The 57,671-nt window shown below is 36.7% G+C and carries 52 protein-coding genes and 1 tRNA gene (2 of these 53 cut by a window edge); 38 read left to right on the top strand and 15 right to left on the bottom strand.

Going from position 1 to position 57,671, the window contains the following annotated elements; genetic code table 11:
- The 4 genes from U9K52_RS15220 to U9K52_RS15205 all read left to right on the top strand — a co-directional run.
- On the top strand, positions 1-259 hold the final stretch of the coding sequence (locus U9K52_RS15220) for an O-methyltransferase (RefSeq protein WP_322927243.1). The gene continues 389 nt to the left of window position 1, outside the view; only the last 259 of its 648 coding nucleotides appear in the window; its start codon lies off the left edge, out of view; it ends in the stop codon at positions 257-259.
- Positions 260-337: 78 nt separating this feature from the next.
- Positions 338-1,054: a C40 family peptidase gene (locus U9K52_RS15215; protein ID WP_263602184.1), complete on the top strand. Its 717-nt coding sequence runs from the start codon at positions 338-340 to the stop codon at positions 1,052-1,054.
- Between the two features lie 15 nt (positions 1,055-1,069).
- On the top strand, positions 1,070-1,534 hold the full coding sequence (locus tag U9K52_RS15210; RefSeq protein ID WP_322927242.1) for a DUF1648 domain-containing protein: 465 nt from the start codon (positions 1,070-1,072) through the stop codon (positions 1,532-1,534).
- A gap of 12 nt (positions 1,535-1,546) precedes the next feature.
- On the top strand, positions 1,547-2,773 hold the full coding sequence (locus U9K52_RS15205; protein WP_322927241.1) for a 3-deoxy-D-manno-octulosonic acid transferase: 1,227 nt from the start codon (positions 1,547-1,549) through the stop codon (positions 2,771-2,773).
- Here U9K52_RS15205 and U9K52_RS15200 read toward each other — a convergent pair.
- Genes U9K52_RS15200 through U9K52_RS15190 form a run of 3 tightly spaced genes read right to left on the bottom strand, consistent with a single transcriptional unit; the run spans position 2,765 to position 5,142 of the window.
- Entirely contained in the window at positions 2,765-3,391 is a 627-nt protein-coding gene (locus tag U9K52_RS15200; RefSeq protein ID WP_322927240.1) for a hypothetical protein, read from the bottom strand. The two genes, U9K52_RS15205 and U9K52_RS15200, sit on opposite strands and share 9 nt — an antisense overlap.
- Before the next feature lie 8 nt (positions 3,392-3,399).
- Positions 3,400-4,158 (bottom strand): glycosyltransferase family 2 protein, encoded by a 759-nt coding sequence (locus U9K52_RS15195; RefSeq protein ID WP_322927239.1) that lies wholly within the window; start codon positions 4,156-4,158, stop codon positions 3,400-3,402.
- Positions 4,159-4,170: 12 nt separating this feature from the next.
- A complete protein-coding gene (locus U9K52_RS15190) occupies positions 4,171-5,142 on the bottom strand; it encodes an acyltransferase family protein (protein ID WP_263602189.1) in 972 nt (323 codons plus the stop codon).
- Between the two features lie 155 nt (positions 5,143-5,297).
- Here U9K52_RS15190 and U9K52_RS15185 point away from each other — a divergent pair, with 155 nt between their 5' ends.
- The 11 genes from U9K52_RS15185 to U9K52_RS15135 all read left to right on the top strand — a co-directional run bounded on the left by U9K52_RS15185 (position 5,298) and on the right by U9K52_RS15135 (position 15,779).
- Positions 5,298-5,771 (top strand): lipocalin family protein, encoded by a 474-nt coding sequence (locus U9K52_RS15185; RefSeq protein WP_263602190.1) that lies wholly within the window; start codon positions 5,298-5,300, stop codon positions 5,769-5,771.
- Between the two features lie 182 nt (positions 5,772-5,953).
- Entirely contained in the window at positions 5,954-8,773 is a 2,820-nt protein-coding gene (leuS, locus tag U9K52_RS15180) for a leucine--tRNA ligase (RefSeq protein ID WP_322927238.1), read from the top strand.
- Positions 8,774-9,013: 240 nt separating this feature from the next.
- Positions 9,014-9,877, top strand: a complete 864-nt coding sequence (locus U9K52_RS15175; protein ID WP_248388582.1) for a MotA/TolQ/ExbB proton channel family protein — start codon at positions 9,014-9,016, stop codon at positions 9,875-9,877.
- Positions 9,878-9,939: 62 nt separating this feature from the next.
- Complete coding sequence (locus tag U9K52_RS15170) at positions 9,940-10,548, top strand: ExbD/TolR family protein (protein WP_066440721.1); 609 nt, start codon at positions 9,940-9,942, stop codon at positions 10,546-10,548.
- A gap of 12 nt (positions 10,549-10,560) precedes the next feature.
- On the top strand, positions 10,561-11,133 hold the full coding sequence (locus tag U9K52_RS15165) for an ExbD/TolR family protein (RefSeq protein ID WP_248388579.1): 573 nt from the start codon (positions 10,561-10,563) through the stop codon (positions 11,131-11,133).
- Between the two features lie 24 nt (positions 11,134-11,157).
- Positions 11,158-11,997: an energy transducer TonB gene (locus U9K52_RS15160; protein ID WP_248388576.1), complete on the top strand. Its 840-nt coding sequence runs from the start codon at positions 11,158-11,160 to the stop codon at positions 11,995-11,997.
- A 72-nt stretch (positions 11,998-12,069) separates the two neighbouring features.
- Positions 12,070-12,267 (top strand): DUF308 domain-containing protein, encoded by a 198-nt coding sequence (locus tag U9K52_RS15155; RefSeq protein WP_263602193.1) that lies wholly within the window; start codon positions 12,070-12,072, stop codon positions 12,265-12,267.
- Complete coding sequence (locus U9K52_RS15150) at positions 12,257-13,129, top strand: PstS family phosphate ABC transporter substrate-binding protein (RefSeq protein ID WP_322927234.1); 873 nt, start codon at positions 12,257-12,259, stop codon at positions 13,127-13,129. Before U9K52_RS15155 ends, U9K52_RS15150 begins: the two co-directional genes overlap by 11 nt.
- Positions 13,130-13,222: 93 nt before the next feature.
- Positions 13,223-14,872 carry a tetratricopeptide repeat protein gene (locus U9K52_RS15145; protein WP_322927233.1) on the top strand — a complete coding sequence of 550 codons (1,650 nt, stop codon included), beginning with the start codon at positions 13,223-13,225 and terminating at the stop codon, positions 14,870-14,872.
- 76 nt (positions 14,873-14,948) lie between these two features.
- Positions 14,949-15,668: a bacillithiol biosynthesis deacetylase BshB1 gene (bshB1, locus tag U9K52_RS15140; protein WP_322927232.1), complete on the top strand. Its 720-nt coding sequence runs from the start codon at positions 14,949-14,951 to the stop codon at positions 15,666-15,668.
- Between the two features lie 35 nt (positions 15,669-15,703).
- A tRNA-His gene (locus tag U9K52_RS15135) sits at positions 15,704-15,779 on the top strand.
- A 71-nt stretch (positions 15,780-15,850) separates the two neighbouring features.
- On the opposite strand, the gene U9K52_RS15130 is transcribed toward U9K52_RS15135, so the two are convergent.
- The 4 genes from U9K52_RS15130 to U9K52_RS15115 form a co-directional block, all read right to left on the bottom strand.
- Positions 15,851-16,954, bottom strand: a complete 1,104-nt coding sequence (locus tag U9K52_RS15130; protein WP_322927231.1) for a hypothetical protein — start codon at positions 16,952-16,954, stop codon at positions 15,851-15,853.
- A gap of 74 nt (positions 16,955-17,028) precedes the next feature.
- Complete coding sequence (locus tag U9K52_RS15125; protein WP_322927230.1) at positions 17,029-18,408, bottom strand: T9SS type A sorting domain-containing protein; 1,380 nt, start codon at positions 18,406-18,408, stop codon at positions 17,029-17,031.
- Between the two features lie 316 nt (positions 18,409-18,724).
- Complete coding sequence (locus tag U9K52_RS15120; RefSeq protein WP_029295477.1) at positions 18,725-19,060, bottom strand: DUF3276 family protein; 336 nt, start codon at positions 19,058-19,060, stop codon at positions 18,725-18,727.
- Between the two features lie 99 nt (positions 19,061-19,159).
- Positions 19,160-20,821: an ABC transporter ATP-binding protein gene (locus U9K52_RS15115; RefSeq protein WP_248388557.1), complete on the bottom strand. Its 1,662-nt coding sequence runs from the start codon at positions 20,819-20,821 to the stop codon at positions 19,160-19,162.
- Between the two features lie 90 nt (positions 20,822-20,911).
- Here U9K52_RS15115 and U9K52_RS15110 point away from each other — a divergent pair, with 90 nt between their 5' ends.
- From U9K52_RS15110 to U9K52_RS15090, 5 genes are all read left to right on the top strand, one after another.
- Positions 20,912-21,817 (top strand): transcription antitermination protein NusB, encoded by a 906-nt coding sequence (locus U9K52_RS15110; protein ID WP_248388555.1) that lies wholly within the window; start codon positions 20,912-20,914, stop codon positions 21,815-21,817.
- A gap of 10 nt (positions 21,818-21,827) precedes the next feature.
- Positions 21,828-22,337: a DUF1573 domain-containing protein gene (locus tag U9K52_RS15105; protein ID WP_248388553.1), complete on the top strand. Its 510-nt coding sequence runs from the start codon at positions 21,828-21,830 to the stop codon at positions 22,335-22,337.
- 4 nt (positions 22,338-22,341) lie between these two features.
- Positions 22,342-22,713 (top strand): preprotein translocase subunit YajC, encoded by a 372-nt coding sequence (gene yajC / locus U9K52_RS15100; protein WP_248388551.1) that lies wholly within the window; start codon positions 22,342-22,344, stop codon positions 22,711-22,713.
- A 156-nt stretch (positions 22,714-22,869) separates the two neighbouring features.
- Entirely contained in the window at positions 22,870-23,040 is a 171-nt protein-coding gene (locus U9K52_RS15095) for a hypothetical protein (protein WP_322927227.1), read from the top strand.
- A gap of 16 nt (positions 23,041-23,056) precedes the next feature.
- Positions 23,057-23,788, top strand: coding sequence for an SDR family NAD(P)-dependent oxidoreductase (locus U9K52_RS15090; RefSeq protein ID WP_263602201.1), 732 nt, complete (start codon positions 23,057-23,059; stop codon positions 23,786-23,788).
- On the opposite strand, the gene U9K52_RS15085 is transcribed toward U9K52_RS15090, so the two are convergent.
- The 4 genes from U9K52_RS15085 to U9K52_RS15070 all read right to left on the bottom strand — a co-directional run bounded on the left by U9K52_RS15085 (position 23,789) and on the right by U9K52_RS15070 (position 27,670).
- Entirely contained in the window at positions 23,789-24,298 is a 510-nt protein-coding gene (locus tag U9K52_RS15085) for a hypothetical protein (protein WP_263602202.1), read from the bottom strand.
- Between the two features lie 26 nt (positions 24,299-24,324).
- On the bottom strand, positions 24,325-26,205 hold the full coding sequence (gene ligD, locus U9K52_RS15080) for a DNA ligase D (RefSeq protein WP_263602203.1): 1,881 nt from the start codon (positions 26,203-26,205) through the stop codon (positions 24,325-24,327).
- Positions 26,206-26,282: 77 nt separating this feature from the next.
- Entirely contained in the window at positions 26,283-26,885 is a 603-nt protein-coding gene (locus tag U9K52_RS15075; RefSeq protein WP_248388538.1) for a DNA polymerase ligase N-terminal domain-containing protein, read from the bottom strand.
- A complete protein-coding gene (locus U9K52_RS15070) occupies positions 26,885-27,670 on the bottom strand; it encodes a Ku protein (protein WP_312173857.1) in 786 nt (261 codons plus the stop codon). The genes U9K52_RS15075 and U9K52_RS15070 overlap by 1 nt, the downstream gene beginning before the upstream one ends.
- A gap of 86 nt (positions 27,671-27,756) precedes the next feature.
- Between U9K52_RS15070 and U9K52_RS21400 the strand changes: the two genes are divergently transcribed.
- Positions 27,757-27,912 carry a T9SS type A sorting domain-containing protein gene (locus U9K52_RS21400; RefSeq protein ID WP_416232853.1) on the top strand — a complete coding sequence of 52 codons (156 nt, stop codon included), beginning with the start codon at positions 27,757-27,759 and terminating at the stop codon, positions 27,910-27,912.
- Positions 27,913-27,997: 85 nt separating this feature from the next.
- Here the strand turns inward: U9K52_RS21400 and U9K52_RS15065 are convergent, their stop codons facing one another.
- On the bottom strand, positions 27,998-29,587 hold the full coding sequence (locus U9K52_RS15065; RefSeq protein WP_322927225.1) for a T9SS type A sorting domain-containing protein: 1,590 nt from the start codon (positions 29,585-29,587) through the stop codon (positions 27,998-28,000).
- Between the two features lie 69 nt (positions 29,588-29,656).
- Complete coding sequence (gene aspS, locus U9K52_RS15060) at positions 29,657-31,411, bottom strand: aspartate--tRNA ligase (RefSeq protein WP_322927224.1); 1,755 nt, start codon at positions 31,409-31,411, stop codon at positions 29,657-29,659.
- Between the two features lie 247 nt (positions 31,412-31,658).
- Between aspS and U9K52_RS15055 the strand changes: the two genes are divergently transcribed.
- Positions 31,659-33,053: an MATE family efflux transporter gene (locus U9K52_RS15055; RefSeq protein WP_322927223.1), complete on the top strand. Its 1,395-nt coding sequence runs from the start codon at positions 31,659-31,661 to the stop codon at positions 33,051-33,053.
- A 212-nt stretch (positions 33,054-33,265) separates the two neighbouring features.
- On the top strand, positions 33,266-33,385 hold the full coding sequence (locus tag U9K52_RS15050; protein ID WP_263602209.1) for a 30S ribosomal protein THX: 120 nt from the start codon (positions 33,266-33,268) through the stop codon (positions 33,383-33,385).
- A 47-nt stretch (positions 33,386-33,432) separates the two neighbouring features.
- Here the strand turns inward: U9K52_RS15050 and U9K52_RS15045 are convergent, their stop codons facing one another.
- Together U9K52_RS15045 and U9K52_RS15040 are read right to left on the bottom strand one after the other, a co-directional pair.
- On the bottom strand, positions 33,433-34,092 hold the full coding sequence (locus U9K52_RS15045) for a DUF937 domain-containing protein (protein WP_322927222.1): 660 nt from the start codon (positions 34,090-34,092) through the stop codon (positions 33,433-33,435).
- Between the two features lie 93 nt (positions 34,093-34,185).
- The gene (locus U9K52_RS15040; RefSeq protein ID WP_248388524.1) at positions 34,186-34,695 is read right to left on the bottom strand and encodes a DUF2480 family protein; all 510 of its coding nucleotides are present in this window, start codon (positions 34,693-34,695) and stop codon (positions 34,186-34,188) included.
- Between the two features lie 152 nt (positions 34,696-34,847).
- Between U9K52_RS15040 and lpxB the strand changes: the two genes are divergently transcribed.
- The 15 genes from lpxB to U9K52_RS14965 form a co-directional block, all read left to right on the top strand.
- On the top strand, positions 34,848-35,951 hold the full coding sequence (lpxB, locus tag U9K52_RS15035; protein ID WP_322927221.1) for a lipid-A-disaccharide synthase: 1,104 nt from the start codon (positions 34,848-34,850) through the stop codon (positions 35,949-35,951).
- A gap of 125 nt (positions 35,952-36,076) precedes the next feature.
- Entirely contained in the window at positions 36,077-37,861 is a 1,785-nt protein-coding gene (locus U9K52_RS15030; RefSeq protein WP_322927220.1) for a ComEC/Rec2 family competence protein, read from the top strand.
- A gap of 141 nt (positions 37,862-38,002) precedes the next feature.
- Positions 38,003-38,665, top strand: a complete 663-nt coding sequence (locus tag U9K52_RS15025; RefSeq protein ID WP_322927219.1) for a succinate dehydrogenase cytochrome b subunit — start codon at positions 38,003-38,005, stop codon at positions 38,663-38,665.
- A gap of 15 nt (positions 38,666-38,680) precedes the next feature.
- On the top strand, positions 38,681-40,693 hold the full coding sequence (locus U9K52_RS15020; RefSeq protein WP_248388517.1) for a fumarate reductase/succinate dehydrogenase flavoprotein subunit: 2,013 nt from the start codon (positions 38,681-38,683) through the stop codon (positions 40,691-40,693).
- Positions 40,694-40,698: 5 nt separating this feature from the next.
- Entirely contained in the window at positions 40,699-41,271 is a 573-nt protein-coding gene (locus tag U9K52_RS15015; protein WP_263602214.1) for a hypothetical protein, read from the top strand.
- 24 nt (positions 41,272-41,295) lie between these two features.
- Positions 41,296-42,063 carry a succinate dehydrogenase/fumarate reductase iron-sulfur subunit gene (locus U9K52_RS15010; protein ID WP_072883500.1) on the top strand — a complete coding sequence of 256 codons (768 nt, stop codon included), beginning with the start codon at positions 41,296-41,298 and terminating at the stop codon, positions 42,061-42,063.
- A gap of 314 nt (positions 42,064-42,377) precedes the next feature.
- The gene (locus tag U9K52_RS15005) at positions 42,378-43,925 is read left to right on the top strand and encodes a TlpA disulfide reductase family protein (protein WP_322927218.1); all 1,548 of its coding nucleotides are present in this window, start codon (positions 42,378-42,380) and stop codon (positions 43,923-43,925) included.
- A gap of 148 nt (positions 43,926-44,073) precedes the next feature.
- Entirely contained in the window at positions 44,074-45,486 is a 1,413-nt protein-coding gene (gene rlmD / locus U9K52_RS15000) for a 23S rRNA (uracil(1939)-C(5))-methyltransferase RlmD (protein WP_263602216.1), read from the top strand.
- 32 nt (positions 45,487-45,518) lie between these two features.
- On the top strand, positions 45,519-46,001 hold the full coding sequence (locus tag U9K52_RS14995) for a hypothetical protein (protein WP_263602217.1): 483 nt from the start codon (positions 45,519-45,521) through the stop codon (positions 45,999-46,001).
- On the top strand, positions 45,967-46,626 hold the full coding sequence (locus tag U9K52_RS14990) for a DUF6048 family protein (protein ID WP_263602218.1): 660 nt from the start codon (positions 45,967-45,969) through the stop codon (positions 46,624-46,626). The genes U9K52_RS14995 and U9K52_RS14990 overlap by 35 nt, the downstream gene beginning before the upstream one ends.
- A gap of 306 nt (positions 46,627-46,932) precedes the next feature.
- A complete protein-coding gene (locus U9K52_RS14985) occupies positions 46,933-49,857 on the top strand; it encodes a reprolysin-like metallopeptidase (RefSeq protein WP_263602219.1) in 2,925 nt (974 codons plus the stop codon).
- Positions 49,858-50,110: 253 nt separating this feature from the next.
- On the top strand, positions 50,111-56,554 hold the full coding sequence (locus U9K52_RS14980) for a GEVED domain-containing protein (RefSeq protein WP_322927216.1): 6,444 nt from the start codon (positions 50,111-50,113) through the stop codon (positions 56,552-56,554).
- Between the two features lie 283 nt (positions 56,555-56,837).
- Complete coding sequence (locus tag U9K52_RS14975) at positions 56,838-57,209, top strand: hypothetical protein (protein WP_322927214.1); 372 nt, start codon at positions 56,838-56,840, stop codon at positions 57,207-57,209.
- A gap of 1 nt (position 57,210) precedes the next feature.
- The gene (locus U9K52_RS14970; protein ID WP_322927212.1) at positions 57,211-57,516 is read left to right on the top strand and encodes a hypothetical protein; all 306 of its coding nucleotides are present in this window, start codon (positions 57,211-57,213) and stop codon (positions 57,514-57,516) included.
- Positions 57,491-57,671, top strand: partial view of a hypothetical protein gene (locus U9K52_RS14965; RefSeq protein ID WP_322927210.1) — the 5' portion only. Its footprint extends 89 nt past the window's final position; the window shows 181 of its 270 coding nt (coding positions 1-181); its start codon is at positions 57,491-57,493; the stop codon falls past the right edge of the window. The genes U9K52_RS14970 and U9K52_RS14965 overlap by 26 nt, the downstream gene beginning before the upstream one ends.

Below are 57,671 nucleotides of genomic sequence, written 5' to 3'. Positions count from 1 at the left end.
ATTCTTCGATCTTGTTTTTATCGATGCAGACAAAGAAAATTATGCTGAATATTTCAGACTGATAAAACCGCGCACAAAATCGGGATCAGTAATAATGTTCGACAATGTACTCTGGTACGGGAAAGTGCTGGAAGAAAACCCGAAGCAGAGGTCTACACAGGCTATTAAAGAACTCAATGATCTGATCGCAAAAGATGATGATTTTGAAAATCTTATTTTACCTTTGCGCGATGGTGTAAACTTTTTACGCAGAAAATAGAATAAGGCAGAGTATAAGGTTAAGATTTCTTTGGATTTCTCAACTATTGTCCTCAATCTAAACCTTTAATATTAAAATATGAATAAAGGAATTTGTATTGTGACGGTGGCACCTGTACGTGCGGAAAATTCAGACAAAGCTGAAATTGTGACGGAAATCCTGTTTGGCGAAAGTGCTGATATCCTTGAAGTGAATAAAAACTGGACCCGGATAAAAATGCATTATGATAACTATGAAGGATGGATGGATACTAAACAGCTGAAACCTGTAACCGATGAAGAGCTGGCTGCCCGCAAAGTAACAATTGTAACCGAAGATTTCGCTTCCGTTATGATGAATGACGGAAAAACGCTGCTTTCTATGGGTTCTGAAGTAGAATTTCCGGTAGTGGCATCCAGAAGAAGTCATAATATGCGGGAAAGTATAGCATTAACGGCAAAAGAATTTCTTAATGTCCCATATTTGTGGGGTGGCAAAAGTTTTTTTGCTGTAGACTGTTCGGGATTTACGCAGCTCGTGTATAAAGTTCACAATATAAAATTACCAAGAGATACCTCGCAACAGGTGGACGTGGGAGAGTCTTTAACCTTTGTGGAAGAAAGTCAGCCGGGAGATCTTGCTTTTTTTGAAAATCCTGATGGGAAAATTATTCATGTGGGAATTATGCTGGATAATCAGAAAATTATTCATGCTTCCGGAAAAGTAAGAATTGATACATTAGATTCTACCGGGATTTTTAATAAAGAAATGAATAAACACACCCATAAATTGAGAGTGATCAAAAGCATACTGTAACTTTAAAGAATTAAAATGGAAAATATTCTCCTGATTTTTGATATGTTAAACTTTGGACTGCTTGCTTTTCTTTGGTGGTTCAGTATTAAAAATTATAGAGTATTATCAGAGACTATACCTATTCATTTTGATCTTGACGGAAAGGCAGATCGTTTTGGAAATAAGAAATATTTTTACCTGATGCCTGCTGTGCTCACGATTATCTATTTTTTATTTGTGTTTCTTATCAGAAGTCCGGAATCAGCCAATTATCCTGTACCGATTACTCAAGAAAATGAAAATGCCCAGTTTCTCATCATGGGAATTTTTATGCGATGGCTGTTTGTTTTGATATCATTGATATTTTTAAACAGCCAGGATTATATGCTGAGGTATTCATTCAGCGATACTGCAAAACCGCGGGTAGCATTTTCTACATTGTTGTTTTCAATCATCGGAAGTTTGGTTGTTCTGTTTATTTTTGTGGGTATTTTTAAATGATATTTAAATTCAATGGGCTTTTTTTATAACATATTTATCAGCTTAATGATTTTCGGGATGAAGATCTTTTCATTATTTAATGATAAAGCGAAAAAAGGCGTTCTCGGAAGAAAAGAATCTTTACAAAAAATACAATCAGGATTTTCTGCAGGCGATCAAGTGATCTGGATGCATGCAGCCAGTCTGGGAGAATATGAGCAGGGACTTCCGGTTTTGGAAAAGCTGAAAGAAAAATTTCCGGCTCATAAAATCCTTATCACATTCTTTTCGCCTTCAGGATATGAAAATGTTGTAAAAAAGAAAAATATTGCGGACGTAATCTGCTATCTCCCTTTTGATGAAAAAAACAAGGTAAAAGAATTTGTATCTCACCTCAATATTACTTTGTTCTTTACCGTAAAATATGATTACTGGTACAATCTTTTGGAAGAGCTTAGACAAAAGGGTACAAAAATTTATGTAATTTCTGCACTTTTTTATGATACACAGTCATTTTTTACTTCTCATGGAAAATGGTTTGTAAAACAGTTGCAGAAAAATATTGACTGGTTCTTTCATCAAACGGAAATGTCTTATGCTTTGGCCAGAAATATAGGTCTTACCCAATCTTCCGTGACAGGCGATACTCGTTTTGACCGTGTAAAGCAGCTGCAAAGCCGGAACAATCATGTGGAATTTATTAAAGATTTCATCGGGCAGGATAAAGCGGTTGTTTTTGGCAGTTCCTGGCAGGCTGAAGAAAAGGTAGCCGAAGAAGTGTTGATGGGAAGTCCTTATGCAAAACTGATTATTGCGCCTCATGATCTTAAAAGAGTTCAGCATCTGAAACAGACTTTCCCGGATGCTATTCTATACAGTACGATTAAAGAAAAGATGGATTTTAAATCACGGGTTTTGATCATTGATAGTATTGGCCTGCTTTCGAAATTATATTCTTATGCAGATATTGCCGTGGTGGGAGGCGGCTTTCATAATGCCGGATTGCATAATATTCTTGAAGCTGCAACTTTCGGAGTGCCTGTCATTTTCGGGAACCATTACCGGAAAAATCCGGAAGCAGACGAGCTGATCTCAGCAGATGGCGGAAAATCTTTTGAAAATGCCGGCTTAGCCGCAGATTTTGTAATGTTCCTCATCAATAATGAAGAAATACTCGGCAGAATGTCTGAAAATGCAAAAAAATTCATTGCCGAAAAACCGGAGTCCACAACATTGATTATGCAAAAAATCTTATCTTAAAAAGCCCTGGCTTTTAATTTCTTTAATAATCTGGTCGAAATTTTCAGGAATTTTATCGCTCGTAAGCCAGTTTAAATCTATTCCGTTGTTAATAAAAAGCTTTGAAAGATAATGGTTCTTGATGATTTTACTTTTCAATTCGTCCAGATGTTCATCAATTTCCATCCAGTAGTCCACATCCAGTTTTCTGGTAAGAGTCAATGCTTTTACGGTTTTATTAATGATATAAAGGTAAAGTTTATACACATTATCAAATCTTTGCCTGCCAAGATCTTCATTGTAATCAAGAATTTTATTAATCAGCAAAAGATTGAGGCTTACTTCTCCGAATTTATCGGTAGTAATTTTTACATGTTCCGTGATTTCGGCGCTTATTTTACGGATGATACCCAGAAAGTATTTTTGATTGCTGATATATTTGGACGCGAGTACTACTTTTTCTTCCACAATTTCTTCCATGGCATCTCTCTTATTGTCAGTAGTTTCAGGGTCAATCAGTTCAAAATATAATTTTTTAGACAGAAGTTTATCTTTTTTTAATAATCTGAAAATAAGCTTGTCTTTTTCTGCTGGAGAAAAATTACTGAGAGCAGCCTTGAATTCTTTTGAATATTCCATTTTTAAATTTAATTAAAAATTTTCGAATATTTTAAAAATCCGTTTAATGCCCAGTTTGCAGTATAGTACAAAGACCTTATCGTAGAAAATCCCATGAAATCTTTGTAAACCAGGTATTGATCTTTAATTATATTCTTTTTCTTTCGGGAAACACTGTTCTGGCGCATTCTGTATTTGGCAAGTGTTTTCTGTAAAGGATAGCCTTTCGGAATTTCTTTCAGAAGATTCAGCCACATGACATGATCTTCGCGTTTACTTTTTACCGGGAAGAAAAACTTACCCACTCTTTTAGTGTCATACATGGTAGAAACCGGGGCTAGCCTGCAGGTTTTCAGTAAATTTGAAAATGTTACAATTTTATCTGCTTCAAAATCTTTGAGAACAGGCTGCATGGTATGTTCGTCACATCTTGAATAATTACAGTAGACAAGTTCTGCGTTGTAAGTTGTCATATAATCAACCATAGTTTCAAGATATTCGGGATGCCAAAGATCATCGGAATCAAGGAATGCGATATACCTTCCGCGGGCTCTCTCAAGACTTTTATTTCTTGCATTGCCGGCTCCGCCATTTTGCTCCAGAACCTGAAGTTTTATTCGGGTATCGTAATATTTTTGTACAATTGTAACAGTATTGTCCCGTGAGAGATCATCAGTAATCAGCCATTCCCAGTTTTCGTAAGTCTGGCCAAGTACACATTGTATTGTTTCCTCAATGAATTCTTCCGAATTGTATGAGGGTGTGATAATGGAAACAAGTTCTTTCATCTGTGTAGATAATTATAAAAATTTTTTTTCAAAAAAGTGCCATGAACATATCCCTACTGCAACAACAAGCAACATGCAGATCACTGCCATCATATAAGGGTTGTAATCCTGAAAAAATCCAAGTGTGGTAAAAACCCGGATGATAGGAAAATGGAAAATGTAAATTCCGTAAGTGAAGTCTCCGTACTTGCCGAAATTATTTAAAAATGAAAAAGAGTAAGCAATATACAATACGATAATGCCGATCATCATTGGTGAAAATAATTTAATGCTGAAAACCAGATCAATCCATACTGTGAAGATGGCAATACTAAAAAGCGTGTTTTTATATTGAATGAACCGGTCGAAATTAAAATAGATCAGCATTCCTGGAATGAAATAAGAGAGCGATCCCGGAAGCTGTTTCGCGGCAGACATTTTATCTAATGATTCGAAATAATTAAGATAAATAAGAGACAGAAAATACATAATCACGAGGCTGAGATTTCTGTACTTGTTATTCTTTCCGAACAATAAAAAAAGTAAAGGAACGCAGAAGTAATAGGACATTTCAACTTTCAGGGTCCATAATGCTCCGTTTACCGCCTGATTCCCAAAGACTCCGGGCAGCCATGGTGCTTTAAAATTCAGAAATAAAGAATTCCAGAAAAGATATTTATAAACCTGGGGATTACTGAAATATTCAGCGAAAGAATAAGTGCTTACAAGGCTTAATAAAATGGCGCACAGAAAAACCACCAGCAAATAAGCAGGAACTATTCTCCTGATTCTTTTATTCAGGTAACTTTTTAATCCTGAAGAGCGCTCGTAGCTTCTCGCAATAAGAAATCCGCTTACTACAAAAAAACCGAAAACCGCTATTTCAATGGGACTGTAATGAAGAATTTCCAGCTCTTTGGAAGCGCTTAATGTTCCAAGATGCCCCACAAAGACAATGAAGGCCAGGAGAACGCGGATAAAGTCGAAATTATTTTTCGTTATCATTTGTGTTGTTTTATACAAAAATAACTTTTTCCTGCAATATAGATCGCTTTAAGCCTCAATATTTTTAAAAATTACTAAGTTTACAATTATTTTTTGCAAAATATTATTAAATAAATCAAAAAAATTATAATTTTAGCACTTGAAAAATTTGATACATGAAGAAATTAGCATTACTATTTGCAGGTCTATCTTTATTCGTAGCGACAGGATGTAATAACGACGACGATAACACAATAGAATATCCGATTGTGGGAACATGGCAGCCCATGAAAGTGGTTGTTACCAGCGTCCCTATAGGAGATGATCCTGTTTCAGATGCCATTACTTTTGATTCTGACTGCCAAAAGACATCAAGATGGGTTTTTGCAGCGGCGGGCACGGGAAAAAGAACGGATAACGGAGACGGAGCTACACCGGGAACCTGTCAGCCTACTTTCGATAGAACTTTTACCTATACCTATGATAAAGACAGTAAAGCTATTCAGGTAAAATACCAGGGAATCGTGGAGCCGGATAAAGGAAGTGTGGTTACCCTTAATGAAACGACCATGAATATTAAATTTGAAGATACTTCAGATCCTACTGAATACCAGTCCATGACCTATACTTTAAAGAGAATTCCTCAATAATAAAAGTTTTTACTTCATTAAAGCTTAAGATCTCATCTTCGGATGAGATTTTGTTTTTTTATATTTAATTCAAAATTAATTCTATTTCTCCTAAAATCATTATTTTTGTGATTCTTGATTTTTAGAGTTAAAACAATTAACCTAATGTATCTAAGTCTAACATCTAACATCTAATTATAAAAGTGTTTTACGATCATCAGCAGATAGAAAAAAAGTGGCAGAAATACTGGGAAGAAAATCAAACCTATAAAACTTCCGACAGCACTGATAAACCTAAATTTTATGTTCTCGATATGTTTCCTTATCCATCGGGCGCCGGACTACACGTGGGGCATCCTCTCGGATATATTGCATCGGATATTTATGCCAGATATAAAAGACATCAGGGATTCAATGTGCTGCATCCGGTAGGCTACGACAGCTTCGGGCTTCCTGCTGAGCAGTATGCAATCCAGACCGGGCAACATCCTGCCATAACTACAGAACAGAATATTACCAGATATGAAGAGCAGCTTAGAAAAATTGGCTTTTCTTTTGACTGGAGCAGGGAAGTAAGAACATCAGATCCTTCATATTATAAATGGACGCAATGGATTTTTATTGAATTGTTTCATTCATGGTACAATAAAAATACGGACAAAGCGGAGCCGATTTCCACTTTAATCAAACATTTTGAAAGCAAAGGAACACAGGATCTAAATGCCAATGAAACCGAAGAACTTCATTTTACGGCAGAAGAGTGGAATACTGCTTCCGAAATGGATAAAGAAGATATTCTTTTAAATTACCGTTTAGCCTACAGAGCGGAAACTACCGTAAACTGGTGCCCTGCTCTGGGAACCGTACTGGCAAACGATGAGGTGAAGGACGGAAAATCCGAAAGAGGAGGTTTTCCAGTGTTTCAAAAGAAAATGATGCAGTGGAGCATGAGAATTTCCGCATACTCTGAGAGATTATTGCAGGGTCTGAAAGGCCTTGACTGGCCACAGCCATTAAAAGATTCTCAGGAATACTGGATCGGAAAATCCCAGGGAGCTCAGGTGAAATTTGAAATTGAAAGTCATCCTGATGAAGTTATTGAAGTATTTACCACAAGACCGGACACTATTTTCGGGGCAACTTTTATGGTGCTGGCTCCGGAAAATCCTTTGGTAGAAGCCATCACCACACCGGAACAGAAAGCTGAGATTGATAGCTATATCGAAGAAACTTCCAAAAAAACGGAAAGAGACCGTATGGCGGATGTGAAAAATGTTTCGGGAGCTTTCACGGGTAGTTATGCTCTTAACCCTTTCAGCAATGAAAGAATGCCGGTCTATATTTCAGATTACGTATTAATGGGATATGGAACAGGAGCTGTAATGGCCGTTCCGGCTCATGATGAGCGTGATCACAGATTTGCAAAGAAATTTAATTTAGAAATTAAAAAGGTTGTAGAAACCGATGAAGATATTCAGGAGAAATCTTTCGATTCTAAAGATTCCGTATGTGTAAACTCGGATTTTTTAAATGGTTTAAAATATGACGAAGCAAAAGCACTGATTATTTCTGCGATCGAAAAAAGAGGAATCGGGCACGGTACTACCAATTACAGACAGCGTGATGCCATTTTCTCCAGACAAAGATATTGGGGTGAGCCGGTTCCTATATATTATAAGGATGGAATGCCTTACACTTTGCCAACTTCAGCATTACCTTTAGAACTTCCTGAAGTTGAAAAATATTTACCGACAGAAGACGGAGATCCGCCATTGGGAAATGCAAAAACTTTTGCGTGGGATCAAGTCAATCAAAAAGTGGTTGATACGGATCTGATTGATGAAAAAACAATTTTTCCTCTAGAACTATCGACGATGCCGGGTTGGGCGGGAAGCTCATGGTATTTTTTACGATACATGGATCCTCATGACGAAAACGTTTTTGTTAAAAAAGACCTTGCCGATTATTGGGGCCAGGTTGATCTTTACATTGGAGGAAGCGAGCATGCAACCGGGCATTTGTTGTATTCAAGATTCTGGAATATGTTTTTAAAGGACAGAGGATATATTAATCATAATGAACCTTTCCAGAAACTGATTAATCAGGGAATGATTTTGGGGATGAGTGCGTTTGTTTATAGAATTGAAGGAACGAACAAATATGTATCTAAAAATTTAGCCAAAGAATATGAAACTCAGCAAATCCACGTTGATGTATCTTTATTAAAGGGAACATCAGACGAATTGGATACGGAAGCATTCAAAGCTTGGCGGCCGGATTTTGCAGATGCTGAATTTATTTTTGAAGAGGATGGAAAATTTATCACTGAACGTGAAGTAGAAAAAATGTCCAAGTCAAAATACAATGTCGTAAACCCGGATGATATCTGTGAAGAATACGGTGCAGACGGTTTAAGATTGTATGAAATGTTCCTAGGACCATTGGAACAATCCAAGCCTTGGAACACGCAGGGACTGAGCGGAGTTTACGGTTTCCTTAAAAAATTCTGGAATTTATATTTTAATGGCGAAGTTTTTGAAGTGTCAGATGAAGAGCCGACAAAAGCGGAATACAAAGTTTTGCATACCTTAATAAAGAAAGTGGTATACGATATTGAAAATTTTTCTTTCAATACGTCTGTTTCTTCATTTATGATTGCGGTAAACGAATTGCAAAAAATAAAATGCAACAAACGCAATATTTTGGAACCTTTGTCCGTTATCATTTCTCCATATGCGCCACATATATGTGAGGAACTTTGGAGTCTGCTCGGCCATACAACTTCAATTGAGTTTGAAAAATTCCCTGTATTGAAGGAGGATTACCTGGTAGAAGACGAAATTGAATATCCTATTAGTATTAACGGGAAAACAAAACATAAACTGGCATTATCTGCACAGCTTTCAGCTAAAGAAGTGGAAGATTCAGTAATGAAAGATGAGAAAGTTCAGCAGTTTTTGGAAGGTAAGACGCCAAAGAAAATTATTGTAGTGCCGGGAAGAATTGTGAACATTGTAATTTAAATAAAAATTAACATTGGCAAATTAAAAAAAATGAAGGCTTATATTTTTTAAATTTTTAATGTAATGATTAAATTTAAAGATTATTGCCAAAAAAAGAGAAAATAATTATAATATCGAAATCGTATTAAATTTTTATTATCAAAAAAAACAGAAATGTTTATTTGAGACTCTTGCATTTTAATTAATTTTGCCTTTAATTTACACCTTGTAAAATTTTAAAACAATATAATTTAGTTAAATATGGAAATGAATGTTTCAAAAAATGATGAGCAAGTAGTTGCTAGAAAAGCGGGAGGTTTAAACCCAGCTGTTATTATTCCTATTATCTTAGCTATAGGAATTTGTATTTATTTATTCGTTTTGGGTAGCCCTGGAAATTTTAAAGATGCTGACAAATTAGGTGCAGGATCTGTAGCGTTTTCAGATGTTGAAGGAAAAGACATTCACCCAGATTCTTTCTTAGGTATTATCTACAAAGGAGGAGTTATCGTACCAATCTTGATTACTTTCATGCTAACCGTAATCGTATTCTCAATTGAAAGAGCTTTAGTTCTAGGGAGAGCAGCTGGAAAAGGGAACTTAGATAACTTCGTAATTCAGGTAAGAAGCTTATTGAATCAAAACAAAATTGATGAAGCTTTAGAAGAGTGCGACAGACAACAAGGTTCTGTTGGAAACGTAGTGAAAGAAGGTCTTACTACTTACAAAGCTTTATCTCACGATACTACGCTTAACAAAGAGCAAAAAATGGTAGCGCTTAACAAAGCAATCGAAGAAGCTACTACTCTTGAGATGCCAATGCTTGAGAAAAACATGATGATCCTTTCTACTTTAGGTACTGTTGCAACGTTAGTAGCACTTTTAGGTACGGTAATCGGGATGATCAAGGCATTCTTCGCATTAGGTTCTGGAGGAGGTACTCCGGATGCTGCTGCACTTTCAACAGGTATCTCTGAAGCTTTGATTAACACAGCTTTAGGTATTGGTACTTCAGCAATCGCTATCATCCTTTATAACTTCTTTACTTCTAAAATTGACGGATTAACTTATAAGATCGATGAGATTGCTATGAGTATCCAGCAGTCTTTCGCTGAATTCAACTAAGAATTCAAGCAAAGAATTGTACACTAAGTAAAAAGAAGTCTAATTAAAAATTATTAATAATAATGGCGAGAGTCAAACCAAAAAGACATGGAGTAGTGACGGATATGACGGCAATGTGTGACGTTGCATTCCTACTGCTTACATTCTTTATCTTGACCACTCAGTTTAAAAAACCTGACGTGGAGCAGATCAAACCGCCATCTTCAATATCAGAGAAGTTACTTCCTGATGCAAGTTTGATGACTATCAACGCTACACCGGACGGAAAATTCTATTTCCAGCCTGTAGAAAATGCAACAGAGAGATTAAAGCTTTTGGACAACATGGGTAAAAAGTACGGTGTTACTTTTGACAACAAAGAAAAAGCTGCATTCCAGAAAGTACAGGCTATCGGGGTTCCTATGAACCAACTGAAAAGCTATCTTGATTTGCCAGATGACGCGCAGAAAAATTTCAAGAGTCCAACAGGGATTCCTATGGATAGTACAAATAAGCAATTGGTAGACTGGGTAAAAGAAAGTCTTGCTGTTAATCCTGATTATAAATTGGCGATTAAAGGAGACGTTACTACAGAATATCCTAAAGTTAAAAGCTTATTTGAGGGTTTAAGAGATATCGATTTTCTTAAATTTTGGTTGATTACATCACAAGAAGGTAAACCTAACGAATAATATCGATTAGAAATGGCAGAAGTACAAGTACAGGAAAAAGGCGCCAAAGGCGGCAAGGTACGTTCCAAGAAACAGAGTACCAGAGTCGATATGACTCCGATGGTGGACTTGGGTTTTCTATTGATTACCTTCTTTATGTTCACAACCACATTCTCTAAACCGAATGTAATGGATTTGGGTCTTCCGGCAAAACCGAAGGATGAAACAAAAAAACCACCTCCAACAGAAATCAAACTTTCAAATTCGATCTCTTTATTATTAGGGAAGGACAATAAGGTTTTCTGGCATCAGCAGGATAATACATCCTTAACAGACCAGAACCTTAATGAAACCACTTTTGATAGAGAAGGAATCAGAAAGGTTATCAAGCAAGCAGAAGCAAATGCGGCAGATAAATCCAAATTTACCGTGATTATCAAGCCTACTGACGATGCTGTATATAAAAACTTTGTAGATATTCTTGACGAAATGGCAATTACTAAGATTGAGCGATACGGGGTTACCGATCTTAAGCCTTGGGAAGAAGCCATTTACAACAAAAAGGTTGGGAATTCCGGAGCTGCAGCAGCACCGGCTACTAAGTAATTTAAACCATAAAATTGTAAATCTATGGCAAATGAAAATGTATACGATCCAAATCTTACTTTAGATGAGATTGTATTTGAAAATAGAAACAAAGAATATGGTGCATACGATCTAAGACATCAGTATCCTAGGCTTCTGACAAAATCTTTTATCGTTGGAACAGCAATATTCCTTGTATTGGCATTGTCTCCTTTTATTTATCTTACCATTAAAAGATTAACTGAACCACCTAAGCAGGAAGTAAAGGCGGATTTAGTGGAAATCCTTCAGGAAGATAAAATTATTGAGCAGCCGAAAGAAGAAGAACCACCACCACCTCCGCCACCACCAAAAGAGGAGGAGAAAATTGAAATTATTCAGAACGTGGTTCCGGAGCCTGTAAAAGCTCCGAAAATTGAAACTCCACCGCCGCCAATTTCTAAACAGTTAGAAACAACGACAGGTCTGGTAAATCAGGAGGGGGTAAAAGCTCCGGCTTACACGCCACCGCCGCCACCGCCATCAACAGGTACAAAAGCTTCAACAGCTGAGGTTAAGCCTCAGGTATCTAATGATGTTTACGAGTCCGTTGATCAACCGGCAGATTTTAGTGCAGGAGGACTTAACGGGTTCAGATCTAAGTTTACGAATAATTTTGATAGTTCTTCACTGGAAGGTGAAGGTACTTTAAATACGGAAATTACTTTTGTTGTTGAAAGAGACGGAACATTAAGCCAGGTTAAGGCGACAGGTCCTAATTCAGATTTCAACAGAGAAGCTGAAAGAACGGTTAAAAGTATAAAAATCAAGTGGAATCCAGGTAAAGTGAATGGACAGCCGGTTCGTTCTCGTTTCAGATTCCCTGTTAAGATGAATTTTGAATAATTCTGTCTTTAAATAATAATTAAAAAGAGAAGCACATGCTTCTCTTTTTATTTTTTTTGGTATTTTTGTTATATGATGTTCAATTGGTTATCCCTCGTTACGGGATTGTTTTATATCGTTTTAGGAATTGTAGTTATTCTTTACAAATTCTTTTTCACTGTTTTGGAACCCGGTGTGGCGTATGCATTAGGAATATTGCTTATCCTGTACGGTATTTTCAGAATTTACAGAGCGGTTACAAAAATTAAAAGTTCAGGAAATGAAGAATAGTATTAAACTTATAATGCTGCTTTTCATTAGCATAATAGCGATAAGTTGTAAAAAAGAAGAAAAATCCCCATCTTATAATAAAGGGGAAATGACGATTCTTACCGATGAGTCATTTAGAAGTGTTACGGAAGCTTTGGCAGAAGGGTATATGATTAACTATCCTGAAACAAAAATAAAGGTCGTTACAAAAAAAGAAGATCTTGGTTTCCTTGATCTCTTACATGATAAAGCAAGAATTGTAGTCATGTCAAGAGATTTGTCTACCGAAGAGATTAAAACCTACGAAGAACAGGTTGAGCTTAAATTTTTACCTTCAAAATTTGCAGCAGATGCTGTTGTTTTTGTTGTTCCCAAAGATTCTCCGAAAGAAAGCATTTCCATGGAAGAAATTGAAAAGGGGATGCAGTCTGAGGACAAAAAATTTATATTCGACGGGACAAATTCCAGTAATTTGAATTTCGTTGCCCAAAAGATCAAGAAAGAGCCTAAAAATTTAAAATTCTCTGTAATTCCGGGGAATAAAAATATTATTGAAGAACTAAGTAAATATCCTGATAAAATTGGTGTGATTGGCCTCAATACTTTTAGTCGTCCCTATGATAAAGAATCGGAGGAGCTTAGAAGCATGGTGAAAATACTTCCTGTTGAATATCAGGGTAAACTATACAATACAGACTTTGAAAACCTTCGCAAAATGAATTATCCTTTCACCAGAATTTTGTATTTCTTAACAAATGAGGGTAATTTTAATATTGCTAATGGTTTTATAAGGTATTCCTGTACACAGCTTGGGCAGATGATTGTTCAGAAGGAAGGTTTACAGCCTTATAATCTGTATAGAAGGGAAGTACAGATGCGTTAAAATATATTAAATTAACTTCTTACCCAAAAATAAATCCTTATTTTGGTCTGAAAATTGTGTACAATATAAATTGAATTAGATTAGAAATTTAAAATGAGAGATATAATGAATATGAATGTAAAGAAGATTGCTTTTGGAGCAGCAGTGGTATTTTTCACTAATTTTGCTTTTGCGCAAACCGTACAGGATGGTATCAATAGTATGGATAGTGATAAATACGCTCAGGCAAAAGCTAATTTCACAAGCATGATTACATCGGCACCTACTGCTGAAAACTATTTTTACCTTGGAAATACATATCTAAAACAGGGAGAACCTGATTTTACAGCAGCTACAGACAATTTCAACAAAGGTCTTGCCGCTGATAAAAAAAGTTATTTAAACAAAATCGGTTTAGCAGCCGTTAAACTCGGTAAAGGCGACAAAAATGCAATTGCAGAAATTCAGAGTATTGTTTCTGATTCTAAAGAAAAAGATGCAGAAGTGTTATTCAGAGCTGCAGAAGCATTAACTTTATTTGAAAAAAATAACTCTCCGGATTTAGCAATTCAATACCTAAACAAAGCGATTGAAAGAGCGTCTAAAAAAGATGTTCCCGCACACTATTATTATACTTTAGGTGATGCCTACAGATTAAAAAGAATGCCGGGTGATGCGATGACAGCCTATGATAAAGCGCTTCCTTTAGCTAAAAATAAGGCTTCCGTTTATACGAGAATGGGAACATTATGGATGGCCGCACAACAATGGCAACAGGCTAAGACAAGCATCGATAAAGCTATCGCAACAGATCCTACATATGCTCCGGCTTATAAAGCTTTAGCAGCCTATGATATCAGATATCAGCAAAATGCAAAAGCAACACAAGATCTTATCAATTATACCAAATATGCGGATGAAGATCCATATACGCAACTGGAAATTGCAAAACTTTATTTTACAAATGAAGATTATGCAAACTCAAAACAGGTTTTAGATAAGATTTTCGATAAAATTAATGATCCTATTAAATTTAAATTAAGAGCGTATCAATTATATGCAGACGGGAAATATGCTGAAGCAAAACAAAATATGGATAATTTTGTTTCTCAGGCTGATAAATCAAGAGTACAGCCTGCAGATCAGGGATTGATGGGATTAATTGCTGCCGGATTAGCTAAAACCGAAACGGATGCTGCTAAAAAAACAGCTTTAACAACAGAAGCACAACAAAAAATTGCTATTGCAAAAGCAGCGAAAGACGAAACAATGAAGTGGGATATGGAGCTTGTTAAAATTGCAGGTGGAGGAGCTTCACAGTCTGATGTTGATGCAGGACCAACAAACCCTGTTATTGAAGGATTGAAGCAAAAAGTTGCAGCAAATGCACAGGATTCAGATTCTTTGTTTAAGTTAGCAACCGCTTATCAGGATGCAAAAAACTGGAATGGAGCTATTCAAACTTGGCAGAAAATGAATGCACTTCTTCCTGATTGGGCACCTGGTTATTACAGCTTGGGATATTCTTACCAACAGGCTGGAAATAATGACGCAGCAAAAATCGCTTATGAAAAATTCATTAATACAGTGAAGCCTGCAGATCAGGAAGCTAATAAGCAGACGCTTGCTTATGCTTACTTTGCTGTAGCCTATATGAGTAAAGATTCTGATCTTGCGAAAGCTAAAGATTACGTTTCAAAATCTGTTCAATTGGATCCTACGTATCAGGATGCTATAAAATTGAATGCAGAAATCAATAAATAATTTATTCTTAAATAATTATAGGACTTCCCAATCGTAATGTTTGGGAAGTTTTTATTTAAATCATATCTTTGAATATATGAAAACAGATATATTAGCTTTTGGTGCGCATCCTGATGACGTAGAACTTGGCTGCGGCGGAACAATCGTTAAAATGGTCTCCGAAGGTAGAAAATGCGTTATCGTAGATCTTACCCGCGGGGAGCTTGGTACGAGAGGTACTGAAGAAACCCGAAAAGCGGAAGCCTCTGATTCAGCAAAGATCCTGGGGGTGGTTGCAAGAGAAAATCTGGGCATGAAAGACGGCTTTCTGGAAAACTCTGAAGACTATCAGATGAGAATTGTAAAAATGATTCGCAAATACAGGCCTGAAATCGTTTTAGCAAATGCAATTGATGACAGACACCCGGATCATGCAAAAGGAGCGAAATTAGTGTCGGATGCATGCTTTATAGCAGGATTAAGAAAGATCGAAACTGTTCTTGAAGGAGAAAATCAAGAGATCTGGAGGCCAAAACATATATTTCACTACATACAATGGAAAAATATTGAGCCTGAGTTTGTAATTGATATTTCAGATCATCTGGAAAAAAAGATTCAAGCTTGTATGGCTTTTAAAACTCAGTTTTATGACCCGGCTTCCAAGGAACCGGAGACGCCAATTACTTCAAAAGACTTTTATGAAAGCTTAACATATCGTGCTCAGGATCTTGGGCGGTTATCGGGAGTGACTTATGCTGAGGGATTTACGTCTGAGAAGCTTATTGCAATGAAAAATTTTGACGGAATTGTTTGGTAATTAAAAAATCTTCCCTATATTTGCACTCACAAAACGGTGATTGTAGCTCAGTTGGTTAGAGCGTCGGATTGTGGTTCCGAAGGTCGTGGGTTCGAGACCCATCATTCACCCAAAATTCAGCATCCTGCTTATATTAAGCAGGATGTTTTTTTATTGTACATTTAATATTTATTGGGTAATTATTATTCATTTAACTTTATGTTTAACTTCTTAGCGATCTGCTTATTGTAAGATTTTTTTACAACAGTGGCTTCAAATGGTTTATTAAGACTATTTCCTGAAGGATCAGAAACGTATTTATTAAGAATCAGCGTATATTTTTTTTCTGTCCACGGTTGATCAGGCATAAAGTACCATTCAGTGTCGTCAGATCCGGCAATAATCTTTCCTTCAACTATTTTATCAGATTTATAATTATATACTGAAATTCCGATTTGTGCAGAAAAAATGTCAATAGGTCTGTCGAAAACAATTTTCAGTTTATCCGAAGTATTTTTTTCAGGAATTTGTAATTTATCCTCTATAAATTTTGGACATGTATTAATAGGATTGGTGATTTCTAATTCTTTTGTAAAAGATATTAATTTGGATTTGCTGTTCAGTGGCTTGATTTTATCGGTAATTTCCAGGTAATATTTTTTGCCTACTGTAAATATTTCACCAAGATTGTCATAATATGAGATGTCTTTTTTTACTCTTCCGGGATGGATCATTAGCATCACGACTTTATCACTAATCCATCTGGCTTTATTATACCAAACATGCGGTATTACTTTTTTGTTTTCGTCAAGTAAATTAACGTATCTGTAAGCAGACTCATCCTCTGTCATCGGTGCAGAAAACTCAACATAAAAAATCAGAATATTTTTTGGAATTTTATTATTACGTGGATATATTTCTTGTATATCGGTTTTTTGGTTTATCGAATTGTCAACAGATTTAGTTTTATATGTTTTTTTTATGATATTGTTATTATACGAAAAGTTGACATTAAACGTCAGTCCTTCGCCCAGCTCAAACTGTGGCTCAAAAAAGATTGTATCTTTTACATAAGAATATGAGCCTAATAAAGGCGTTTGTGATTCAATACTATCCTGGATCATGAAAATTTTAAAAACAGCTGAAGGCTGCTTAATATTTTCTTCAATGGGAAAAACTTTGAATACCGGCTTGTTCGGATTGCTTGAGGCAATAGATATTTCTTGGGAAAAACAGAAATTGCATAAAAACAAAAAAAGAAGAATATAAAAATTCTTTATTTTTTTTGCCTGAGTTATTTTTTTCATATAATCTAATGAATTTAAAAAAGAATAATGTGCGGACTTTCGATCCGCACATATCACATAGAATTTATTGCTTTTTATTTCTTTATGAAAGATTTAGAGTGTAAATAAACTCCTTTATGAAAGACTTTCAGGATATAGTTTCCTGTATGCAGATCTGAGATTGAAATTTTCTTATTTTGAGAATTGATCATTTGTTTTTTGATAAGCTTTCCATCGAAACTGTAAATTTCCGCTTCCATGTTTTTATAAAGATTTTCATTATAAGAAATATGTAACAGGTCTGAAGCGGGGTTAGGAGATAGCTCAAAATTAATGTCTTTTTGATTCTGCTCAGCAGTACTTAAAATTGCATTACAAACGCTCAATTTTGCAAGAGTTTGGTGGTCTGATGATAATGTAAGTAATTCACAGTTAGAATAGTAAGCCATTGATGAAAAGTTTCCCGGGAACATTTTAAATTCTTCTTCAGTAAGATTAGTGTTTGGATTTCCGGAAAAGTTTCTCAGTTCTACGGCATTATTATTATAAGTATTGTTTGTAAAAGGTGTACCATCAAGGTATTTTTTTCCAATTCTATAAATATTATTACCGCTAGGAAAGTTTTGATGTAAATCTAATAAGTAGGCATTGCTTCCGTTATTGATGGCGATCGTTTTTACAGGCTCGTCAAAGTTAACATTAAAAGCTTCTCTCACAGTGAACAGTCCTGAATTGCTCGTCAGAGAAGATACGGTTTCAGAAAATCCCGGAGCACAGGTAGTTAATCCGCAAAGATATTCGGTATTGCCAATCTTTACATAATTTAATTTTTCTAATGGAGCACTTGTTATATACATATTTCCCCAGTTAGATTTGAACATGGTGGTAGATCTTTTGCTAATTGTCGTATTGTTGGTAAACGGAGCCGAAATATAACCCAATTCTCCATTTAATGTATTGTGGTTACTGGAAACAAACAATCGGTTGCCACCCCATGCAATATCCTGGAAAGTGCAATTTGCATTGGTGAAATTTAAAGTGCAGTATGGCATTGTGTTGAAATCTAATGCGGTAATAGTATTTCCGGCATTCGTTAATTTCAGGAAGTAAGGTGTTGCGCTTACCATGGCCATTACATAGACGGCATTTGTAATAGGATTTACCTCGATGTTTTTAATGGAAGTAACGGTTTGTCCTAATGCAGCAGAGATTCTTGTTTTTACATTGGTAGAAGTTGTTGCGATTGTATTTGCAGCTTTATCTGCGGGATTACTGTCATTAATATCAACAATAAAAACTTTACCTGAAGCATTATGTGTAGCAACCAGCGCAGCGCTGCTGCCATCACTTATTAGTTTGAAATTTGAAATGGTTCCCGAAGTGATCATTGTTCCGGTTTGGGGAGATACCATTAAAGAGTTTTGGGCAAAACATAGTGCAGATGCCAAAAGAAAAACGAGTAAATTTTTTTTCATTCTTTTATATTTAAGGTTAAAATTATTTCATATAAACTATTTTTAATTCAAATTTATTAATGATAATTAGATGGATTATTTAATTTTTTAACGGTAAAATTATTAAATAATCACAATTTTACATTAATTATCGTGAAATTAATAAAAAAATATATGATAATTTTAATTTAAAATAAAGAATATCGTTAATAATTATGCGTTGCATATTAATGAGCGTCGCTGTCTAATTAATTTAACTTAAATACAAAAGATTAGAAAAGAAAATAAAAAAAGCATCTTTTTCCAGATGCTTGTGTTTTTAAATGTTATAAATATTTTAAACCTCGTCGTCAGAATCTATAGTATATGTTCTGCTTTTGAAGTCTTTATCATGCTTTTCTGATATTACATCCTCACCCTTTTCGTTAATGATGAAATCTGTGGACTCATTAAACATCTCCTGAAAACTTTTAAAATCTTCTTTATAAAGATAAATTTTATGCTTCTCGAATGTAGCTTCTCCATTCTCCCCGAAGTTCTTTTTACTTTCGGTAATCGTAAGATAATAATCTCCTGCTTTCGTCTCGCGCACATCAAAGAAATAAGTTCTTCTCCCTGCTTTTAACACCTTAGTGAAAATTTCATTTTCATGGCGTTCCTTGTATTCACTCATTGTTAGATATTTTTTAATCTTGTTAAGAACAAATATAAAAGTTTTCTTTTAATCACAAAATTTTTTTTATGATTTATTTAACATTTGTGAATGAATGCGCTATGCAGTTACGGAATTGTTAATTTCAGTCAGGTTAAGGATTTTATCTGCACGTTGGGCGCTAGACTCTCTGTGTGTGATGATTATAGAAGTTGCGTGATGAATTTTTCTTTCAATATTTTCGAGGATGTTCTGCTCAGTTTCAGTATCCAGGGCAGACAGAGAATCGTCAAAAATGATAATGCTGGGGTCTTTAATCAGTGCTCTGGCAATGCAGATTCTTTGTTTCTGACCTCCCGAAAGCATCACTCCGCGTTCGCCTACCATAGTTTTATACTGATCTTTAAACTCTACGATGTTTTTATCAACGTCTGCAATTTTTGCATATTCCACTACTTTTTCATGAGTTGGATGGTCTATGGCAAAACCGATGTTATTTTCAATCGAATCAGAAAAAAGATAACTCTCCTGGGGGATATAGCCGATGAAGTTTCTGTAGTTATCTAAATTATGCTCTTTTAAGTTTTTTCCGTCAACTAAAATTTCTCCTTCTGTGGGGTCAATAAGCCTGCAGAGTAATAACGCAATGGTTGATTTTCCACTTCCTGTTTTGCCCATAATGGCAAGTGATTCACCGGATTTTACTGTAAAACTTAGATTTTCTAATGCTGTAATTCCTGTATTAGGATAAACATAAGATACATTTCTGAATTCAATATCTCCTTTAATGGAATAATTTTCAAAGTTTTGGTTAACGATTTCCGATTTCTTATCCATAAATTCATTAATCCTCTGCATGGATGCTTCAGCCCTCTGGTTTACAGAAGTTACCCAGCCTACCATAGAGAAAGGAAATATCAGGGTATTGATGTACATAAAGAAATCTGCAATTTTACCGATGCTAAGCTCTCCGGCAATATATTTCTGTCCGCCGATCCAGATAATGGCAACATTCAGAAGACCGATTACAAAAAGGATGATGGTGAAGAAGTAAGCTTCCGTTTTGGCAAGGTCCAGCGCTTTATCCTGATAGTCCGTAACTTTTACTCCATAGTTTTTTTCAATGTATTTTTCACGGGCGAAAAATTTCACAACGCGTATCCCCGAAAAGCTGTCCTGCACGAAAGTAGAAATGGCCGACTGGCTTTTCTGCATGATCTTCGATTTTTTATTGATAATGGAACTTACCTTATAAATAGCATACGAAAGAAGCGGTAAAGGAAGCAAGGTCCAAAGCGTCATGGAAACATCCGTCTTCAGCATATAAATTGCGGTGATAATAACAAGCACCAATAAGTTGGCGACATACATTACGCCGGGGCCAAGATACATCCTTACTGCAACAACATCTTCACTCAGTCTGTTCATGAGATCTCCAATGGTGGTTTGCTTATAATCCGTTAAAGACAAATCCTGATAGTGCCTGTAGATTTTGTTTTTAAGTTCATATTCAATCCTTCTGGAAGCAACAATAATCGTCTGCCGCATCATAAAAGTAAAGAAACCTGTAAGAAGGGAGCATCCTACAATAATGGCAACATAAATCAACACCTGTCTGTTGAAACCGAGATTTCCGTTGCGTGTAAGTTCGTCCACAGATTTTCCCACGAACTGAACTTTATAGATATTGAAGAAATTACTGGCAATGATAAATAATACCCCCCAAAATAATAATATTTTGTGTTTCCAGAAGTAGGGGTTTAGGGTTTTTAAAGCTTTCATAAACTTTTACAAATTTACGAAAATGTCATCATACTACGAATCCCATAAATTTTAAATTTCGTATCTTTGCGCCCATAAAAAGCTCTTTGAATGTTAGGAAGACGACAAATCCGTGAAAAAGTAGTACAGACTGTGTATTCATATTACCAGAATCCTGTTAAGTTTGATGTATTAGAGAAAAACATGTTTACCGGAATAGAGAAGATTTATGATCTCTATATCTATGAATTGAATTTTCTGGTTGCACTGAAAGAACTGGCAGAAAACCAGATCGAAATTGGAAAGAATAAATATATTAAAACCGATGCAGATATTAATCCTAACCAAAAATTCATCAACAATAAGGTTTTGATTAAGCTGGAGGAAAACCCGGAACGGTTATTCTTTACAGGCCAGCACAAGCAGCTTAAGTGGGATTTGCACGACGACCTTCTCGTAAAAACATTCCAGAGAATTACTGCCGGAAAAAGATACCAGGATTTTATGAAGGAAGAATCTTATTCTTTTGAAGAGGATCAGAAGTTTATCGGTAAGTTATTTTTAAGATATATTGCTGAAAACGATGATTTTCATGATTATCTGGGAGACAAGGAACTTTCATGGTATGATGATATTCATATTGCCAATTCTATGGTTCAGAAAACAATCGGTTTTTTAAAGGAAGATGAAGAAAGCAGAACCTTGATCAAAATGATTAAAGATGATGAAGATAAAACTTTTTCCATCAAGCTTTTAAGAAATACGCTGGACAGCTGGGAAAACAATGAGAAGAAACTGGAAGAAAGACTGGAAAACTGGGATCTGGAAAGGGTTTCACTAATGGATAAAGTAATCCTGTCTACTGCACTTACGGAACTGGATAATTTTCCTTTTACACCTTCAAGGGTGATCATTAATGAATATATTGAGATTGCCAAAGTATTTGCCACGGATCGCTCCAATATTTTCATTAACGGAATTTTGGATAAATACTGTAAAGATTTAAATAGAATATAAATATTTCAATATGAAAAAGACGTTATCAATTATCGCTTTATCAGTAATAGGTTTTGGATTTGTTTCTTGTAAAAAGGAAAACAAAGAAAACCAGGAAAAACTTCTTACCGAAAGACCGGAAATTCACAGAAATGGTCCGGCAGATTCTGCAGGTGCTGCTGCAGCAACTCCTGAAACGGCAGCTCCGGCGCCTGTATCCAACCAGCCTTTAACTACTATTGCTCTTTCTGAAAGCAACTTCGATTTCGGAAAAGTAAAAAAAGGAGATAAAGTGCAGCACGTATATGAAATTACAAATACAGGAAGCAATCCTCTGGTGATTTCAGAAGTAAAACCGGGATGTGGATGTACTGTTCCTGACTTTACTAAAGAGCCGATCATGCCGGGTAAAAAAGGGAAAATTACCCTCCACTTTGATTCTACAAACTTTGATGGAAACGTAAACAAATATGCAGACGTTTTCGCCAATGTAGAAAAAGCTCCTATCAAATTAACATTCACCGCGAATATTCAACCATAATATCATGAATTTATTATCAATTTTTTTACAGGCACCTGCTCAGGGAGGTAACTCTTCCATGATGCTGATTATGATGGGGGTGATGTTTGTAGGTTTTTATTTTTTAATGATAAGACCGCAAATGAGAAAGCAGAAGCAGGAGAAGAATTTCCAGGAAACCCTTAAGGTAGGAACCAGAGTGGTTCTTACTTCAGGACTTCACGGAAGGATTGCTCAGGTTCAGGATGATGGTTTTGTAATCGAAACATTATCGGGAAAGCTAAAGTTTGAAAAAGCGGCTGTTTCCAGAGAATTTACGGAGGCCCGTTTTGGAGATAAAGCCAAAGCTGCTGAAAAAGCAGAAGACAAAAAGGAAATTGAAACGGATAAGAAATAAATCTTTCCGATTTTATAAAGATACTTCGTTTCGGCGGGGTGAGCGAAGCTCACCCCGCCGAAACTTTTTATATCATCAGTCCAGGGAATCAGTGAGGATACGGTTTCCTTATTACCATAGGAGCCAACGAGTGGCTTTAACTGTGCTATGAATTGTATGAATTGCTTCGGGTATAACACGCAGACTGTGACGGGCGGTGCAGATACCCTGCATGGTGCGATGCAGACAGCCTGCACCGTACGATGCATACCCTCTGCATGGTACGATGCAGTCATCCTGTGGCGATTAAGTATAACTTCCTTAGTTGTTTTAGAAAATACGCATTAAAAATTATCTTTGCATTATGAATAAAAACACAAACAAAACGGTTCTTATCTTAGGAGGCAATTCTGATGTTGCAAAGGAAAGTATTAAACAATACCTTCAAAAAGGATTTTCCGTAATGGCGGCATCCCGAAATACAAAGTCACTGGAAGAATTTGTCTCAAAAAATGGGTTCCATGCGAAGGTTACAGTCTTATACTTCGATGCGGTGGATTTTGATTCTCATCAGAAATTTTATGATGACCTTTCTGCGAAGCCTCATATTGTTGTTTATGCTGCCGGCTTTTTAGCAGAAAATGAAAAAGCCCTGCATGATTTTGGAAGTGCAAGACAAATGATGCAGGTAAACTACATGGGCGCTGTTTCCATATTGAATATTATTGCAATGGATAAGAGGAATAAAAGTTTAGAAAGGATTATCGGATTATCTTCTCTGTCGGGAGTTCGCGGGCGGAAAAGTAATTTTGTGTACGGCAGTACCAAAGCCGCTTTTACCACCTATCTTGCCGGCTTAAGACAGGAGCTAAGACAAAGAAACATTGTTGTCAATGCTTTGGTGATCGGTTATATTGATACGAAAATCAATCAGGGTTTAGCATTAAATAAAAACCTGATCATGCAGCCAGATTATGTTGCGAAATTCATCGTGAATGCAGGGCATTCTTTTACCATTGTTCCGGATTTCAAATGGAAAATCATTTATCATATTCTGAAATTGCTTCCGGAAAGTCTGGTGGCAAAGTTGCCATAATTATTCATTTTTAACAACCACAGTTGGAAAACCTAATGTCTGCATTAAATCATCATAGTTTTCGATTAAAATGCTGCTGCTACCGTAATGAGAAATTTTTAATTGATTTTCACTGTCTTCAACAGAAAAAGAATTTCCACTATTACCAAATTCATTTTCCATGAAATTGTAATGCATTAAATTATTAATGTAATTCATCAAACCCACTTTTTGAGAAGTTGATAAAACAATCTTTTTTCTTACCTCTTCATTTTGTACAATTGATCCTTTATCATCCCTAACTCCACAATTGACTTTGTATTTAGTGTAAACCAATTTAGTTAGTTTGTTTTCAGAATAAATTTTAATTATTTCATCATGACCTCCCCATTCTCCACAGTCAGCAAATTTGGATTTTATTAATACAGTATCTTCATAACTTAAAATATTATCAAAAGAATATTTAATATTTGAGCTTTTAGAACAACTTAAAATAAGGGTCAATAGTAAAACTAAAAAGTAATTTTTCACGGTACAATTTTATCAAAAATACCGAATTACTCCATATCCTGCAACAATTCCAGCGCCTTCATCATATCAATTCCCTTACCCAGAACCGGTTTAAACAAATCTCCTTTTTCTTTAATTCTTTCTAGAGCATTATGAATATTAAAGTCAGTAGGTTTCATTCCTTTTTTTACCTCGCTCCAGTCCAGCGGCATGGAAACGGAAGCCCCTTCTTTAGGTCTGATACTGTAAGCACTGGCTAAAGTCTGTCCGGTTCTGTTTTGCAGATAATCAAGGTAAATTTTACTGTTATCTCTTTTCTGAAGGCTTCTTTCCAAAGTTGTGATTTCCGGAAGCTTTTCATGAACCTGTTTCATCAGAATATGTGCAAAATCTTTTACCTGGTCAAAATCGTACTTTCCGCCCATCGGAATATAGACATGAATACCGGTGCTTCCTGAAGTTTTACAGTAGCCTTTAATTTTAATGGCATTTAAAACCTCATTCACCTGTAAGGCTGTTTCGATAACATCGTCAAAAGTATTCTTTTTGGATGGGTCCAGATCTAACACAAGAAAGTCAGGATGATCCAGGTCGGGCAGGGAAGAATTCCAGGGGTTCATATCAATGCACCCTAAATTATTCAGATAAGCAAGAGTAGCCTTGTCGTTACAGTAAATATAATCAATGTATTTATCGTTGGATTCAGAATAAACCTGCGTTGTTTTTACCCAGTCCGGAATATTGTCACTGGCATCTTTCTGATAGAAACCCTGCTCTTCAATACCGTTTGGGAAACGGTTCAGAGAAAGCGGCCGGTTTTTAAGGTGTGGTAAAATATAGTCTGCAACCGACTGGTAATATTCTATGACATCGCCTTTGGTTACCTCATCTTTAGGGAAATAAACTTTATCCTGATTGGTAAGCTTTACCTTATGCCTGTTTAATGTTATTTCCTTTTCGTTTTCGGAAGGACGTGTTTTTTTAGGGGCTGTAGCTTTCATAACTTTTGTATTTTGGGTTGCTTCATCTTTTTCTCCGGCTGTGTTTTTTACTTCTTCAGGTTCTTTGTCTTCACGCAGTGCCACGAAAACCGGATGCCGGAAAATGCCGTCTTTTGTGATTTCGGAATATTTAATCTCGCATACCAGCTCCGGCTGGGTCCAGGTTACGGGCATATTGGTTTTAGGCTTAGTTTCAAAAGGGGAATTTTTCACGATGATTTTCTTTAATCTTTCATGAAGTTCCATAATTGATTCGCGGTTGAATCCTGTCCCAGTATGTCCTGAATAAATCAGTTGGCCGTCAATGTATTTTCCCAGGATCAGGGCACCGAAACCTTCCCTTGATCCACGGGGTTCCGTAAATCCGCAGATAATGGCTTCTTCCGTGTTGGTGAATTTTATCTTAAGCCAGTCGGAAGTACGGTGGTTTTCGGTGTAAACGCTGTCTGCTTTTTTGGCGATCATTCCTTCCAGCTTCATTTTTTTCATTTGGTTAAAAAAGGAAATGCCTTTCTCCTGGATATGATCACAATATTTGATAACATCCGTCTCAACCAATGCTTCTTTGAGGAGTTCTTTACGCTGGATCAACGGAAGCTCTTCCGTAGAATGACCGTTGAGCCAAAGAATATCAAAAACCTGATACACCAGCGCAAGATCCGGATTGTCACCTATTTGCTGAAGCAGCTGGAAATTCGGTCTTCCGCTCTCATCATACGCTACAATTTCACCGTCCAGAATCATCTTATGTTTCTGTACACTGAAATCATTGGCAACTTTTTCAAATTTTGATAAAAAGGAGATCCCGTTTCGGGAATAGAAGAGAGGTTCATCGCTTAGATCGGCAATAGCGCGGTAACCGTCCCATTTTATTTCGAAAACCCAGTCTTCATCGTCAAAGGCTTCAGGATGCGGTTTTGCAAGCATGGGCTTAATGAAATTCTCAAGTTTTTTTTCATCGACTAAAGAATTGAACCGCTGAAACCGTGGTTTTACTTCTTCCTTTACGACTTTTTTTTGCTGACGTTTGGGCTTTTTTTTTCCTCTAAGAATTTAGTGACTTGGGAATTCTTTGAGGTGTTTTCTTCCGCATCGTAATCACTTTCTGCAAAATCATCTTTATGTTTGATGAGCAGCCATGAATTTTCTTCAGTATTTTTCATTTTAACCAAAGCAAATTCGCCTTTAAGCTTTTTACCGTGAAGGATAAATTTTAAAGATCCGGCGTGAAGTTCTTTCAGCAGTTCCTTTTCATCAGAAAGCTTTGAGTTATTGTCAAGAGGTTCATATGTTCCGCTGTCCCATATTTCCACCTGTCCTGCGCCGTAGTTACCTTCAGGAATGTTTCCCTCAAAATCTTTATAATCATAAGGATGATCCTCCACCATCATTGCGAGCCGCTTATCTTTAGGATCCAAAGAAGGACCTTTCGGAACGGCCCAGCTTTTCAATACACCCTCCATTTCCAACCTGAAATCATAATGAAGCCGCGAGGCGGCATGTCGCTGGATCACAAAAATCAGTTTGTCTTTACTTTTTTTTGTTTTTCCTTCCGGTTCAGTGGTTTCATTAAACCTTCTTTTTGCATTGTAATCTTTTAAGGCCATTATGATGCATTTTTAGATTTTGGACTTTGTAAACTGGCTTTGAGCTGAGCCATAAGATCAATAACTTTACCTTCTTTTGCGGGTTCAGCTTTTTTCGCTTTGATATTTTTCCCTTTTGCTTTCTGCTTGATAATTTTCATTAACGATTCAGAATACGTGTCTTTATACATTTCAGGATCGAATTCCTGTGAAAGTTGTTCTATAAGGCTGACAGCCATTTTGAGCTCTGCCGGTTTCGGCGGTTTTTTGGCGGGAATTTTCAGATCGCTGTAATCCCTGATTTCCTGTGCAAATCTGAGACGGTTTAGGACAAGAACATCATCTTTATAGGGCCGGATCATTCCAATCGCTTCACTTTCACGAAGCACAAAGGTTCCTATTCCTACCATTTCTGTTTTAGCTAATGCTTTTAAAAGAAGTCTGTAAGCATTTTCACCATTCTTCTGAGGCTCCAGGTAATATGGATTTTCAAAATATACGGAATCTACTTCAGATTCTTTTACAAACTGGTCTATTGATAATATTTTGGATTTTTCAGGACTTGCCGCTTCATAGTCTTCTTCATCAAGAATGATGTATTTATCCTCCATGAGATAACCTTTTACAATGTTTTCCCATTTTACTTCCTTTCCTGTGGTTTCATTGACCCTTTTAAAACGGATATTTGAAAAATCGGATTTATCAAGCATATCCAGATCCAGTTTGGTGGTTTCTGTTGCCGAATAAATTTTAACAGGAATATTTACTAAGCCAAAGCCAATGGCGCCGTTCCAGATTGCTTTCATTGTAATTTGATTTAACAAAAATCTACAATGATTGTGCCGTGAGGAAAATATTTACTGAATGTGGTAATTTAGATTTTAGATATTAAATAATAAGAAATGTTTTTGATGTAACTGGAAGATTGGTTTTAACGTTACCCATAAGTACAAAAGAAAACAATTTAAAAATTGATGTTAGAAGCTTGAACAAAAGTGTTTATTTCCTTGTTATTGGGGATTATAAGCAGAAATTTATCAGAGAATAATAAATAAAAAAGCAGAGATTTCTCTGCTTTTTTATTTTGTAATTCAAATTCAATTTTGCCATAAGTATTATTGCATTAATTATTGCTAAAACTTATTGATTTTAATTGATTCTGTTCCTAACCTGGTAGTAATTTTTAAAATATACATTCCTGTTGGAAGTTCTGATGTTGAAATAGTAGTTTTAGAGGGTTGATCCTTTTTAATTAAGATCATTTGACCTGCCATATTATAAAGCTCCAAGCGTTGTATAGTAGCTGGAGAATTTATGTTAATAACTTCATTGAATGGAATTGGATATAGCAGTTTTTTTTCTATAACATTAGTTTCATGAGTGGCTAATGTTTGTTGAAATTCATAAGCGCCCAGATCAATTCTTGCATTCACGATACGATTATGTCCTGCCAGATCTGAATTGCCATAGATGGCTGTATCAAAATATTCATTGTTTCCCAGATTGATTGCCGAACTGTTGCTCTTTAAAGTAAAATCATTTGCACTGGGATTGTTAAAAATGTCATTTATTGAAATGCCTAATTGGGTAATATTAATAACGCTTTTTGAAGGAACATCTCTAACGATCGTTGTAGCTGTAGTATAGTTGCTTCCATTGACAAAATCCCAAATAATAGAATTGTACCATTTTGAAGTTCCGGAATCATAAATTCCATTATTACCGTTATTGATTATTGTTGTATTGTAATAATTTCCCCCTAAGTTATTATATACACCTCCTCCACTTGACGTTGCAGAATTGTTTGCAATAAGTACATTAACAAAAGTAGGCTGTGAAGAATGATTATACACGCCCCCTCCATAAGGCGCCGAGTTATTTTGAATGACAGTATTGATTGCTGCAGTATAAGAATTGTTATTGAATATCCCGCCTCCACCGGAATCGGCTATATTATTGCTAATGGAAACGTTTTTAAGAATATTTGATGAGTAAACGGCAAGTATTCCTCCTCCGAGGCTCGCAACTGTATTATTTGAAATTTTGGTATTATTGATTACCGAAGATGAGTTTTGAGTAAATATGGCACCTCCGGATTGGGCCGTATTATTTGTCAAGATCAGGTTGTTTAAACTAACAGAGGAATTATAAATAAAAATACCTCCGCCACTAGAATAGATTGTGCCGGATGTAATATTATTTGAATTTATAGTTATGTTGATAGCGGTATTAATACTCTTGCCATGTATTATTGTAAAACCATCCAACAGGGCCGTGCCAACATTTCCAACGGATAAAACGATGTGCTGGGCATCATTGATATTAGTAATCCCATTATTATCCAAATCTCCGCTAAGAATAGTTTCATTAGTTAAAAAATTACGATCATTCATTGTGGGAGTACCACTATCAGGAAAGCCGCCGTAAACCTTGACATTGTTTACCATTAAAAACCCATTCCGTGTATCGTATGCAGTGCCAAAATTATTATCTTCAGGGCTATACATCGGCTTGTAAGTTCCTTTTGATACCCATATCTCTTGTATGTTTTGGTTTGTTTTGGCCGCTTTAAGAGCGTCTGCTAATTCTCCAACAGCATTGCTCCAGGAACTTCCGTTACCTGCTGAGCCTTTTTTTACATACACCACACCAGATGTGGGGGTAATAGTTTGTGCAAAATGATATACGCAAGTTAATAATAAAAGGATAGAAATTTTTTTCATGATATTAATTTTATGACTATAAAGATAAGCCTAAAACAAAAAAGCAGAGAAATTTTTCTCTGCTTCTCTTTATGCTTTTAAATTTAGTTTAAGTTCCAGTTCATCCAGCTGTTCATTTGCAATGGCAGCCGGTGCATCAATCATCACATCACGCCCGGAATTATTTTTCGGGAATGCAATATAATCCCTGATTACTTCATTTCCATCGAGGATGGCTACCAAACGGTCAAAACCGAAAGCTAACCCACCGTGAGGCGGAGCGCCATATTTAAATGCATTCATTAAGAAACCAAACTGAGCTTCCGCTTCTTCTCTGGTGAAACCAAGCAGATCAAACATTTTAGACTGAAGATCTTTATCGAAAATTCTGATAGAACCTCCGCCGATTTCGTTCCCGTTCAATACCATATCGTAAGCGTTTGCTCTTGCTTTTCCCGGATCCGTTTCCAGCAAATGAATATCTTCCGGTTTCGGAGAAGTGAAAGGGTGGTGCATTGCGTGGTAACGTCCGCTTTCTTCATCAAATTCCAATAATGGGAAATCTACCACCCAAAGTGGTGCGAATTCATTTCCTTTTCTTAATCCTAAACGGTTACCCAGCTCCATTCTTAAAGCGGAAAGCTGTGTTCTTACCTTATTTTCGTTTCCGGAAAGAATCAACATTAAATCACCTTCTTTTGCTCCGAATTTTTCAATGATTTTTGCTAAATCTTCCTCGTTGTAGAATTTATTTACCGAAGAAGTCTTCACACCATCATTCTGGAATTTCACCCATACCATTCCTGAAGCACCGATCTGAGGTCTTTTAACCCAGTCAACAAGCTCATCAATCTGCTTTCTGGTATAATCTGCACAGCCTTCTACATTAATTCCGACCACAAGTTCGGCATCATCAAATATCTTAAACTCTTTTCCTTTTACCAACTCATTCAGTTCCACGAATTCCATTCCGAAACGGATATCCGGTTTGTCGTTTCCGTATTTCTGCATCGCATCTGCGAAAGTCATTCTCGGGAAGTCTCCGAATTCCTGACCGGTGATGTCTTTCAGTAAAGTTTTGGTCATTCCTTCAAAAACATTCATTACGTCTTCCTGTTCCACGAAAGCCATTTCACAATCGATCTGTGTAAATTCCGGCTGTCTGTCGGCTCTTAAATCTTCATCACGGAAACATTTTACAATCTGGAAATATTTATCCATTCCGCCAACCATAAGCAGTTGCTTAAAGGTTTGCGGAGATTGTGGCAACGCATAAAACTGTCCCGGATTCATTCTGCTCGGAACCACGAAATCCCTTGCGCCTTCCGGAGTAGATTTAATTAAAACCGGCGTTTCAACCTCGATAAAGCCGTTATCTGACAGGTAGTTTCTTACTTTCTGAGCCATTTTGTGACGGAAAATCAACTTGTCTTTCACAGGATTTCTTCTGATATCAAGGTAACGGTACTTCATTCGTAATTCTTCACCACCGTCCGTTTCATCTTCAATGGTGAAAGGGGGAAGCTGGGATTCATTAAGAACCGTTAATTTTTCAACAAGAATTTCAATTTCTCCTGTCGGGATGTTTGGGTTTTTACTTACTCTTTCAATAACTTTTCCTGTAACCTGAATCACAAACTCACGGCCCAGTTTTTTTGCATTTTCCATCAGTTCGGCAGTAGAACGCTCCTGATCAAAAACCAATTGGGTAATTCCGTAACGATCACGAAGATCTATCCAAATCATAAATCCTTTATCACGAATGGTCTGTACCCATCCTGAAAGTGTAACTTCTTCATTAAGATTTTTGAGAGATAATTCTCCGTTGTTGTGCGATCGAAACATAATTATTTGTTTAAAGTTCAAGATTTAAAGTTCAGGGTTCTGTGTTCAGTGTTTAAAGTTTTGAAGATCAAGCTTAAAACACCAACCGCAGAAGTTTGAATTTTCCGTGTGCAAAGATATGATTTTTAAAGGTTTTTAAAAGAAATTAATTAATAGTACTGCAAGAATAATTTTTATAAAACCTTTCATATGCCAAGAAATAATCATTTCTGAATATCTATTTTTGCCGGATACAAAATCAAAATCAATGTCAAAATATTTCAAATTTCTGAAGAAAGCGTTAAGCGGTGAAGAAGTAGACTATACAAAAGCGACGATAAGGAGCGCTGTTCTTCTTCTGGCAATTCCGATGATGCTGGAGATGGCCATGGAATCTGTATTTGCATTGGTAGATCTGTATTTTGTAGGACACTTGAAAGAAAGTGGTTTTGCTATACAGACAGTCGGTCTGACAGAATCCGTGCTTTCCGTGATGTATTCTATTGCCATAGGGATGAGTATGGCGGCAACGGCAATGGTTGCAAGGAGAATTGGGGAGAAAAATCCGAAGCAGGCTTCCAGAAGTGCAGCTCAGGTTTTATTGGTTTCCTTTGCGATCACTTTTATTTTAAGTTTGTTCGGAGTGATTTATGCTGAAGAAATTTTAATTATGATGGGTTCAAAACCTGAAGCTGCATCTTACGGTAAAGGATTTACAAGAATTATGATGGGAAGCAGCGTTATTATCATGTTGTTATTCCTGATCAACGGAATTTTCAGAGGAGCGGGAAATGCTGCCATTGCCATGAAATCTCTTTGGATAGCCAATATTGCGAATATTATTTTGTGCCCGGTTTTAATTAAAGGTTTCGGGCCGGTCCCGGCAATGGGATTAACGGGAGCAGCTCTTGCTACAACGATCGGGAGGAGCATTGGTGTCCTTTATCAGCTTTATCATCTTTTAATTGCAGATTCACAAATCAGAATTGAGTCGAAATATTTTAAACCTGATTTTAATATTATTAAATCAGTCATAAAAATTGCCACTCCCGGAATCTTTCAGTTTGTGATTGCTTCGTGCAGCTGGATCTTTCTGGCTCAGCTTGTGGCGACAACCGGTGGTGAAAATGCTTCTGCGGGATATCAAACCGCTTTACGTCTGATGATGTTTTTTATGCTTCCTGCATGGGGATTAAGTAACGCCGCATCAACACTTGTCGGACAAAACATGGGAGCCGGCGAAATGCTTCGGGCAGAGCAATCTGTTATGAAAACCGTTAAATATAATGTGATTTTTATGATAGTCGTTAGTGTTATTTTCTTTTTTATGGGTGATTTTTTAGCCGGATTTTTCACCAATGAAACTGAAATTAGAAATATTGCCACCAATGCATTGCATATTATGGCTGTTGGATTTATTTTTTACGGAATCGGGATGGTAATGATTAACGCTTTTAACGGAGCTGGTGATACCTGGACGCCAACCTGGGTGAATCTTTGCGGCTTCTGGCTGTTTCAGATTCCATTTGCTTATCTTCTTTCAAAATATTTTGCATTGGGACCAAAAGGAGTATTTATCTCAATTCCTGTTGCCGAAGCTTTGATCACAATAGTTGCTTTTATGTTATTTAAGAAAGGAAAATGGAAAACGGTTAACGTTTAGGAGTAAGAGGAGGGAGGTGAGAAGTGAGAAGTAAAATGTAAGAAGTAAGAAGTAAGAAGTAAGAAGAGAGAAGGTAAGTGATGATGAAGATTTTATGATTATCCGCATCGGGCTTTCATCTTTGCTAAAGAATTATAAAAATTTTAACAGCTGATCTTTTTGATTTTAAAATGGTATTCTCTAATTTCGTAATACAACTAAATTATATTACTATGGGAAAAGGAGACAAAAAATCAAAAAGAGGAAAGATTAACAACGGAAGCTACGGAAAAAGAAGGCCAAGAAAATCTTCAAAAACTGTGGCAGCTGCCGAAGAAAAATCTAAAAGCTAAAAAGACCGGAAACTACTTCCGGTCTTTTTTATGAAGAGGTGTAAAAATTATTTTCCTCCAAAAATATTTCCCAGAATACTTCCGATTCCGCCGCTGTCGCCATCTTTCTTCTGGTTGTTATTATTTCCTAAAACACTGCCGATAATATCATTAAGTGGGTTTGATGAAGAGTTGGACTGTCCGCCCAACACATTTCCTATAATATCATTCAAAGGATTTGACTGCCCATTTTGTGCCTGTCCCGAAGCATTGCCTAGAATACCATCGAGCAAGCCTCCTAAACCGCCGGCTCCCACATTGTTCTGTTGTTTCTCTTTTCCGATATATCCCATAATGATCGGTGCGAGCATTGATAGCACAGGTCCGATTTTATCGATGGAAATTCCTGTTTTCTGAGATAACTGACTTTCCACGGTCTGCTTTTCTTCTCCAAAAATATGATTAAGGATAGAGTTTCCTTCGGATTGTCTTGCTTCGGCCTGGCTGACATCATTAAGAATACTTCCGTCATGATCTTTATCCAGCGCAGTATTTAAGGATTCTGCTTCGTTGGGAGACTGCGATTTTTTGCTGAGATAAGAAATAATAAGCGGGGCAGCTACCGCAAGCAATGCAAGGACCTGATTCCTGCTTATTCCGAATTTGTTTTCAGCCCTTTCTGCTACCTGATTGCCGGTGTTTCCGGTGAGTAAATCAATTAAGCCCATAGTTGATGATTTTTATTGTTACTATTCAGATCATCAAAAAATATTCCTAATACTTATATGAATATTAAACCAGGCGTAAATGTCATTATGCTGTTAATTCTTAACAATGGGTACATTTGAGCAGGCTTCGCCGAACATTAATGATTTTACGATAGGTTTCAGTTGTTCAACAAGCTCAATATAGGCGTTTTCAGGGATTTCTTTGTCCGAACATCCTTTTACCAGGACTCTTTTGCCGCGCATCTCCTCAAAATCATAATTTTTAACTGCGTTATGCATCAGAATTACTTCCAGATCTTCCCGGTTTCCAAAGACAATTTTTTTAGCAACATCCGTTAATCTGGCAGTGATTAAAAAGTACGCCCAAAGCGGAACAATAGCATCTGCCGAATTGTAGATGTATATATAAGCATCGCGGTATTCTTCAACATCAATCGCTGCAACTTTTTCACGGAAATCTTTCTCTTTTAGAATCATTTCCATAAAAAGAAAATCTTTAAGGTCAAGACCTTTCCTTACTCCTTTCGGTACGAGATCAGTTAGATCAAAATTGATCAGTCCGCTCTCTGCAACTTTATTCCGGATTTCAAATTCTTCTGACATTTTTATCATTATCTTTGAACAAATTTACAAATTAAGATGCAATGAAGTCCTAATTTGTTTTCTATAGCTGTTATAGAAACCTCCCATAATTTCATTTAAAGAATTAAAAAGAGATTCATAATGGCAATTTAAAATTAAAGATTTCACCAGAAATGAAATATTATATCATTGCCGGAGAAGCATCCGGAGATTTGCACGGAAGTAATTTAATGAAAGCGCTGAAACAGAAGGATCTCAATGCGGAGTTCAGATTCTGGGGAGGCGATCTTATGGCAAAACAGGGCGGGACCCTGGTTAAACATTATCGTGATCTTGCTTTTATGGGCTTTCTTGAAGTTGCCATGAACCTTCGCACTATCCTGAATAATATTAAATTTTGTAAAGAAGATATTCAAAATAATAAACCGGATGTTCTTATTCTGGTAGATTATCCTGGTTTTAATTTAAGGATTGCAAAATTTGCGAAAGAGCAGGGCATAAAGGTTGTCTATTATATTTCACCCCAACTCTGGGCATGGAAGGAGGGCAGGGTAGAGATCATCAGAAAATATGTGGATGAGATGATGGTAATTCTTCCTTTTGAAAAAGATTTTTATAGTAAACACGGTGTTTATTCCCATTTTGTAGGTCACCCTTTACTGGATGCCATCTCTACATTAGAAGAGATTAATACTGAGGATTTTAAAATACAGAACGGGTTAAACGAAAAAGAAATTATTGCATTACTGCCGGGCTCAAGAAAACAGGAAGTAGAAAAAATGCTGCAAATCATGCTTTCAGTACGTCCTTATTTTAAAGAATATCAGTTCATCATAGCCGGTGCGCCAAGTCTTCCCAAAGAGTTTTACGAAAAATATGTAGATGATAATGTGCATTTTGTGTCCAATAAAACGTACGATCTGCTGAGGTGTTCAAAAGCGGCTTTGGTAACCTCAGGAACAGCGACTCTTGAAACCGCTTTACTGAATATACCTGAAGTAGTCTGCTACCGCGGAAGTAAAGTCTCTTATGCTATTGCCAAAAGGCTGGTGAAGAATATAAAATACATTTCCCTGGTAAATCTCATTATGGATCGTGAAGTAGTGAAGGAATTGATTCAGAATGATTTAAATACCAATAATCTTGTGGTAGAACTGAAAAAAATACTGGCGACCGAAAAAAGATTTGAAGTATTCAGGGATTATGAGCTGTTACGGGAAAAGCTTGGCGGGAAAGGAGCTAGTGAAAATGCTGCAGACGTCATTTTAAACATGTAAAATTTAAATAAATACTCATTAATCGTGGAAAATTTTTCTGCGATTTTTCTTTTACTAAAAGAATTTTGGAAATTTTTTGAAGTTTTTAAATATTGCTGTGCGAATTTTCCATGAAATAAATATTTTTGGGAAAACACAAACTGTTGAAAAAGCAGCCTCTTCTTATTCTTGTTATCTTTTTTATTCTTGGAATTTTCTTTCAGGATACATTTTCTCTTAATGAAACTTATATTTTAACGATTGCAGGAATAATCCTGCTGATTTTAGCTTCAATATTTTTTAAAAACTATTTTCTGCACAGGCTAAAGCCTTATGTGCTGTGCTCAATGTTCTTTGGAGTCGGAATAATCCTGCATTTTCTAAATACTGATGAAAATCCGGTTTCTGTTGCTGGAAATTACGTCATCACATTCAAAATTTCCGGAAAGTTGAATTCAACCGAAAAGAGCAGGAAATATGAATCCGTAGTACAAGCCGAAAACAAAATCTTTAAAGCCATTGTTTATCACCCTAAAATTGAAAAAACACTCGACTTTAATCATTATTACCAGGCAAAAGCTTTTATTTCCAAACCCAAAGCTCCGCAATATGATTTTCAGTTTGATTATTCGAAATATTTAAAACGTAAAAACATTGATTTTCAATGTTATATCAATGGTGAGGTCCGTGTTGCGGAAAGAAATGATTTAAGTTTGAAAGAAAAGTTTTATCAGAAACGATGGGAAGTTCTCAAGAATATTGACCATACCCAGATGTCTTCAAAGGCTAAAGAATTCTTAAAAGGAATTATTCTTGCTGACCGTACGGAAATTGATGTGCAGACGGCTCAGGATTTCAGCAGATCCGGACTTGTGCATTTTCTGGCTATCTCGGGAACACATATTGTTGCGATTTTCGGGTTGTTTTATTTTTTATTGATTAAAATTTTACCGGTAAAGCATAGAAAATATGCGATTGTTTCAAGTCTTATTTTCATTTGGCTTTTTACTGCTTTTATTGGCTTTGGCAGTTCAGTGGTGCGTTCAAGCCTGATGCTGAGCAATTATTTTATTTATGTCCTGCTTCAGCGGAAGTCAGATCTTCTTCATTCTTTGGCGTTGTCCGCATTTGTCATTTTGCTTTCGGATACACAGCAAATATTCGATGTGGGATTCCAGTTGAGTTTCCTTGCGGTTTTAGGAATATTCTGGCTCAATCAACCGATTCTGAATATGCTTCCAAAACAGGACAATTGGCTAAAAAAGGTTATTTTTAATACGGTTTCCGTTTCCATTTCGGCTCAGCTGGCAACGCTTCCTCTTGTGCTGTATTACTTTCATCAGTTTTCATTCATTTCTATTATTGCAAATTTCTTTATTGTTCCTTTTTCTGAGATGATCATTATGTTTTCATTTTTAATGACTACTTTAATAGCTTTCAACATAAATTTCGAATATTTGAATAGATTGTATGAATTTATCATTAACATATTGCTTACGATAATCCATTGGTTTGCCGGATTTAATCATGTTTTTTTTGAAAATATTCCATTGAATTTGCCTGAGGTCTTTTCCCTGTTTTTAATAGTCATGTTGCTAAGACCTGTTATTTTAAAATGTAATCTTAAAAACTTCGTGAGATGTATGATGGCTGTTGTTGCTTTTTTTATATTGCGATGGGGTTTTGATCTGTATGAAATGAATAAACCTGAAGTTCTTGTTCATGATTTCTCTAAAAATAAAGTATTATCCATTAAGAAAAATAATGATGCCTGTTTCTGGATTGAAGAAAATTCGGATAAATCTAAAATTGTAAAATTTATCATAAACCCTTACTGTGCCTCACGACGTATAAAAAGAACGGAGATAAGAAGGCTTCCTAATGCAGTTCGAAAAATTGTTTATAAACATAAAATTTATGAAATAAATTAATTTTGATACGTAATGTTTTCCTTTATTTATAATATTTTAAGACTTATTTAGAAAGATTACAAACTGGCTATATGTGAGATTTCTCACTTTTTGTTGTAGTTAACATTTCTTAATTTTGTGGAAAATCAAATTTAAACTTATATGGCAGGTTTAACGAGTTCTACAATAGGTAGAAAATATGCTATGGCATTGTCGGCTATCTTTTTGCTGATATTTCTGGTAATGCACCTTTCTGTAAACCTTTTGTCGGTTTTTGGAGCAGATGCTTACAATAATGCTTCGCAGTTTATGGGGTATAATCCTCTTATTCAATTTGTAATGCAGCCGGTATTGATATTTGCTGTTGTTTTCCACTTTATAATGGGATTTGTTTTGGAAATTAAAAATCAGAAAGCACGTCCTGTTAAATATGAAGCTAATAATCCTTCTCACAATTCTACATGGATGTCGAGAAATATGATTATTTCAGGTGCCGTGGTATTGGCTTTTATTTTTCTTCACATGTATGATTTCTGGTTTCATGAAATGAACTACAAGTATCTGGACGGGTTGCCAATTGAAGAATCACGCTTCTGGGGAGATCTGCATGCTAAATTTGCAGATGCATGGAGAGTAATCATTTACATAATATCTTTCATTTTGCTGGGATTACACCTGGGACACGGTTTCCAGTCTTCATTCCAGTCTATCGGTGCAAGACACCCTAAATATACTCCTGTAATCATGGCATTTGGAAAATGGTATTCCATCCTGATTCCTGCAGGTTTTATCTTTATCGCAATTTATCACTTTGTAACTCAATAATATCAATATACTAATATGAGTAAATTAGATTCAAAAATTCCGGCGGGTCCTTTAAAGGATAAGTGGAAAAATCATAAGGACCATATGAACCTTGTTGCACCAAACAACAGAGACAAGATTGATATTATTGTTGTTGGAACAGGTTTGGCAGGAGGTTCTGCTGCTGCTACACTAGCAGAGCAGGGATACAATGTAAAAGCGTTCTGTTATCAGGATTCTCCAAGAAGAGCACACTCTATTGCCGCTCAGGGAGGTATTAACGCAGCTAAAAATTATCAGGGAGACGGAGACTCTACCTACAGATTATTCTACGATACCATCAAAGGTGGTGACTATAGAGCAAGAGAAGCAAACGTATACCGATTGGCAGAAGTTTCTGCAAATATTATCGACCAGTGTGTTGCTCAAGGTGTTCCTTTCGGACGTGAGTACGGAGGCCAGCTTGATAACCGTTCATTTGGTGGGGTTCAGGTAAAAAGAACATTCTATGCTAAAGGACAGACGGGACAGCAGTTATTATTAGGAGCTTATTCAGCCATGAGCCGTCAGATCGGTAAAGGAAGAATTAAGATGTACAACCGTCATGAAATGATGGATCTTGTGATTGTAGACGGAAAGGCAAGAGGGATTATCGCCAGAAACCTTGTAACAGGTGAAATCGAAAGACATTCTGCGCACGCCGTAGTAATTGCATCCGGAGGATACGGAAATGTATATTTCCTTTCTACCAACGCAATGGGCTCCAACGTTTCTGCAGCCTGGAAAATCCACAAAAAAGGAGCGTACTTCGCAAACCCTTGTTATGTGCAGATTCACCCTACATGTATTCCGGTTCACGGAACACAGCAGTCTAAACTGACTTTGATGTCTGAATCTTTAAGAAACTCAGGAAGAATCTGGGTTCCTAAAAACATTGCCGACGCAGAAGCCATCAGAGCAGGAAAGCTTAGGCCTGAAAATATTAAAGAAGAAGACAGAGATTATTATCTTGAAAGAAGATATCCTGCTTTCGGTAATCTTGTACCTAGAGACGTTGCATCAAGAGCTGCTAAAGAAAGATGTGACGCCGGATACGGAATCGAAAACAATGATACTCAGGAAGGCGTTTACCTGGATTTCTCTACAGAGATCATGAAAAAAGGTAGAGAAGCCGCTATTGAAAAGCATATTCATAATCCTACTGATCAGCAGATCTATGATTTAGGGAAAAGCTGGGTTGAAGAAAAATATGGTAATCTATTCGTAATGTATGAAAAAATTACGGCTGATGATCCATATAAAACCCCAATGAAGATTTATCCTGCCGTTCACTACACCATGGGTGGAGTTTGGGTAGATTACAACCTTCAGTCTACCATTCCGGGATGTTTCGTAATTGGAGAAGCAAATTTCTCTGATCACGGAGCCAACAGATTGGGAGCCTCTGCTCTAATGCAGGGACTTGCAGACGGATATTTCGTGCTTCCTTACACGATTGCAGATTATCTTTCTGCAGACATCAGAACAGGATCTATTCCTACCAATTCTTCATCTTTCGATGAAGCAGAAAAAGGAATCAAAGAAAAAATAGATTTCTTCCTTAATAATAACGGAACACATTCTGTTGACCACTTCCACAAAAGGTTAGGAAACATTATGTGGAATAAAGTAGGTATGGGAAGAACACCTGAAGGTTTAAGAGAAGCCATCAGAGAAATTGAAGAAGTAAGAAATGATTTCTGGAAAAATGTAAAAGTTCCCGGAGATAATGATGGTATGAATACCGAGCTGGAAAAAGCATTCAGAGTAGCAGATTTCTTAGAGCTTGGACAATTGATGGCTATCGATGCATTGCATAGAAACGAATCTTGTGGAGGACATTTCCGTGAAGATCACTCAACTCCGGACGGAGAAGCTGAAAGAGATGACGTAAACTTCAAATATGTAGGAGCATGGGAATATCAGGGAGAAGATATCAATACAGAAGTATTGCACAAAGAAGAGCTGATCTACGAAAATATTGAGGTGAAAACTAGAAGTTACAAATAACAGATATGAAGAGTTTAAAAAAAGTACTTTTGTTTTTTGTAATCCTCTCCGGATGTTCTGTTTTTGCTCAGAAAGTAACAACACAGGCTATTGATAAACCTGCTGAAGGAAAATCTCTGGTGTATATTTTAAAAACCGGAGCGGGTATGCTGCTTAACTTCAGGGTTTATGATAAAGATAAATTCCTGGGAGCTATTCCTAGCGGGAAATATTTAGTTTATGAATGTGAGCCTGGTGAACATTTATTTTGGGCTACATCAGAAAACAGAGATTATGTTGAAGCCAACCTCGAACCCAATATGGTATATGTGATTAATGCGGAAGGCCAAATGGGAGCTTTCATCGCAAGTGTTAACCTTAGACCTTTGAAACCTACAGAATTCAGAGATAAAAAGCTTTTTTATCAGGTGGTAAAAAATGACACTAAGACAATATATCAGCCATCACAGGACGACAAAGCTGAGAATATCGCCAAAGCAATGGAAAAATATCAGGAGCTGAAAAGCAGAAATTCTAATAAAATTGCAGTTTTAAGTTCAGATATGAAATTTGAAAATGCAGACAAACCAACAAAATAATCTCCAACCTATAAATATAAAATTATGAGTGCAAAAAAAGGCTTACATCTTACGCTGAAAATTTGGAGACAAAAAAATAATAAATCTAAAGGTCAGTTTGAGACTTATAAAATATCGGATGTTTCTACAGATTCTTCATTTCTGGAAATGTTGGACATCCTTAATGAAAATCTTATTAACGAAGGAAAAGAGCCTATCGCTTTCGATCACGACTGTCGTGAAGGGATCTGCGGAATGTGTTCTCTTTACATCAATGGTAGAGCGCACGGTCCGGACACAGGGATCACAACCTGTCAGCTTCACATGAGAATGTTCAAAGACGGTGAGACCATCGTTATTGAACCTTGGAGAAGTGCTGCATTTCCGGTAATTAAAGATTTAATTGTAGACCGAAGCGCATTCGACAGAGTAATGGCTGCTGGTGGTTTTATTTCAGTAAACACTTCAGGAAATACATTGGATGCCAATGCGATTCCGGTTCCAAAAGAAGATGCTGATAAGGCAATGGATGCTGCAGCATGTATCTCTTGCGGTGCCTGTGTAGCTTCTTGTAAAAACGGATCTGCAATGCTGTTTGTGGGTGCAAAAGTTTCTCAGTATGCACTTTTACCTCAAGGTAGAGTAGAAGCGAAGCGAAGAGTGCTGAATATGGTAAAAGCCATGGATGAAGAAGGATTCGGAAACTGTTCCAATACCGGTGCGTGTGAAGTAGAATGTCCGAAAGGAATTTCTCTTGAGAACATCGCCAGAATGAACAGGGAATATATGGCAGCATTTGTTGACAGAGGATAAAAAATTATTAAAATAAAATAAAAGCAGCTTTCATAAGAAGGCTGCTTTTTGGTTACAGCAATATTCTTCTGAAAAAATTAATACAGATGTTTCAATTTACAAATGGAAACTTATAAACATTTTATATTGTTTTTATTGATTGAATAATCATGGAAAATTAATGTAATTTCAAATACACATTCTAATAAATTTAATTGTTTACTACGCGAAATCATGGCTTTTATTTCTTTTAGTTAAATGTTTCATAAATTACCATGAAATATGATATTTAGTTGAGATGAAAAACTTATTTTTGCGTAATTATAAAATTCGAAATGAAAAAATATCTTTTATTGTTTATCATCGCTGTTTTTGCGATGTCTTGCTCTAAAAAAGTAGAAGTAAAAGGAAAAATTACCGGCGGTTCTCCATTAGAAAGAATCGAATTTATTGAAGCATCAGGTGTTGCTACTTTACCACTGATTAACATTGGGATCAACAAAGACGGAACGTTCTCCGGGAGTTTTGAGGCTCCGAAAAGCGGAATGTATGTAATGTCGTATGGCGGAAAACAAAACCTGATCTATCTTAAAGGTGGCCAGAAACTTGAAATTACAGGTAACGGGATGAGCTTCCCATCAGAATTCGTAGTTACGGGTGATGCTAAAAATAATAATGATTTCTTTACGGCTACACAAAAATATCTTTCTACCTATGCTCAGACTGTGAATATGAATGAGCTGATGACAAAAGATGAAAAAACTTTTCTTAAAGGCATTGAAAAAGTTCAGGCCGATGTTACTAAAAACATAGAAGAAAACGTTAAAAAATTCAGCCCGGACAACGGATTAGTGGAGTGGAAAAAGAATGATCTTGCAAGCACATTGCTTACGATCCTGAATCAATACGAAATGAGTCACAAACAAATGGGTAACCCTTCATTCAAAGTGACAAAAGCTTTTACGGATTATGAAAACAAGCTTCAGGAAAATAAAGAGGTAATGGTAAAAGAAAATCCTTTCTACAGACAATACCTTTTAACAAAAATGAGCCCGGATTTCCAGAAATATGCTCAGGCAAACGGTGCGGGAAAACCGGATATTACAACTTCAGAATTATTTGCAGAATACCTGAAGAAAAATCAGAAAGATCTTTCACAAACAGCTAAAGATTACTTATTGGCTTTTGTAATGGCGCAATCTGATATTCATCCGGGAACTCCTGAAAAAACAATAGAGAAAATTAAAAAAATCATCGATACGGATATCAAAGACGCTACCATTAAAGAAGATTTAAAGAAAATTCAGTTTGCTATCAACGGTTTCAAAATCGGAGAGCAGGCTCCTGAAGCATCTCTTATCAAAGCAGACGGAAAATCGTACAGTCTTTCTTCAAACAAAGGAAAACCTTACATGATGATGTTTTATGCATCCTGGAATCCTTATATCGGAGAAGCCTCAATTCCTGTTTTAAAAGAAGTTGTGAATTTCTATAAGTCAAAAATGAACTTCGTTTTTGTAAATGTTGATGATACAAAAGATCAGTTTGTAAAAACTAGCAATTCGCTGATGAAAGGAATTACCGGAATCAATGTATACGGTGAAGGAGGATTAAATTCAGATATTGCTAAAAAATATGGAGTGTACGGTTTCAAATTACCATGCTTCATTGTTGTTGATAAAGACGGAAAAATAGCAAGCAAGCCGTTCTTTAATCTTGGAGATCCTGAATTGGTAATCGCTCTGGATAAACAAACAGGACTTTCTGCACCAAAGGTAAATCCTAATGCTCAATTGCAGCCGGGATTAGGGATGGATCCTTCTGCTGCACCCCAGCAAGTGCCGCAACAACAGGCAAATCCTCAGCCGGCTCAGACAAAATAATTTAAATTGAATATAGATAAAAACCTTGTCTTCGGATAAGGTTTTTTTTATTGTATTTTTGCAGACCGGAATAGAGTTGTTTTTTTTCGGGCATTTGTCAAAGTTCAGATCTCTGGCAATTTAAACAGTAAAACAGAAAAAATTCTTAATGAAAAAGAGAAATAAGAAAAATATTATTCTTGAAAATATCAGACTTTTAAATGCAGGTGCAAAAGGTGTTGCTATTGGCAGAACCGAAGAAGGAAAAACCGTAATGGTAACGGGTGCAATTCCCGGGGATATCGTGAATGTAAAAGTAAAGAAAGCGAAATCAAAATATTACGAAGGAGAAGCAGTAGATCTTCTTGAAAAATCACCGTACAGAGTAGATCCGAAATGTATCCATTTCGGGGTTTGCGGAGGGTGCAAATGGCAGAATATGAGCTATGAAAAGCAACTGGATTTCAAACAGGAAGAAGTTTATAATAATATCAAGAGAATCGGAGGGATTGATCATTTTGAAACAGTGCCTATTTTAGGTTCGGAAGAGCAGTATTATTACAGAAATAAAATGGAGTTCTCTTTTTCAAATTCCCGCTGGCTTACGCAGTATGAAATCAGTTCGGAAGAAAATTTCGGAAACAGAGATGCGCTGGGCTTTCACATTCCCGGAATGTGGAGTAAAATTCTGGATCTTAAAGAATGCTTCCTTCAGGAGGAACCTTCAAACACCATCAGGCTTGCTGTAAAAGAGTATGCCGTGAAAAATGGTCTTGACTTCTTTGATGTTAGAAATCATGAAGGCTTTCTAAGAACTCTGATGATGAGACAAAACTCACAAGGGGAGTGGATGGTCCTTTTCCAGCTTTTCAGAGAAGAAAAAGAAAACAGGGAAAAACTCTTCCAATTTCTGCTTGAAACATTTCCTCAGATTAAAACAATGGTTTATGCCATCAATCCGAAAGCGAACGATTCCATCTATGATTTGGATATCAACGTTTACTTTGGGGAAGGATATCTAATGGAAGAAATGGATGGCTTGAAATTCAAAATCGGTCCGAAATCCTTCTTTCAGACCAATTACAAACAGGCGCTTGAACTCTACAGAAAAACATTGGAATTTGCAGATTTGAAGGGTGATGAAGTAGTGTATGATCTTTATACCGGAACGGGAACGATTGCTCAATATGTGGCAAGAAAAGCAAAGCAGGTTATTGGGATAGAATCTGTTCAGGAAGCAATTGATGCAGCAATAGAACATGCACAGCTGAACGGGCTTACCAACACAACATTTTATTGTGGTGATATGAAGGATATTTTTAATGATGAATTTCTTGCCAATCATCCAAAAGCGGATGTTCTTATTACGGATCCCCCAAGAGACGGGATGCATCAGAAAGTGGTAGAGCAGATCCTGAAGCTGGCGCCGCAGAAGGTAGTATATGTGAGCTGTAATTCTGCTACACAGGCGCGTGACCTGGCATTAATGAAAGATCATTATGATGTTGTTAAAATTTTGCCTGTGGATATGTTCCCGCAAACCCACCATGTAGAGAATATTGCATTGCTCCTTAAGAAATAATTTATTTAAATTTGACAAACATCATCTATAATATGAAATCTTTTAAATTTCTGTTTGCTTTATGTTGTATCAGCCTGCTTTTTTCATGCGGTGCTGATGATGATATCTGTGAAAGCGGAGAAGGAACGCCAAGAATGAAATTCTCTTTCCTTAACGCAGAAAACGGTAAAGAAAGAACTCTTGACTCTCTTTATGTTGCCGTAGATTACGGCACCGGAAAAGTTCAGCTGGGGGGTGAGGCGAAAATAACTTCCAGAATAATTCCTTTAAGAGTAGATGATTCACCATATACGGATGTTTACTTTAGAACCACTAATCTGGGAACAGAATCCAGGGTAAGGGTAAATTATACCACCAAAGCTGTTTATGTTTCCCCGGGATGCGGAATTAAAAAAACATATGAAAATTTAAATTCGGTACTAACGACATCTGCAAATGCTCCTGTAAAAGCTATTCAGGACGGACAAAATTTTATTGAAAATGAAGACAAAACCAATCTTTACCTTCTTTTTTAGTGTAATCTATATCCTGAGTTTTGCTCAGAATACCCAGGAAACAAAAAAAGAAAAATGGAAATATGAACCTAATTTTATGGTAGGCGGCGATGTACTGAATGCAGGCGTATCTTTTTTTTCAGACAGAAAGCTTTACCAGGGATTTATTTCTTCTAAAATAAAAAATAATATTCATGGTATTGTAGAAGCCGGATTTGAATCCAATATTTACCAGAAAAACGGGTATGACGTAAAGGCGAACGGACCTTTTCTGAAAATCGGGGCTTTTTATATGCTTGCAAAAGATCCGGAAAATGAATTTAACGGTTTCTATGCCGGAGGTAAAATCGGAGGATCTTTTTATACTCAGGAATATATGGCGGTTCCTGTCCGCGGTTTTGGCGGGAGTAGTTCTTCTGTTTCTTTTCCGTCATCTTCACAGTCATCTTACTGGCTGGAAGGAACCATAGGTGGGAGAGTTCAGCTCTTTGAATCCAATTTTTTCATTGATGTAAACCTTCAGCCACGATACCTTGTTGCCACAAGCAAGCAAGAAGATATTCAGCCAATGATTGTACCCGGATTCGGAAGAAGTTCATCAAAATTCAATATGGGGTTCGCATGGAATATTGCTTATAAGTTTTAAATTACGGTATCATAAAAATTAATCCTTCCTGTTATCAGGAAGGATTTTATATTTCTTAATGTTAAAATATCAATTAAGCTGTTATTGCTGAATTTTTAATGTTCTTTATGTTTTATTATGTATTTTAAAATGATTTGTTGTTTATAAAATGTATTATATCTTAAAATTGTTAATTTATGCGTTTTTATTTATAATAATAATTAATTATTTTTTATTTTTTAACATTAAAACATTCCTGATACTGCGTTTTTATTAGGTGAAAACTCGCAAATGATATATATTTGCAATTGATAAAATTATCCTTTTATGAAAAAACTTATTACTACTTTAATTTGTAGTTTGGTCGGGGGAACAATGTTTGCGCAGTGGACTCCGGCTAATTATGAAGGAAGGTCAGAGAAATCTTCTAATGTGAGAAGTTATTATAAGTTGGATCTTAATAAAATAAGAACCCAGCTTAAAGATGCTCAGGAGACAGGGAAAAATGCAAAGCCCGTGGAAATTTCTTTGCCAACGATGGATGGTAAAATAGAAAAATTTGCAGTTTATAGTCAGCCGGTTGTGGTAAAAGAACTGGCCGACCAATATCAGCTGGGATCTTATGTAGGAATTGGTATTGATGATCCTTCTAAGTATTTGAGATTTTCTGTAGCGCCTAATGATTTTCAGTCAATGATCATTAAAGACGGGGTTTATGAATTTATAGAACCTCAGAATGCTGATAAAACGATCTACGGAGTGCATCCTAAAACAGATAAGTCAAAAGGAGAAGCATTCGTATGTGGTACTAATGAAAGTCCTTTATCAAAACAACAGATCAGTGAGCTTTACTCAAAAGGAAAAAGCTTTCAGAACAACCCAACAAATTTTGCGAAAAACTCAGACCAGAAATACAGAACTATGAGGCTGGCAATGTCTGTAACCGGAGAATATACGCAGTTTTTTGGAGGGACAGTGGCAGGAGCCCTTACGGCTATTAATGCTACGATGACAAGGGTAAATGGTGTTTTTGAAAAAGACTTTGCTTTACATCTGATTGTTCAGAGTTTTCCCGGGGTGATTTATACAAACCCTGCGACGGACCCTTATTCTCCAGCTTCTTCAGGAGCTGCAGGTGCATGGAATCTTGAACTTCAAAATGTTTTGACAACAAATGTCGGAAACGGAAATTATGATATAGGACATTTATTTGGTGCTTCAGGAGGTGGAGGTAATGCAGGCTGTATAGGCTGTGTGTGTTTAAATCCTGCCGATTCCCAATCTCCAGGTAAAGGTTCAGGATATACGTCTCCTGCCGACGCTATTCCTCAGGGGGATAACTTCGATATTGATTATGTGGCTCATGAAATGGGACATCAGTTGGGAGCTAATCATACTTTCTCTCATAATATTGAAGGAACATTAGTGAATATGGAGCCAGGGTCCGGATCAACAATTATGGGGTATGCAGGAATTGTTCCGGGAGCGAATGTACAAGCTCATTCAGATCCTTATTTTCACATAGCGAGTATTTTACAGGTACAAAGCAATCTATCTAGTAAGACATGTGATATTGAAACAAATATTACGAACAATCCACCTATAATAGGAGCATTAAATGATTATACTATTCCGAAAGGAACAGCATTTGTTCTTACTGCAACAGCAACAGATCCTGAAAATGATCCTATGACATACACCTGGGAACAGTTTGACAGCGCAAATACTCCAGTAACAAGTGTTACAGGAAATAATACGACAGGGGCGCTGTTCAGATCTGTAGTGCCAACTTCTACCGGAAATACAAGATATTTTCCTAAGTTATCTTCAGTATTAGCCGGAAATTTAACAGTTCCCTCTATTTGGGAAACGGTATCAAATGTGGCAAGAACAACCAGTTTCGTATTGACTGTAAGAGATAATAATCCTGTTTCTACATCACAGCAAACACAAAGTGATATTGTGAATGTTACAGTAGGAAGTGATGGCCCCTTCAAAGTAAGTTCAACGCAGGTATATCACAATACATCGGCGGCTTTAATATGGGATACTGCAGGTACTAGTGCTGCACCATATAATGTATCGAATGTAAAAATCGATTATACGACCGATAATGGTAATACATGGACTGTGCTTTCTGCATCTACACCAAATGACGGATCTGAAAGTTATACTTTCCCTTCATCATTAAACGGTCAAAATATTAAAATAAGAATTTCATCGATCGGCAATATCTTCTATGCTATTAAGCAGGTGTTGGTAACCGCAGCAGCGCCATGTAGTTCTGCAGCTCCAACAAATATTGCGGTAAGCGCTATTACCTCATCTTCTGCAATGATAAGCTGGAATCCTTCAATAGGGGTAACTTCTTATGCAGTAAGATATAAAAAAGTAACAGAATCAGTTTGGCAGCAGACTACTGCAACCGGAAATGCTGTTACTTTGTCAGGATTGGAAGAAGGAACAAAATATGATCTTCAGGTATTGACATTTTGTTCTGGAACTCCTGGTACTTATAGTGCTAATACTCCATTTGTAACAGCTTCTTCATTAACATATTGCTCTCTTACATCAGCTGATTCTTCAGACGAATATATTTCTAATGTAACATTGGCCAACGTAAATAATACTACCGGAGCATCAACATATACTGACTATGGTTTGGATGGTACAAAAACAATCCATCTGGTTAGCGGATCTACAGGGAATACTGTTTCGGTTACCAAGACTTGGACAGGAAATACTTATCTGGAAGGAGTAAGAGTATGGATTGACTTCAATAGAAATGGTACATTTGAATCATCAGAATTGGTATTGAATTCAGCACCAAGTGTAACTCCAACAGTAAGTGCTACATTTACAGTACCAACAACTGCAGTTCAGAATAAGATGCTTAAAATGAGAGTAGCGCTTCGTTATAATGCCTCTGCTACTGCATGTACATCATACGATTATGGTGAAGTTGAAGACTATAACGTTTTCGTGACACCAACGGTTTTAGGAACAAACGATGTTGCCGGACCTAAAAATGATATTCAAATTTATCCGAATCCTGTATCAGATATCTTAAACATCACCAAAGTTTCTGATAAGGCATCTTATAAAATTTACAGCGCTGCCGGTCAATTGGTAAGACAAGGGAATATTATTGACGGAAAAATCAATGTTTCCGAACTGATCAAAGGTGGTTATATAATTACTGTTGAAGAAAAAGGAAAAGATTTATTCACTTCCAAATTCATCAAGAAATAATAAGATAATTTTAAATGATTAATTCAATCCCCGGGGAAGCCCGGGGATTTTTTTATTGTGCTGTAAAGGGCTTGAATAAATCTGCTATTATTTATGAATAATTTTAAAATACGGTAAATGCATTTGTGAAAAATAACTATTGCAAGAGTTGGTTTGAATAATTGTGAATTTAGTATGAAAAAAATATTTGCATTTTCATATTAATAATAAAAAATGATTAGATTTGTATAATTAATATAATATTGAGAAAGTTATGAAGAAAAATTTTACTTCTTTCTTTTTCCTCTTTTTGTTTGCGATTACCAGTGCACAATGGAGTCCTACAACATTTGGGGGAGAAAAAACAAGAGCAGGCTCCGATATTAAGAGCTATTACACTCTAAACATTTCTTTGCTAAAGTCTCAATTGGCAAAAGCGCAGGAAACGGGTAAAAATGCAAAGCCCGTTACCATTTCCTTGCCAACTTTAGAAGGAAAAATTGAAAAGTTTGCCGTTTACAGCTTCCCTGTGGTAGTTAAGGAACTGGCAGACGAGTATCAACTGGGATCTTATGTAGGTGTTGGGATTGATGATCCCGGAAAATACCTGAGATTCAGCTTAGCACCGGATGATTTTCAGTCGATGATAATCAAAAACGGTGTCTATGAATTTATAGAGCCGGCCGATAAAGGCAAAACGGTTTATGGTGTGCACCCAAAAACTGATAAAAGCAACGAAGGCTTTCTCTGCTCTATGAACGAAGACCGTTTGACAAAAATGGAAATCGATAAGCTTTATAAAGCTGGAAAAACATTCACCAACCAAACAACCGATTTTTCGAAATCTTCTGATAAAAAATACAGAACGATGAGATTGGCAATGTCGGTAACCGGAGAGTATACCCAATATTTTGGGGGTACAGTAGCCAATGCACTGGTTGCCGTGAATGCTACTTTAACGAGAGTAAACGGCGTATTTGAAAAAGATTTTGCCTTACATCTTAATTTACAGAACTTTCCGGGAGTAATATATACAAATCCCGCCACAGATCCGTATTCTCCTGCTGCGCAGATGAATAACTGGAATCTTCAGTTACAGCAAACACTTACAGCAAATGTAGGAAGTGCCAATTATGATATCGGTCACTTATTCGGAGCTTCAGGTGGGGGAGGAAATGCTGGATGTATAGGATGTGTATGTATCGATCCTGCTAATAATAATGCAACCCAGAAAGGCTCGGGATATACTTCTCCTGCGGATGGTATTCCACAGGGAGATAATTTTGATATTGATTATGTAGCACACGAAATGGGACACCAGTTAGGTGCAAATCATACATTTTCACACGGCCTGGAAACTGCAGGTGTAAACGTAGAACCGGGTTCCGGCTCTACTATTATGGGATATGCCGGAATCACAGGAACCAACACTGATGTTCAGGCTCATTCAGATCCTTATTTCCACGCAGTAAGTATTACCCAGGTTCAGAATAATCTTACCAGTAAAACATGCGATGTTGAAATGGTAATTGCCAATAATCCGCCTGTAATTACTCCTTTACCTTCTTATAATATTCCTAAAGGTACGGCATTCGTATTAACAGCTTCTGCTACAGACGCAGAAAACGATCCTATGACGTATTGCTGGGAAGAGGTGGATAACGCAAACGTTACCATTAATAAAAATAATCTTGGAACAACTGCAAGTGGAGCTACATTCAGATCATTTAATCCGACGACAAGCCCTACAAGGTATTTCCCTAAACTAGCATCAGTATTAGCTGGTGTGCTAAATAATTCCAATAATGGATGGGAGTCTGTTTCTACTGTTGCGAGAACAACAAATTTCAGAGTAACGGTTAGAGATAACAATCCTGATCCTACTCAGCAGCAGACGCAATTTGCAAATCAGCAGATTATTGTTGGGAATGACGGACCTTTCAAAGTAACTTCTACGACTGCTTATAACAATGCACCAACTGCTATTACATGGGATGTTGTTAATACTACAGCAGCACCTTATAACGTAGCAAATGTAAAAATTGATTATACAACCGACAATGGAGTTACATGGACAGTAGCAACTGCTTCTACCGCTAACGATGGTAATGAGTCTTTAACACTAACCGGCCTTACGGTTGGAGCCACCGTTAAAATCAGAGTAAGTTCTATAGGAAACGTATTCTATGCAATCGGAAGTGCTACAGTAACGAGCTTGGCCAGCTGTACAGGTGCTGCCCCGGCAGGTATTGCAGTATCTGCAATTACACAAACTACCGCTACTGTAACATGGACTGCCGCGGCAAATGCCACATATGTCATTCAGTATCGCCCTGTTGGAGGTACTACATGGACTACTGTTACTTCAACAGGAAATTCTGTAAATCTTACAGGTTTAAATGATGGAGTTCAATATGAAGTGCAGGTGGCAACAGTTTGTAATGGTGTTCAGGGGGCTTTCTCCGCATCAACGAACTTTACAACATTAGGTCTGAACTACTGTAATATGACATCAAATAACTTTAATGATGAATATATTTCTAATGTTACAGTTACGCCGAATGGTGCTGCAGTAATGAGCAATAACTCTGGAGGTTCTACTTATACAGATTATACAACTACGCCAAGTGCTCTTGTAAATCTTGTAATAGGATCAGCAAATAATACGGTATCTGTTAATAAGTTCTGGACTGGTTTTGCATTCAGTGAAGCAGTAGGTGTTTGGATTGACTTCAACAGAAACGGTGTTTTTGAAGCTTCCGAACAAGTAATGAACTCGCCGGCTAGTACAACAACTCCGGTTTCAGCTACTTTCGCAGTACCGGCAAATGCCTATAACGGACCTGCTACCACGAGAATGAGAGTGGCAATGCAGTTTAATACTTCACCTACAATGTGTACAAGTTTTACATTTGGAGAGGTTGAAGATTATGCAGTGAAATTAATACAGCCAATTCCTTGTACAAGTAACGCTCCATTAAACCTTACGGTTACCAACCTTACTGCAACTTCTGCTTACGTAATGTGGGATCCGGCAGCAGGAGCAACCTATGTATTACAATACAGACCGGTAGGTTCTACAACATGGACTACAGTTCCATTAACAGCTAATGCATATACAATAAATGGTCTAACTGAGCAGACATCTTATGAAGTTCAGGTTGCATACGTATGTTCGGGAACAACAGGGACCTTTACGGCACCTTACCAGTTTACAACGCCACAGGTAACTTATTGTACAATTAATTCAAACAATAATACCAATGGTTATATTTCTAATGTAACAGTTACTCCTACCAATTCATATGTAATGAGTAATAATTCAGGTGCAGATACCTATACAAATTATTCAGCTGACCCTGCTAAATTAATTACATTAGTTCGTAATACCACAAATAACAGTATTTCCGTTTCCAAATCATGGTTAACAACAACTACTTCTTCATTAGCTGTTGGGGCATGGATTGACTTTAATAGAAATGGAATTTTTGAAACTACGGAAAGAGTAATCAGCACTACAGCAAATACTACTACTCCGATAAGTGCTACATTTGTTGTTCCGGCAACTTCATACAATGGGCCGCTGACCTTAAGAATGAGAGTTATTTTCTCTACCAGCAGTATTACAGATCCTTGTGCAACAGTTGCCAACGGAGAGATTGAAGATTACGCGGTTAAGATTATTGATCTTTCACCTTGTACAACAGCTGCTCCATCTCCAATTGTTGTTTCGAATATTACCGCTTCTACAGCTTTAGTTTCATGGATTAATGCTACCGGAGCTACCTATTCTTTACGATACAGAACAGGAACTGGTGCCTGGACAACTATTGCGCCGACAACAAACCCTTACACGATTATCAACCTAAACGGATCTACTACTTATGAAGTACAGGTAGCAACTACTTGTGGCGGTACCACAGGCGCTTGGTCAAGTTCCGTCAACTTTACCACACCTGCTATATCATACTGTAATTCGGGTACGGCAACGGTTAGTGACGGATTTATTAATAATATTACGGTAACAGGTACAGCTACACCTATGATGTCTAACAACTCTGGGGCAAGTACTTATACCGATTATTCTAATGATCCTGCAAAAATCATCACGTTAGCCCGAAACTCTACGGGTAATGTACTTTCTGTAGGGAGAACAATATTATCAAGCACATATTCTACTTATGCATGGATAGATTTCAACGGAGACGGAATATTTAATAATAATCCAACTACGGTAGCGGGAGGAGAAAGAATTATGAACCTTGGATATTCTTCAACTACACCTGTAACGGCAACATTCCCGGTTCCGGCAGGAGCTTATGCAGGAACCAATAAAGTGAAAATGCGTGTTATTGTGTATTTCCTTACACCAACAGATGCATGTTCACCTCTTACAAGCAATGGAGAAGTTGAGGATTATCAGGTGAAATTTGTAGATATTCAGCCTTGTACTACAGCAGCTCCTTCAGGAATTACTGTGTCAAATATCACAGCTACTACAGCTACTATATCATGGATTTCTTCAACAGGAGCTACCTATCTTGTTAGATGGAGAACAACAAACCCTGTGGGGGCTTGGACTGTATCTCCTGCACCGATTACCGGAAACAGCTATAATATTACAGGTCTTACGGAACAAACAGCTTATGAAGTACAGGTTGCTACAATTTGTGGTGGAGTTCAGGGACCTTGGTCTGCTTCTACACCTTTTACTACAACGCCTATTACCTATTGTAATATGACCGGTACGGGTACAACTGATTTTATCTCTAATGTTACGGTAACTTCAGTGAATCCAGGTATTCCTCCAATGAGCAATACATCCGTTCAGACCAATTATATTAGCTATACAACTCCGGCTACTTTAATTAATCTGGAAATAGGATCTACAGGTAATCAAATCTCCGTATCAAAAGGAGCAACACAAAATGATGCCGTATCTGCCTGGATAGATTTCAACAGAAACGGAGTCTTTGAAACCTCAGAGCAGATTATGGCTTCTGCCGCGAGTACAACAAGCCCGGTAACCGCATTATTTAGTGTGCCGGCAAATGCATACAACGGAAATCTTAACACGACAATGAGAGTTGTTCTCAAGCGTACAAGTGCTCCTGTAATGTGTCAGAATGCCGTAAATGGAGAAGTGGAAGACTACGCGGTGAAATTAAGACCATGTGCAACCACCACCCCTACAAACGTAACATTCAATACGATTACTCATACGTCTGCTAATGTAACTTGGACTGTTCCTGCGGGAGGACTTACATTTATTGTAAGATACAGAGTAGCCGGTACTGGAACATGGTCACAGGTAGTGGCTTCTACATTAACCGGAAACCCGCCATTGGCTCTTACAGGATTAACTCCTGCAACAACTTACGAAGTACAGATTGCCGCAAGTTGTGGTACAACACCGGGAACATTTACACCGGTTCAGACATTCACAACAAGATGTGATCCTACACCTCCAAATGTAACTGTCGGTACAGTAACTACAAACTCTGCTGTAATAAGCTGGTCTCCGATAGTAGCGAGTGCAACTTATGTATTAAGATACAGAGTTGTAGGAACGGGTGCATGGACTACTGTAAATATTACTGCAGCACCTTTAAATACGTATACTCTTACAGGTTTAAGCCCGTATACAACATATGAAGTGCAGGTTGCTAATCAATGTAACGGAGAAACAACAGTGAACGCCTGGTCTAACCCTAAAGTATTCACAACTGAAAGAACGTGTGAACTACCACCTCCGGGATTAACAATTACCAACCTTACTCCTACAACAGCAGTCGTGGTATGGGATTCTTTCCCTGGAGCAACCTATATCTTGAAATATAGAAAAGTAGGTATTCCAAGCTGGACAACAGTCACTTCAAACACAAATACAATTACACTTACAGGATTGTTGGAATTAACGCAATACGAGTTGCAGGTGGCTAATGTATGTAGCGGAACACCGGGAACATATACTTTACCATACTTCTTTACAACTCCTACGGTAGTGTACTGTCAGATGTCAGCGGTTTCATCCGCTGCAGGGTATGTTTCGAAAGTGAAAGTTACACCAAACGGGAAACCTGTAATGGAAAACGCATCAGGTGCATCCAACTATACAGACTATACAGGTGTTTCTGCCAAGTTTATAGAATTGATTCAGGGTTCTTCAAACAACCAGATTACAATTGATAAAAAACTTTCAGGAAACACTGAGGCTGGTGTAGCTGTCTGGATTGATTTCAACAGAAACGGATACTTCGATATTAACGAAAGAGTGATGGCTGTTGCTCCGAATACTGATGCTACCGTTAGCGGAACGTTCACAGTGCCGGCAGATGCTTTCGTGAGCTTAACAGACTACAAATACGTAGTAATGAGAGTGGCATTGTCAAAAGATGCTATTCCGGTGAACTGTACAAACATTCCTAACGGAGAAGTTGAAGATTATACCGTAAGGATTTCTAAACTTCCTGTTCCTAACCCAATTAATCAGACGGATATCTTAATATATCCTAACCCGGTTAGTTCAATATTGTATGTGAAAAATATCAGCAAAAAAGCGAATTATAAGATCTACAATGCGGCAGGACAGTTGGTGTCAAGCGGAATTATTCTGAATAATAAGATTGATGTACACACTTTGATCAATGGTGTTTATGTGATCGATATTCAGGATGGAAATGAAGTTACCGCTCAGAAGAAATTCATCAAAGAATAATCATTTAATTATTAATCATTTAACAGGTTCTCAGTAATGGGAACCTGTTTTTTTATGATTATTAACTATATGGATTATCATTTTTAGGATAAAAATATTCAGGTTAATTTATCATAATATAATTTAGAAGTCACCGATTGTATTTTTGTTAATGTAATATTTATATTTAAAGTCGGAAATATATAAGCATAAGCTAAGTCATTTAGATTGTAAAGTATAAGTATATTGAAAGCCTGTCAATTATTTCACACCTATTTTACTACTAAAAATTAAACAACACAATATGATTAAAAACACGTTATTTCTTCTTCTCTTTTTTGTTGCCTGTACTTCTGATGAAGAAAGTAAACGGCAAGTTAATTCTGCTTATCAAGGAGAGTGGGGCGGAAACTTTGATGGGGGTAACACTGGAACTATAGATTTTATTGTTGACAAGGAAGGAACAATAAATGGTATTTTAGTATTTTCATCAAACAATTTATCAGAAGAATTTCAGGGCTATGTTGCCTTTGATGGAAAGTTTGATATTAATTCTCCTAATAAATATTATTTTTCCGGAATTCTTAATACATCTGCTCCGGCAAAAGGCAAATGGAAAAAGTTAGAATCTTCTAATTCGTATATTTCTGGAAATTTTACAATTAATAAAAAATAGTATGAGAAAATTTGTTTTGGCTTTATCAATAATAACAGGTGTTTTTACAACCGCTCAAGAAAAGGAAGGTATAGAAAAATCCTTAACTGGAGTTCAAATAGGTATATTGGGAGCAAATATATATAACGAAGCTCGCTTAGATGAAAATTTAAGTCTGCGTAGCGAAGTATCACTTTACCCATCTATCTGGGGAGGAGATTTATATTCAAAAACAGGATTTGCACTTGCTCCTGCAGTTTCTCTTTCTCCAAAATGGTACTATAATTTAAAGAAAAGATCAAATGATGGAAAAAAGAACCAAAAATAATTCAGGTAATTATCTATCAGCGAAGTTAGAATATATACCTGATTGGTTTGTTATATCGAATACTAAAGACATTCATGTAAATCCAACTTTAGCTATAATACCTAATTGGGGTTTAAGAAGAAATTTTTCAGAAAACTTTAATTATGAGTTAAGAT

The sequence above is a fragment of the Chryseobacterium sp. MHB01 genome (genome assembly GCF_034651565.1).
GTDB lineage: Bacteria > Bacteroidota > Bacteroidia > Flavobacteriales > Weeksellaceae > Chryseobacterium > Chryseobacterium nepalense.
This window is presented reverse-complemented; position numbering and strand designations above follow the sequence as displayed.

Bases quoted from the DNA above. Each gene is read 5' to 3' on its own strand.
- bshB1 (WP_322927232.1), top strand. From the start codon at position 14,949: ATGAAAACAGATATATTAGCTTTTGGTGCGCATCCTGATGACGTAGAA.
- U9K52_RS15090 (WP_263602201.1), top strand. From the start codon at position 23,057: ATGAATAAAAACACAAACAAAACGGTTCTTATCTTAGGAGGCAATTCT.
- U9K52_RS15205 (WP_322927241.1), top strand. From the start codon at position 1,547: ATGGGCTTTTTTTATAACATATTTATCAGCTTAATGATTTTCGGGATG.
- U9K52_RS15075 (WP_248388538.1), bottom strand. From the start codon at position 26,885: ATGGCCTTAAAAGATTACAATGCAAAAAGAAGGTTTAATGAAACCACT.
- U9K52_RS14990 (WP_263602218.1), top strand. From the start codon at position 45,967: ATGAAGACAAAACCAATCTTTACCTTCTTTTTTAGTGTAATCTATATC.
- U9K52_RS15115 (WP_248388557.1), bottom strand. From the start codon at position 20,821: ATGAAAGCTTTAAAAACCCTAAACCCCTACTTCTGGAAACACAAAATA.
- U9K52_RS15185 (WP_263602190.1), top strand. From the start codon at position 5,298: ATGAAGAAATTAGCATTACTATTTGCAGGTCTATCTTTATTCGTAGCG.
- U9K52_RS15095 (WP_322927227.1), top strand. From the start codon at position 22,870: ATGAATTGCTTCGGGTATAACACGCAGACTGTGACGGGCGGTGCAGAT.
- U9K52_RS15195 (WP_322927239.1), bottom strand. From the start codon at position 4,158: ATGAAAGAACTTGTTTCCATTATCACACCCTCATACAATTCGGAAGAA.
- U9K52_RS15215 (WP_263602184.1), top strand. From the start codon at position 338: ATGAATAAAGGAATTTGTATTGTGACGGTGGCACCTGTACGTGCGGAA.
- U9K52_RS15070 (WP_312173857.1), bottom strand. From the start codon at position 27,670: ATGAAAGCAATCTGGAACGGCGCCATTGGCTTTGGCTTAGTAAATATT.
- U9K52_RS15170 (WP_066440721.1), top strand. From the start codon at position 9,940: ATGGCGAGAGTCAAACCAAAAAGACATGGAGTAGTGACGGATATGACG.
- U9K52_RS14980 (WP_322927216.1), top strand. From the start codon at position 50,111: ATGAAGAAAAATTTTACTTCTTTCTTTTTCCTCTTTTTGTTTGCGATT.
- U9K52_RS15025 (WP_322927219.1), top strand. From the start codon at position 38,003: ATGGCAGGTTTAACGAGTTCTACAATAGGTAGAAAATATGCTATGGCA.
- U9K52_RS15050 (WP_263602209.1), top strand. From the start codon at position 33,266: ATGGGAAAAGGAGACAAAAAATCAAAAAGAGGAAAGATTAACAACGGA.
- U9K52_RS15150 (WP_322927234.1), top strand. From the start codon at position 12,257: ATGAAGAATAGTATTAAACTTATAATGCTGCTTTTCATTAGCATAATA.
- U9K52_RS15065 (WP_322927225.1), bottom strand. From the start codon at position 29,587: ATGAAAAAAATTTCTATCCTTTTATTATTAACTTGCGTATATCATTTT.
- U9K52_RS15005 (WP_322927218.1), top strand. From the start codon at position 42,378: ATGAAAAAATATCTTTTATTGTTTATCATCGCTGTTTTTGCGATGTCT.
- U9K52_RS15145 (WP_322927233.1), top strand. From the start codon at position 13,223: ATGAGAGATATAATGAATATGAATGTAAAGAAGATTGCTTTTGGAGCA.
- U9K52_RS15120 (WP_029295477.1), bottom strand. From the start codon at position 19,060: ATGAGTGAATACAAGGAACGCCATGAAAATGAAATTTTCACTAAGGTG.
- aspS (WP_322927224.1), bottom strand. From the start codon at position 31,411: ATGTTTCGATCGCACAACAACGGAGAATTATCTCTCAAAAATCTTAAT.
- U9K52_RS15010 (WP_072883500.1), top strand. From the start codon at position 41,296: ATGAGTGCAAAAAAAGGCTTACATCTTACGCTGAAAATTTGGAGACAA.
- ligD (WP_263602203.1), bottom strand. From the start codon at position 26,205: ATGCTTGCAAAACCGCATCCTGAAGCCTTTGACGATGAAGACTGGGTT.
- U9K52_RS15160 (WP_248388576.1), top strand. From the start codon at position 11,158: ATGGCAAATGAAAATGTATACGATCCAAATCTTACTTTAGATGAGATT.
- U9K52_RS14985 (WP_263602219.1), top strand. From the start codon at position 46,933: ATGAAAAAACTTATTACTACTTTAATTTGTAGTTTGGTCGGGGGAACA.
- U9K52_RS15165 (WP_248388579.1), top strand. From the start codon at position 10,561: ATGGCAGAAGTACAAGTACAGGAAAAAGGCGCCAAAGGCGGCAAGGTA.
- U9K52_RS15020 (WP_248388517.1), top strand. From the start codon at position 38,681: ATGAGTAAATTAGATTCAAAAATTCCGGCGGGTCCTTTAAAGGATAAG.
- U9K52_RS15040 (WP_248388524.1), bottom strand. From the start codon at position 34,695: ATGTCAGAAGAATTTGAAATCCGGAATAAAGTTGCAGAGAGCGGACTG.
- U9K52_RS15105 (WP_248388553.1), top strand. From the start codon at position 21,828: ATGAAAAAGACGTTATCAATTATCGCTTTATCAGTAATAGGTTTTGGA.
- U9K52_RS15175 (WP_248388582.1), top strand. From the start codon at position 9,014: ATGGAAATGAATGTTTCAAAAAATGATGAGCAAGTAGTTGCTAGAAAA.
- U9K52_RS15210 (WP_322927242.1), top strand. From the start codon at position 1,070: ATGGAAAATATTCTCCTGATTTTTGATATGTTAAACTTTGGACTGCTT.
- U9K52_RS14975 (WP_322927214.1), top strand. From the start codon at position 56,838: ATGATTAAAAACACGTTATTTCTTCTTCTCTTTTTTGTTGCCTGTACT.
- rlmD (WP_263602216.1), top strand. From the start codon at position 44,074: ATGAAAAAGAGAAATAAGAAAAATATTATTCTTGAAAATATCAGACTT.
- U9K52_RS15110 (WP_248388555.1), top strand. From the start codon at position 20,912: ATGTTAGGAAGACGACAAATCCGTGAAAAAGTAGTACAGACTGTGTAT.
- lpxB (WP_322927221.1), top strand. From the start codon at position 34,848: ATGAAATATTATATCATTGCCGGAGAAGCATCCGGAGATTTGCACGGA.
- yajC (WP_248388551.1), top strand. From the start codon at position 22,342: ATGAATTTATTATCAATTTTTTTACAGGCACCTGCTCAGGGAGGTAAC.
- U9K52_RS14995 (WP_263602217.1), top strand. From the start codon at position 45,519: ATGAAATCTTTTAAATTTCTGTTTGCTTTATGTTGTATCAGCCTGCTT.
- U9K52_RS15055 (WP_322927223.1), top strand. From the start codon at position 31,659: ATGTCAAAATATTTCAAATTTCTGAAGAAAGCGTTAAGCGGTGAAGAA.
- U9K52_RS15130 (WP_322927231.1), bottom strand. From the start codon at position 16,954: ATGAAAAAAATAACTCAGGCAAAAAAAATAAAGAATTTTTATATTCTT.
- U9K52_RS15190 (WP_263602189.1), bottom strand. From the start codon at position 5,142: ATGATAACGAAAAATAATTTCGACTTTATCCGCGTTCTCCTGGCCTTC.
- U9K52_RS14970 (WP_322927212.1), top strand. From the start codon at position 57,211: ATGAGAAAATTTGTTTTGGCTTTATCAATAATAACAGGTGTTTTTACA.
- U9K52_RS15125 (WP_322927230.1), bottom strand. From the start codon at position 18,408: ATGAAAAAAAATTTACTCGTTTTTCTTTTGGCATCTGCACTATGTTTT.
- U9K52_RS15155 (WP_263602193.1), top strand. From the start codon at position 12,070: ATGATGTTCAATTGGTTATCCCTCGTTACGGGATTGTTTTATATCGTT.
- U9K52_RS15015 (WP_263602214.1), top strand. From the start codon at position 40,699: ATGAAGAGTTTAAAAAAAGTACTTTTGTTTTTTGTAATCCTCTCCGGA.
- U9K52_RS15045 (WP_322927222.1), bottom strand. From the start codon at position 34,092: ATGGGCTTAATTGATTTACTCACCGGAAACACCGGCAATCAGGTAGCA.
- U9K52_RS15200 (WP_322927240.1), bottom strand. From the start codon at position 3,391: ATGGAATATTCAAAAGAATTCAAGGCTGCTCTCAGTAATTTTTCTCCA.